Origin of the sequence: Catalinimonas locisalis (assembly GCF_038039535.1) — a bacterium.
In the GTDB taxonomy this organism is placed as follows: Bacteria; Bacteroidota; Bacteroidia; order Cytophagales; family Cyclobacteriaceae; genus Catalinimonas.
Window position 1 is genome coordinate 113675 of record NZ_JBBPHP010000013.1, and the last position, 42901, is coordinate 156575.

Sequence of the window (42901 nt, forward strand, 5' to 3'; positions counted from 1 at the left end):
CAACTCATCCACTACCGGTTTAATCAAGGGAATGCCTTTGACCTGTCTGATATTTTCGGCTTCTCGTTCAGGGTCGCCGGGTATTAAAGGGCCTTGTGTACCAGGGGCGGCTTTGGTATTCCTGAACGTACGAATCCAGTCATCAATCTGCCGTTTAAATTCATCGGTTTCTATAAAGCCGTCTATTTGCATTGCACCAAAGAAATGGCCGATACCTTTACCCACACTTCTCTCCGGCATAGTCTGTTGAATGGTAAATGGAGGAGTAAAAGGTCCCCAGTTGGCTCCGCTAAGCACAGCTGATAGTATATCTACCATCGCGCTCAGAGCGTAGCCTTTATGCCCTCCTAATGTACGATTGGTTCCTAAAGGAAGAAGTGCTCCGCCCTCAATCATTTCTTCAGCTACATTGGTTTCATGTCCTTTACTATTGATGCACCAGCCATCAGGTACCGCTTTCTGCTCCCGCTTCGCGATTTCTATTTTACCAAAAGCAGCGACACTGCTTGCCATGTCAATTACGATAGGAGGTTCTTCAAGTCCGGGAAAAGCGATGGCAAGAGGATTAGTGCCCAGCATACGCTCCATACCCCAGAGCGGTGTGACAATTTTGGTGGTGTTAGTCATTGCCCAGCCAATCATGTCCCGTTTAAGAGCTTGTATCGGATAGTATCCGGCGATGCCAAAGTGATTAGTATTTCGTACACCAACCCATCCCGAGCCTACTCGCTCTGCTTTTTCCATAGCTATTTCGTTGGCTTTTGGCCCTATTACAAGGCCTAATCCATTACCGCCATCCACTGTAGCCGTACTGGGTTTTTGTCTTACAATTTTAAGATTGGGCGTGGGATTGATTCTACCTGCTTTGAGGAGTCCTACATAGGTTTGTAAGCGTGCCACCCCATGAGATTCAATTCCGCGGAGGTCACTGGTAGCCAGTACATCAGCAGCCAGCTCTGCGTCTTGATCAGGAACGCCAAAGTGCTTGAATACCTCTTTGGTGAAATTTTTTAGATAAGCTGAAGTGAATGTGTAACTTATAATATTGCCCATGCCTGTATTGTTTTATCGCTTCACCATATCTCCTAAAGACAAGTACAAAGGTAAATCAGGAGCCAATCGCTCTGTCCAGATGGGTGTAGCCTCCATCAGGAAAAAGGTACTGCCCCGTGGTATGCGCGGATTTATCTGAAGCTGTGAAAAGCACTGTGTAAGCAATTTCTTCAGCGGTAGTCATTCGCTGACCCAACGGAATCCGACTGGTAATCTCTTTTAGTTTTTCTTCCGGATGTTCATAAGTATTCAGCCATCCGCGATACATGGGCGTCATGACTTCAGCGGGTAAAACTGCGTTTACCCTAATGCCATAGGGAAGGAGTTCTACCGCCCACTCTCGGGTTAATCCCAATTGTCCGGCTTTGCTGGCAATGTAAGCTGAAGAATTGCCCTGACCAGTAATAGCAGTTTTGGAACTGATATTGACAATGTTTCCCTTACTTTTAATCAGGTAGGGTAGGGCATAATGTGCCAGTGTAAAGTAATGAAATATATTATTTTGTATGGATTGCATGAACTGCTCTGGTGAGCCCTTTTCTAGCCCTACACTATCGTTATAACCGGCATTGTTCACCAATACATCAATCTTTCCAAATTTCTCTACCGTAGCATCCACTACTTTTTGACAAGCCTCTTTTTTGCTAAGGTCAGCTTGGACAAACAGACAGGAATGGCCCTTTGCAAGAAGCTCTTCTTCCAGCCCTTTTCCTTTTTCAAGGCTACGGTTAACGATAATAGGTACTGCTCCTTCTTTTACGGATTCGCGTACGATGGCTTCTCCTATGCCGCTGCCACCGCCGGTTACGATGATCACTTTGTCTGTCAGGTTGAGATCCATAGAGGAGAAAAAATTTAATGGTTGTGGTTTATGTAGAAAGTTGATAAAAATCTATAGCATTTCTGCCTAGTACCGCTGCCTGTTCATCCTGAGAAAGTTGGCTGATGTAGCTTTCCACAACGGCCATCACCTCTTCGTACTCACCAGCCAGACGGCATACAGGCCAGTCGGAGCCGATCATTAGTCTATCGGTACCGAAAGCCTCAAAAACAACATCAAGATAGGGATTAAAATCATCAGGCTTCCATTTATGCCAGTCTGCCTCAGTGACCATCCCGGAGAGTTTACAATATACGTTAGGGTACTCAGCCAGTGAGCGCATATTTTCTTTCCAGGGAGAAAGTTCGGCAGCAGCGATTCTCGGCTTAGCGATATGATCTACAACCAATCGGCTTTCTGGGAGGTAAGATACAAATTGCAAAGTAACAGGCAGGTGCTTTTCAAAGATCAGAATATCATAACTAAGGCCAAAATCATTAAGCATTTTAACTCCTCGCATAAAATCTGGCCGAAGCAGAAAATAATCATCTGCCTCATCGTGCACAATGTGCCTGATACCGCAAAGTTTGGGGTACTTTACGTAATGGGCCAGTCTGCTTTTTACATTGTAATCGCACAAATCTACCCAACCTACCACACCTTTGATATAATCATACTGCTTTGCCAGGTCTAACAAATAGTCAGTTTCGGCTTCACTTTGGCTAGCCTGCACCGCTACACAGCCGTCGTAGCCTGTTTTGTCCATTTCCGCCTTTAAATCTGGTGGGAGGTAATCCCTTGTGAGGACCTGCATGTCATTATTGATCCAGCCAAGTTTTGCGGGATCATATTTCCAAAAATGTTGATGAGCGTCTATATTAAGCATATCCTAATTTACCAAAAGACAAAAATGTAAAGACCAATCTCTAATTATTCTTTTGCCCCTGCTTGTTAAAATTTTGCGTCAGCTTAGAATTGAAAAATTTTTTTCATCTGAACCCATTTTTCTCCCGGACCAGCTTCTGGTAGAGGCTCCTGAAAACTGCCCATCAGATCTTCCCACTCCTGGCATCGTTCATCCAGTTCCAGATATTTTGGAAAGTTAACGTCGGGATCAAAGTCATCTTCCGTATGCATAAACATAAACAGTCTTCTACCCAGGCGATAGATTTTCATATCAAGGATGCCCACCTTTTTAAGAGAACTTATTACCTCCGGCCAGGGATGTGCATGATAATGCTCGTATTGCTTTATCGCTTCCTCCTCATCTTTCAGGTTAACCGACATGGCAAAGTCTTTCATAATTCAATGGTTCTGAGTGTTAGAGTGCGATAGCGTTATAGTATTTTGTATTAAGAACAACACCTTTCCAAGGCTACCATAACACTTTCGCACTAAGAACTATCAAGCTATTTGTATGCTTTGGCTACTTGTTTGGACGATCCAAGTCCTTCAATACCTAATTCAATCACATCACCAGGCTTGATAAACTGTGGAGGGTTGAAGCCTAAACCAACTCCTGCCGGTGTACCGGTTGAGATAACATCTCCCGGCATAAGGGTCATAAACTGACTGAGGTAACTTACCAGATGAGGAATCTTAAAAATCAGGTCAGCCGTGCTGCCATCCTGTTTGGTTTCCCCGTTGACGGTTAGCCATAAGCGTAAGTTATTGATGTCTGCTACCTCATCTTTTGTAACTACATAGGGACCAAGGGGAGCGAAAGAATCACAGCTTTTACCTTTCACCCACTGCCCGGCACGTTCCAGCTGAAAAGCTCTTTCACTATAATCGTTGTGCAATACATAGCCTGCTACATAGTCCATAGCATTGGCTTCATCTACATAACTTGTCTTCTTGCCAATCACAACACCTAATTCTACTTCCCAGTCAGTTTTTTTACTTCCTTTGGGAATAATCAGGTCATCATTGGGGCCAACAATAGAGGACGTAGCTTTGAAGAAAATGATAGGCTCCACAGGAAGCTCCATTTTGCTCTCAGCAGCGTGATCTCTATAATTGAGACCGATACATACGATCTTTCCCGGCTTATGGATAGGAGGAGCCAGTCTTTCCTGCTCACCCACCTGTGGGCAGTTGCTGATATTATCATCCAGCCATTTTTCAAGTCTATTAAGACCATCATTAGCCAGAAACTCTTCCGTAAAGTCTTCTCCAAATCCTGACACATCAAGTTTCTGTTCGTTGTGTAACACACCCGGCTTTTCTGATCCGGGATTTCCAAAGCGAAATAATTTCATGAGTTAGCTTAAATTATTGGTTAGGTACTATTTATTAACTGTTGAGCGTAATGAAGCCTCCATCAATGGGGTAGTTGCTGCCGGTGATGAATCCTGCTTCGTCTGAACAGAGAAACAATGCCAGGTGAGCAATCTCCTCTGGCTTCCCCATTCTTCCAATAGGCTGCGTTTTAGAGAGCTTTTCAAACATCTCATTTTCCTTGCCCGGATAGTTTTTCTTTAAAAATCCGTCTACAAAAGGAGTATGGACACGCCCGGGAGCAATACTATTACAGCGAATGTTATCTGCTATATAATCTTTGGCTACTGACAAAGTCATGGTGAGCACCGCTCCTTTGCTCATAGAGTAAGCAAAGCGATCGGCAATACCCAATACTGATGCTACGGATGCCAGGTTGAGTACTACACCTCCTCCCTGCGATTTCATATAAGGGATGCAGGCATGTAAACAGTTGTAAACACCCTTTATGTTAATGCTATAAATCCTGTCAAGATCTTCTTCGGTCGTGGTCTCCACGTTACCAATATGCGCTACGCCTGCATTGTTGACCAGTATGTCTATTTTGGTGTTTTCTTCAGCAATCTGTTGTATTACCTGCTTAACTTCTGCTTGTGTAGCAACATTGCAGAATTTGTAGATTGCTTCACCACCATTTGAGGTAATTTGCTCCACTACCTTTTGAGCAGAACTTTCGTCAACATCCAAGATATACACTTTTGCACCGTGACGAGAAAAAACTTCTGCTATACTTTTACCGATGCCACTTCCTGCACCTGTGATTATGGATACTTTTTGAGAAAGGTTAAATGCTTGCATGAGAAAAATAGGTATTCAATCCAAAAAAAGGCATATATGTTGTGCTAGTTCACCAAATCTACAAATAAACAGCAGATTTGCATGATACTTTTTGTATAGCACGCTGGCTGATAGAAAGCAAATTTATGAAAGTGATAATTTTTTAAGAACTTATGATTCATTAATTACTGTAATTATATTATTTGATTAATTTTATTATTGAAATAGTAAAATTTGAACTTTCTGTTCAGACATAGTTATTAATAGTAGAGCAGATTGATAAAAAAAAAGCTAAAATCCAGAAACAATAGATAAATATGAATGCTATAGCAGAGGTGGATTCAAAAGCTCTGATTAAAGAAGCTAAAAACGTATTGTTAAACAATAGAATAGGGAAGTTCACCAAACCAGCCCCGGCATTGTATCCCCATCAGTGGAATTGGGATGCAGGATTTATTGCCATTGGCTATGCTCATTTTGATATGGATCAGGCTGAGTCGGAGTTAAGGCATCTATTCAGCGGGCAATGGGCCAACGGTATGCTTCCGCATATCATTTTTAATCCTGAAGGAGATGGTCAGTATTTTCCAGGTATCAGCTTCTGGGAAACCTGGAGATCTTTTGATGCTCCTAAAGAGGTGGAAACTTCAGGGATTTCAAATCCTGCCGTACATGGCTTTGTATTGCAACGTATGTATCAGCTTGTAAAAGATAAAGGAAAAGCGATAAACTTTATCAGGGAAATGTTTCCCAAAATCAAGGCTATGCATGCCTACTTCTACAATGAGCGTGACCCCCATAATGAAGGCCTGGTTTATATTCGTCACCCCTGGGAATCTGGAAATGATAACTCACCCACCTGGGATGCTCCCCTTGAAACTATTAATTTCTCAAAAGTGAAGGTGCCTCCTTATACTCGTAAAGATCTAAATGCAGGACATGCCGAGCATCGCCCTACCAACCTGGATTATGATCGTTACATTTACCTGATTGATGTTTTCAGAAAAGGGGATTATCAGGAAGATAAAATTTTCAAGCTGACTCCATTTGCGGTTCAGGATCCGCTGTTCAACACCATTTTGATCAGATCCAACCAGGCAATGATAGAGTTGGGGGCTTTGATTGGAGAAGATACAAAGGAGTTCAAAAACTGGAATGAAAAGTCTATCTCGGCTATGAATTCCAAACTGTGGAATGAAAGTACAGGTATGTATGATGCCTATGACCTAATCAATGAGAAAAAAATTGAGATGGAAGCTTCTTCCGGCCTGATGCCGCTTTATGCAAATGTTCCTTCCGAGAATCAGGCAAAGAAAATGGTAGATACATTGATGGGGCCCAAGTTTCATAGTAATGACAATCTGCCTTATTATTTATGTCCCTCTTTTACTCCTTTGAGTAGTAAATTTGATGCTAAAAAATATTGGAGAGGACCGGTTTGGATCAATATGAACTGGATGCTCTATCACGGACTTAACAGTTATGGCTATTCGCAGGAAGCTGCAATGGTGAAGTCAGATTCTATTGAGCTAATTAGTTACTATGGTTTTTACGAGTATTTTGACCCTAAAAAAGATGTAGTAAATAACAGACAAGGGTATGGTAGTCATCAATTTTCCTGGTCTGCCGCCCTCTGTTTGGATTTGCTGAATGAATAATTTTGATATGAAATCCACTGATGAGCCTTGGAGAATTTCTCCAAGGCTTTTTGTTTATAAACACTTACATAAAAAAGTGTAAACACTTAAATTTTATTGTTTTGCTCAAAATTATAAGAATTAATGAAGTAAAAATTAAACCACATGCTTACAATAATTTTGAGTAATAATTACTTTTTTACATAAGCATATATCACATTCCTATAATTGATATATACTAATTTGCCAAATATTACATCAAGTTGTAAACCTGTCTTTTTGTAATTAATCTCTTTTCTGTGGTTTTATGTGATATTTAGCTCTATTTCACGGAAGTATGAAGGGGCAAAACTCAAAAAATATTTCATCCTCATGTGAAGCTATTTTTTGTCCTTTTTTCTGCATGTCTCTTTTGTAATTTGGTCCTCAAAAATATCAAACATCTAATTCATCAAAATTATGATTACAACTAGCAAAGCACTTTACGCAGATAAATGTGCAGAAATTACTACTGAGGAAGGTATCATCATTGCAAAATGGAGTGGATTTCTAAATCTGGAAAGCACTAAAAAAGGTTGCGATTCAATGGTAGATTATGTGAGAAAAAATAAAATCACTAAACATTTGAGCGACCAAAGTACTCTAAAAGTTCTTTCCAAAGAAGTTCAGGGATATCTGGTATCTGAAGCTTTTCCTGCTCTGGATAAAGCAGGCTTAAGAAAATTAGCGGTCTTAGTATCGGAAGACGTATTTGCTAAAGCCACAGTAGACAATGTAAACTCAGCTACCATGATGGGTAACATCAAGGTAAAAACATTTAACACACGTAGAGACTGTATTGATTGGTTAAACGAATAGTCAATCTCTTGTAAAACCGGAGAGCTTTCCTTTCCGGTTTTTTTATTCCTTTTCATATAATCTTCACAATTATTTTCTTTTCACCCAAACCTAAAGTATCATGTCAGTTACCACCCCTGTTCAGGTTGATCCTTTTAAAATCATTCAAGTCGGATTAAGCTTCTGGTCATCCAAAACACTACTTGCTGCTACCAAGCTGGGCTTATTCACTTTGTTAAGTGAAAACCCTCTAAATGCTGAGCAGATAAAATTAAAGCTCGGGCTTAATAAAGAAGGTTTGTATGTACGTGATTTTCTTGATGCTTTATATTCTTTAGGCTTTTTAGAAAGAATTGGTAGTGGGACCACTGCTGTTTATCAAAATACTCCTGACACTGCGATGTTTCTTGATAAAAGTCAGCCTAGTTATCTGGGAGGCTTTCTGGAAATGGCTAATGACCGAGAGTACAAATTCTGGGGAGATTTGGAAGAGGGCTTGAGAACTGGTCAACCTCAGAATGAGGTCAAGTATACAGGTAAAGAATCCTTTGAGGCTATTTACGAAAAACCGGAAGCTTTGGCCCAATTTACTGAGGCAATGTCAGGTATACAGAAACTGAGCTTTATGGCGTTCGCAGAACGTTTTGATTTTTCTGCATACAAAACTCTGGTAGATGCTGGAGGTTCTGCCGGACTTCTCTCTGCACTGGTTGCACAACAGCAGCCTCATATGCATTGTACAACTTTTGATCTTCCACAGTTGGAGCCTTTTGCCAAAGCTACTGCTGAAAAGCATGGCGTTTCAGATCAGGTAAGTATACTCAATGGTGATTTTTTCAATGAGCCTTTTCCTAAAGCAGATATAGTAACTATGGGAAACATACTGCATAGTTTTGACCTGGAGAAGAAGAAGATGCTGATTGCCAAAGCTTATGATGCGCTTCCTGAAGGAGGGTGTCTGGTAGCTATAGAAATGATTCTGGATAACGAGCGTAAAGAAAATACCTTCGGTTTACTAATGTCACTGAATATGCTTATTGAGTCTGATAGTGGTTTTAATTACACGCAGAAACAATACGAAGAATGGACAAGTAATGCAGGTTTTAGTTCTGTAGAATTCATTTCTTTAGGTGGTCCGGTAAGTGCAGCAATAGCTTATAAATAACCTCAAAATTGGAATATGACTATGAAAACAATTTCGCTTGAGGTTCAGAGTATTCCTACTTTTGAGGAACAAAAGAAAATAGACCAGTATATCTGTTGCCTTGATCCTCTGCAATCAGACGACCGACTAAAAGCTGTACCCTCTCTAAATAAGAAAAAAGATACAATAGCACTGGTGCTAATGCTGGTAGATATGCTTCCATCTGTAAAAGAGGCAACCGATATGGATTTTTATGAGGCATGTGCGGCAATGCGCGATATTGGGATTATGCTTGGCTCCCTGAAACGCCATGGCGTAGAGCCTGTGCATGTGATTCCAGAACTGGAAGTCAAACTTAATATCTTAGCCGAAACTACTGATTTGCCTCCCAGAGATACCTTGATCCACTATGTGAGATGGAACCCTGAAGGAAAACGGCAGCGCACTTATACTGGCACTGAAGATGAGCGACAATTAATCAAAAGTGTCAGCATCGCTATACATCCTTTGCATGAAGCCATTCGCTCGCTCAATGATTTGTACCACATCCCTTTAAGTTCTGAAGACTTTATTCCTACGTGCGAAAGGGTAATTACTTATTTTGATGGCATGGTTCAAGGAATAGTCAATGCCAAAAGAAATGTAAGTCCTCAATACTTTGCTGAGGAGCTTAGGTTTTATTTTGATCCTATTGAACTGAACGATCGGGAATATCTAGGACCGGGTGCTGTGGAGATGCCAGTATTTGTTTTTGATCATATGCTTTGGAATTGCGATCTCGAAGATACTGACTATGATGAGTTTAAACAAGCTTATCTACCCTATAATCAGGCAGGAATGCGAGAACTGTATGATGCTTATCGGCATCTTCCCAGCCTGGTGAATAAGTGTATCTCAGAACTTGATCATGCAAATGAAATTTCAGAAATACGGCTGTTCAGTGCCCGGAGACTTGTTAAGTTGTTTAACTTACTAAAGAGCTTCAGAGCACCTCACAAAAAGATGGCAGATGAGGCCTATGAACACGCTGCCAAAGATGCTTATCGAGAAAAAGGTAGTGGTGGTTACGAACCTGGTATATTACATTATATCCTGAATCTTAATCTACAGGCATTGGAAAGATTAAAAAACAGCATTCATTGGTACGAAGAAAGACAGCCATTTCAGTCATAAAATAGCAGGGCCTCTCTTTTATCAGAGAGGCTTTTTATTACCTGTCATTAGACCAGCAAATAGATTCCAGGCCAAGTGTCCTGTTCTAAGCACAGTTTTACATTGCTAACGCATAAATAGCTTAGCCAGCTTTTTCTTACCTTTTTCGTAAGGTGGATAACGTAGAGGTAGGTCTAGCCAGGTACCGGTTTTCATGATGCTTTTTCGGTGACTAAATGTATCAAAACTTTGCTTACCATGATAGGCACCATAGCCACTGCTTCCGATTCCCCCAAAAGGCAGGTCAGGATTACTCAAATGAACAATAGTATTGTTTACTGCTCCTCCTCCAAATTGTACACTTCTTCGGATTAGCTTTTCATTTTTCTTGTCAGAAGTAAAATGATAAAGTGATAATGGATGAGGATTTTTGGAGATTGTCTCTATCACATCTTCATAAGTTGAAAATGTCAATACAGGAAGAATAGGTCCAAAAATCTCTTCCTTCATAATTGGACTCTCCATATCTACATCTTCCATAAGGGTAGGCTCAATGAACAAATTCTTTTCATCAGTTTTGCCACCATAAATAATTTTGCCCTGTTCAAGGTACGCAGCCAGCGTATCAAAACGCTTACGATTTAGAATATGTCCATAGTCTTGATGGTCAGGATGAAGATCACCATAAAACTGCTCCAATGCATCACGAAAGTGAGCGATAAATCCATCCTTAATAGTTTTTTCCAAGAGCAGATAGTCAGGGCTTACGCAGGTTTGCCCGGCATTAAATATCTTTCCCCAGGCTATCCTTCGGGCAGCGACTTTAAGGTTGGCAGTATGATCTATTATGGCAGGACTTTTACCCCCTAATTCTAAAGTTACCGGAGTAAGTTTTTCAGCAGCTTGTTTTGCGATAGCTTTTCCTACGGGAACACTTCCGGTAAAGAAAATATGGTCAAAACGATATTGATCCATTAGTTGAGGAACCACTTTAGCCCCCTCTCCCTGAATTACACTAATATATTTTCTGTCAAAAGTATGGCTGATCATATCCTCAATAACGTTGGCAGTATAGGGAGTAAGCTCTGAGGGTTTAAGCAATACTGTATTACCGGCGGCGATTGCACCAATCAGCGGGGCTATTAATAACTGAAAAGGGTAGTTCCAGGGACCAATAATCAGGCTGACCCCCATCGGCTCTTTGTAAATCTTACTTTTGGAGGGAAAATGTACCAGTGAAGTTTTTACGCTTTCCGGCTTCATCCACTTTTTTAAGTGCTTTAAGGTGTGATTAACCTCAGCATACAAAAGTCCTACTTCGCTGGTAAATGCTTCAAAATCAGGTTTATGTAAGTCGGCTTTGAGCGCCTGACAAATGTCATACTCATAACCTACAATTGCGCCTTTAAGCTTTTGGAGCTGCTCTTTTCTGAAGGCATATGAATGCGTAGCACCGGAAGCAAAGAATGTCTTCTTATCTTCAAAATATGCATTGGCAGTAGTTTCATTCCGCCTTTGTTGTACAGTTGCTGTATTCATTTTATTCTGATCTTTATTCTTATCATCTTACTGAAATTTTGCTGTTCAAGTTTAAAAAAACAACCTTGCCGTGCATCCCGATGTTTATTTGAATCAGTTTCAAATTGTGAAAGTCTCATCTGATTTAGATAGACTATGGCTATATTCGTCAAAAAAGAAAAAATGATAAATCAGAAGAAGCCGAAGTCTGAAGACAAACTGCACGGGGCCAATACCTCTCTGGGCAAATTTCAGGATTATCTGGGTGAATTCGTATACGGTGGAATAGATGGTAGCGTCACTACTTTTGCCGTAGTTGCAGGTGCGGCAGGAGCAGATTTAGGCGCAGCCGTGGTATTGATTCTGGGCTTTGCCAATTTAATTGCAGATGGGTTTTCTATGTCGGTCGGTGCCTACTTATCTACCAAAACAGAAAGGGATAATTACCAAAAACATAAAAATATTGAGTACTGGGAAGTGGATAATTTACCGGAAAAAGAAGTAGAAGAAGTAAGAGAAATCTATGAGGCCAAAGGTTTTGAAGGTGAACTCTTAGAACAGGTAGTGGCTAAGATTACCGAAGACAAAGACCGCTGGGTGGATATTATGATGAAAGAGGAACTGGAGATGACGCCGGAAACCAAATCACCCTGGACAATAGGTTTGGTGACTTTTCTTTCATTTATAGTCGTAGGCTTAGTTCCTTTGATTGTCTACGTTTACAATTATCTACAGGGAGTAGACATACAACATACCTTCATGATTGCCAGTATCTTAACCTCCCTGGCTTTCATTGGGATTGGATGGTTAAAGAGCTTTGTAAACCAGACCAACCGCTTTCGTAGTATTATGGAGACGCTTTTATTAGGTGCGTCAGCCGCTGTGTTAGCGTATTGGGTAGGAAATGTACTGGAAAAAATGGTGAGTTAAGAGGTAGATAAAAAGCTTTTTTAAACTACAAAGCAAGCATTACCCAAGTAGTCTGGGCAAAAAAAAGAACTGGAGTTTGCCTGTGTTCTAAAGAAATAGCTCCAAGCCTGTTCTTGAAGGCTATAAACATACATTTGTATAATATTACAAATACACACTTAGCGTTGATACACCATAGTTTCGCCATTGCTTCTACCCATACTATTACATAAAAATGAAAGCCATCCAATTTGAGAAATACGGACCTCCTGAGAAAGTTCTTTCTTTGAGAGAAATAGAAAAACCATCTCCCAAAGAAAATGAAGTGCTTATAAAAATTGAGGCTACCGCAGTCAATGACTATGACTGGAGCCTTGTGAGTGGCAAACCTCGTTTGTACAGACTGATTTTTGGTTTCTTCAAACCGAAGCATCAAATAGCAGGAATGGAACTGGCAGGAAAGGTTGAAGAAATTGGTGCTGATGTCAAAAATCTAATAGTTGGTGATGCAGTGATGGGTGATACCTCGGAGTATGGATTCGGAACTTTTTCCGAATATATGTGCATCAACCAAAATGCTGTAATCAGGAAACCTGAAGCAATCAGTTTTGAAGAAGCTGTCGCCCTTCCTCATGCATCCACGCTCGCTTTGCAAGCCCTCAGAGACGTAGGAAAAATTCAGCAGGGTGAAAAGGTTTTAATCAACGGTGGAGGAGGTGGTGTCGGAACGATAGGGCTACAATTAGCAAAGCTTTACCATTGCCATGTAAGCGGAGTGGATGCTCAGGAGAAACTGGAAATGATGAAGTCAATCGGATTTGATGCAGTCATGGACTATAAGCAGGTAAATTTTACAAAAACCGGTGAGCAGTATGATCTGATTTTGGATTGTAAAACCAACAAATTCCCTTTCTCTTATTTGAGAGCGCTAAAGCCACACGGTAGATATATTACTATTGGCGGTACCCCCGGGGGCTTAATCAATGTGCTTTTCTGGGGTAAACTTATAAGCCTATTCTCAAAGAAAAAACTTCAGATTCTTAGTCTGAAGCCCAATAAAGGGCTGGACTATATCTGTGAGCTTGTAAAGCAAAACAAAATCAAATGCGAAATTGATGGTCCATATTCTCTTGAGGAAGTCCCAAGATTGATTCAGTATTTTGGTGAGGGTAGGCATAAAGGTAAAATTGTGGTAAGAACCAAAGCATAGTAACAAACATCAAAAGAAGGTTTCTAACCTAGCATGTGCTCTCGCCTGACAGGAATGCCTAACAATACTTTACACATTTGCATAGCTTTTCTTTTTGCCTAGTTTTATGAGCAAAATCAAGTAAACATGAGGAAGATATTGTGGTCTGCTCTGCTGTTGCTGGGCATTGCCTGTCATAATCAACAGACTGAAGAAAAAAAGGAAAGCAATCTTCCCGGAAACGCCCTGGCTACACAGCATTGCGGAAGCTGTCATGCTTATGTATCTCCTGATCAACTGCCCAAAGCAGTGTGGGAAAAGCATGTCCTTCCTGCCATGGGTTTTCGTATGGGTATCTTTGAGGGTTCAGGTCCTCCCGATAGTCTGTTTGAAGAGGGCAAAGCGCGCCAAGTGGTGCAAAATGCCAATATCTATCCTTTGGAGCCTATTCTTGCTCAAGCAGACTGGGAAAAAATTGTAAACTACTATCTTGAAAATTCACCTGAAACCCTAGCTGTTTCCTCTAAAGAAAAGCCCATCCAAATCGGTTTACCACATTTTACCTATAAGCCCTCTCAATATTCGGTAAGGCCACCGCTCTGTACGATGGTCAAAATCATTCCCGAACGCGCACAGATTGCTTTCTCTGATGGCAAAGACAATGTAAGCCGCCTGGTGATGTTGAATCAGGAAATGGAAAAGCAGTACGAGGTATTTATGCCGGGAACCCCGGTTGATTATCAGGTTCTGAATGATACGGCATATCTTACGACCATCGGCAAGAAGGTATTTCCTTCCGATCATGCGCAGGGCGTAGTGGAGAAAATTTTCAGTGCAAGTCAGGAAGAGAAACCTGATAGGTCAAGCATGCTACTGGAGAAATTGCAACGTCCGGTTCATGTCACTTATAGTGATCTTAACCTGGATGGCAGAACGGACATACTGGTTTGTGACTTCGGCAACCTACTGGGTAAGCTAGCCTGGTATGAAAATATGGGATACAACCAATACAATATTCGTTATTTGAAAAAAGAACCAGGCGCTACACTTACGGTAGTTAAAGATATTGATGAGGATGGTCTGCCGGACATCATTGCGCTAATGGCGCAGGCGCAGGAAGGTATCTTTCTGTTCAAAAACAGCCCGGGTGGTTTTTTGAAAGCACAGCCGCTGCTTACATTTTCTCCGCTCAACGGCTCAACCTATTTTGAGCTGGTAGATTTTAATCAGGACGGGCATCTGGATATTCTCTATACCTGTGGCGACAATGCGGATACTTCGCCTGTTCTCAAGGATTATCACGGAATATATATTTACCTCAATGATGGTAACTTTCAGTTTAAGGAGCATTGGTTTTATCCGCTGAATGGAGCATACAAAGCACTGGCGCGGGATTTTGATCAGGATGGAGATATGGATATTGCCGCTATTTCTTTTTTTCCTGATTATTCGCGAACACCGGAAGAAAGCTTTGTGTATCTGCAAAATGGTGGTGAGATGGATTTCACTGCTTTCTCCTTTCCTGAATCTACCGCTGGACGCTGGATGGTGATGGATGCCAACGATATGGATCAGGATGGGGATATTGATCTGGCACTTGGCGCTTTTGTAAGTTTTTTTCCTGAAGGAGACATCACTGGCTTGTACCAGAAGTGGATAGAAGAAAGTCCTTCGGTGGTTCTGTTGGAGAATACGATACGTAAATGATTTTTACTTTAGATGGTATTTTTACCAACTGGCCTTATTAGATGTATATGCAGTTTTAGGCAAAGCCAGGGGTTAGTTAAGTGGGCAAGACTTTTTATGAAAAGTGCATGGCATACTTCTATTAATTTTGAGAAATGGTATACATAATTGTAAACTCAGGGAAGCAGCTTAATCCGCTATTTATGCCCCTTTCCCCTTAATTTTTCGTACTTTTGCTGTATGAAAAATATTCCACTTTACATAGATAATCAGCACTATCAAGGATCAGGACAAAGCTTTAAGAATTATAATCCTGCCACCGGAGAAGCTATTCACCAAGTAAGCGGAACATCTCCCGATGATTTTGAAAAGGCTATTGAATCCGCCAAGCGAGGTTTCAAAGTTTGGTCAGCCATGTCGCCTACTGAAAGGGGACGTATCTTGCACAAAGCTTCTCAAATTCTGAGGGAGCGTAATGACGAACTCGCACGTTTGGAAACGTTGGACGCGGGAAAACCTATTCGCGAAGCATTGGAAGTAGATGTGATTTCGGGAGCAGACTGCCTGGAATACTATGCCGGAATCGCTGCCAGCCTGCACGGGGATCATATTCAACTGGGTGGCGACTTTGCCTATACCCGCCGGGAGCCTTTGGGGATCTGTGCCGGAATCGGTGCCTGGAATTATCCTATCCAGATCGCCTGCTGGAAAGCTGCTCCGGCTCTGGCCTGCGGCAATGTGATGATCTTTAAGCCTGCCGAGCTTACGCCACTCACCGCCCTTAAGCTGGGAGAAATTTTTACCGAAGCAGGTCTGCCCGATGGGGTCTTTAATGTTATCCAGGGTGATGCGGTAGTGGGTCAGATGATGACCGGACATCCTGACATTGCCAAAGTATCCATTACCGGAGAGGTAGGCACCGGAAAAGCAGTGATGGCTGCTTCTGCTACCACATTAAAAAAGGTTACGCTGGAATTAGGGGGCAAGTCTCCCATCATTGTTTTTGATGATGCTGACCTGGATGAAGCGGTTTTTGGCGCAATGCTGGGCAACTTCTATACGCAGGGAGAGATTTGTAGCAACGGCACCCGGGTATTTGTGCATGAATCAGTGAAAAAAGCTTTTATGGAAAAGCTGATTCAGCATACTAAAGCCCTCAAAGTAGGTGACCCTTCCGATCCAGATACGCAGGTAGGCGCTTTGATCAGCAAAGATCATTTTGAAAAGGTGATGCAATATATCTCCCTGGGGCAGGAGCAGGGTGCTGAACTGGCATGCGGAGGAAAGCAGGTAGAAGTAAAAGGTTGTGAAGGCGGATATTTTGTAGAGCCCACCATCTTTGTGGCTCCTGAAGACAACTTACGCATCGTGGAAGAAGAAATCTTTGGTCCGGTGATGACAGTGCTAACCTTTAAGGAAGAGGAAGAGGTATTACAAAGAGCTAATAATACACCTTTTGGTTTGGCTGCCGGTGTGTTTACCAAAGATCTGAGGAAAGCCCACCGCATGGTGGCTGGCCTGGAAGCTGGCATGTGCTGGATCAATACTTTTAACATCAATCCGGTAGAAATTCCATTTGGTGGGTACAAGCAATCCGGTATTGGTCGGGAGAACGGTTTGGCAGCCATAGAACATTATACACAAATAAAAACAGTTTATGTGGCCATGGATAAAATGGTCAATCCATTCTGAAAATCTATTAAAAACGAATGAAATACGATTATATCATCGTGGGCGGAGGAACCGCCGGTGTGGTTACGGCTTACCGTCTTGCCGAAAAAAAAGCTGGGAAAGTGTTATTGATAGAAGCCGGAATCTCGGATGAAAAACGGGAAGATGTACTGCAACTGAAGCAGTGGTCTACCTTGCTGGAAGGTGACCTGGACTATGATTTTACTATTGCACCACAAAAACACGGCAATAGCAATATGCGTCACAGCCGAGCTAAAGTGATGGGAGGGTGCAGTTCGCATAACTCTGCCATTGCCTTCCAGGCTCCTGACTATGATTTTGAGGAGTGGACGAAGCTAGGTGTGGAAAACTGGACACCGCAGCAAGTTCGGCTATTCTATGACAAAGTACTGGAAAAGGTTAATCTGGAGAAGTCAGACTCCGAAAATGCCTGCGGCAAAGCCATGATTGAAGCCAGCGAACAATTTGGTATTCCTGCACAGGATTTTGAGCAGGGAAACTATCACCATAGTGCCGGATGGTTTTCGCTGAACAAAAAAGGAGGATTAAGACATTCCAGTTCGGTAGCTTATCTGCATCCTTATGATCAGATTCCCGAAGACCTGACCCTCATCACGGAAACCTTCGCTACCAAACTTCTTATGGATGAGCATAAAAAGGTTACAGGAGTAGAAACCAACAAAGGGACTTTTGAGGCAGAGAAAGAAGTAATCCTTTCCGGCGGTGCTTTTCATACCCCTCATCTGCTCATGCTTTCCGGCATAGGTCCGGCCGAGCATCTTAAGGAAATCGGCATTCCTGTGGTACAAAATCTTCCGGGAGTAGGAGAGCATCTGGTAGATCATCCCGAGGGGGTGATTATGTGGGAATCTGCTCAGCCAGTGCCAGAGGTTACCGCTCAGAAGTATGAGATTGGTATTTTTTGCAAGACCAAAAATGATCTTCCCATAGCCGACCTGATGTTTCATTTTGGCACCGAAGCTTTTGATATGCATACTGTGCCTGCCGGTTACCCAACCGCAGAGCAGGCCTTTTCACTTACTCCCAACGTCATGCAGGCCAAAAGTGAAGGTACAGTCAGGTTGCGTTCAGCCAATCCACAAGATGCACCTCTGATTGACCCTAAGTATTTCACTGACCCAGAGAGTTATGACATTCAGGTGATGATGGAAGGAATCAAAATTGCCCGTAAGATCGCTGAGCAGCCTGCACTAAAACCCTGGATCAAAAGCGAACTAGCTCCTGGGCCTGAGATACAGACTGATGATGAGATCAGAGAATATATTTACAAAACGCACAACACGGTCTATCATCCGGCTGGTACCTGTAAGATGGGTGCTGAAGAAGATGAAAGGGCGGTGACAGATTCTCGCCTGAAGGTGAAAGGAATTCAAAATTTGCGGATCGCGGATGCTTCCGTTTTTCCAACCATCACCAGCATCAATCCATGCATCACCTGTATGATGATAGGCGAACGCTGCGCTGACTTTATTCTTCAGGATAAATAATAAAAATAATTGCCTACCCCAGCTTACGTAGCACTTGGGGTGGGCTTATAAATATCATGTTTTCATATTTACAGATTCAGTTCAAGTGAGTTTATCTTGCACCTTCACTAATTGAAAAGCGTTATCTTTAGAAAAAAGCTTATGACAACTATCGCAGAAATTAAATCTACACTTCACCAGTATATTGTAGAAACCGATGATATAGAAGTTTTGAACCAATTGCGGGTTTATTTTGAGAATTTAACCCAACAACAAGCAAAAACAGTGGCCTATACAGCAGATGGAAAAGCGCTTTCACGAGAAGCTTACCGAAAAGATCTGGACGAGGCTATTGAACAGGCAGATCGTGGGGAAGTTATAAGCCAAAAGGCTATTGAGCAGGCAAAACCATGAACAAGAGAGAAGTAGTCTGGACACTTAAAGCCCAATTTGCTTTAGATCGCCACTACGCTTACTTGCATGACATATCACCACAACAGGCATGGAAAGTACGTCAGGAAATTATACGCATTACCAAGAGTTTATCAGAACAAGCAGAAATTTATCAGTTGGATGAATATTATCCTGAAAACCCAGGCAATATCAGACGCTTTTTCCGATGGAGCTACCGGATAGTTTATCAGGTTAGAGAACAGCAAGTAGTTATTTTGAATATATATCACACCAGCCAAGCCCCTGAAGAATAAAGTTGCAACCTTAAACTTTAGGTTACCCCAGCTTACGCAGAGCCTGGGGTGGGCATTGTTTCTGACTCAAACGGGAAACCAGCAAAATAGTAAGTAATCCGCTGACCATTGCTAAAGTACGGAAAGGAAAAAGCACTGTGCCATCTTCCAACGTCATAGGGAAGGGAATGATACCTGCCAGCCCTAAAGTGGGTTCGCCTCCTCCAAATCGTAAGAATACCGAGACAATAAGTCCGGCTATAGCGCCGTAACGATTGGCTTTTTTGTCAAAAAGGGCACAAACCAGTTGAGGAAATAAAATGCAGTAGACAAAGTCGCTGCACAAAAACCAGAGGGCGTAAACACTTTTCACCTGCAGGGCAATCAGCGTAGCCGATACCCCAATGATCCAGATTACCTTTTTGATCACTCGCGATAAAGTTTGTGAATCTACTTTGGGCCTCAGCAAGGTGCGGTAAAGGTTCCAGGAAGCCATAGAGGAAGCAGAAAGGATAGAAGAGTCTACCGACGACATGACAGCGGCGGCAATGGCTCCCAGCCCAATGGTAGCCACGATAGGGTTAGTCAGATATCGGACCACATAAGGTAGCGTAAGTGCAGCTTCTTCAGGAGGTGCTACCCCAAAAGCATTCCAATCCGCTACATTACCAATCACGCCAATCATGATGGCCGGAATGGCTGCCAGTAAACAAACAAAGCCTGCTATGATGGAAAGTCGCATGGCTACCTGCTCGTTCTTAGAAGCCAGTACCCTTTGAAAATATACCTGCCAGGGAATTCCCCCAAAGATCAGAAGCAGGGCAGAGTCGCACCAGTTCCAGTAATAATCTCCCCAGGCTTCATTTTTCCAGCCATCCAAAGGGGGCAGTAGATTGGCCAGAATACCTTTGTTTTCCTTATAAGTGCTCCAGGCATACTCCCAGCCACCTACTTTGTCCAGAGCAAAGGGGATGACCAGTGTCAGTCCAACCAGCAATAATATCATTTGGATGACGTCAGTAAAGGCCACAGCCCAAAGGCCTCCCAAGGCAGTGTAAGCAATGGCTATTGCTGCCGAAACAATGATGGAGGGAACAAAATCCATCCCCAAAACTGTCCCAAAAGTAGTGCCCAGCGCAGTAAGAATTGCTGATGTCCAGAACAGCTCACCAGAAATCGCTGGTAAGGAAAGTACCGCAGCTACTTTTTTACCAAAGCGCTGCTCCAATGGATCAACCATCGTCTTAAATTCGTAACGGCGCATCTTACGGGCAAAGAATAAGCCTCCGATAATGAGACTAAGCGCATATCCCCAGGGTGCCTGTACCCAGGCTATTCCTGATGAACTGGTGTACTCGGCAGTGCCGTTGATGTATCCGCCACCCACCCAGGTAGCACTCATGGTAAATACAGCTACGCCTAAAGGTATTGACCTGCCCGCCAGCATTACACTGTTTTCGTTCTCCTCTCCCTTCATGGAGGCTGCGTAAGTACCAATGTAAAAAATCACAGCGTAGAAAAACATCATGGCAATAAAACCCGGCCAGTAAACCGCCCTGCCCATCCAGTGCATGATAGCACCCAGCAGCAGCAGGATAATCATAATGGCAATGGAAGGAAGTAGTTTTTTGAATAGTGTAGATGACATCTTGTAGAAATGGACGATAGTTTGATTTGACAAAAGCCCTCAAATGGTTTGGGCTCATAAACTAGTACTAATCTGTGTGTAGAAAAAAGTAAAGGCCCAAAACTAGGCCTTCACAATTTTACCAGACTTAAAAAAAACCTTATTCCCAACCAAAAATCTGTTCCAGATTAGGGTTGAGTACCACATCAGACTGTGGGATAGGACGATAATAATATTTAGGAGCGACGAATGTACCACGGTCGGCCATGGTCTGAATGGTACCGGAGTTACCGTTTTCAAGGAAAACACCCACATCTTCACCAAAAGCTCCGGCACGATAGTAAACCAGCTGTTCACCCAGTTCATTTACCTCTTTATTTTCTGGAATAGATTCAGAAGCATCTATCAGGAAGATGTCATCTATGTCATCACCGGTAAGGTCATATTTGCCCAGAGAAGGAAAATAAATACCTTCAGGCTCATTTTCCAGTAATTCACCTGCTCCCCAACGCATCAGGTCATCAAAACGGAAGCCTTCCAGTGCCAGCTCAACTCTACGTTCACGACGAATTTCCAATAACACATCTTTCTGCTGTGAGGTGATGTTAGGATAGCGAGCAGCCTGCATATCATCAACCATAGGGTTGATGCTAAGGTCAGGCATTCCTACTCTTGCTCTCAGCAGGTTTACGGTCATATCCAGGTCAGCCTGGGTAAGTTCGCCTAGCTCAGCTTTGGCCTCCGCATATATTAGTAAGGGTTCAGCAAAACGGAGCACCGGATAATCTGCACTATTCTGTACTGTAATATCTGTATCGTTAATAAAACCTTTGATCTGGTGATAACCTGTAAAGCTCTTGGCTAACTCCTGCACATATACTCCGGCACCCTGCACATAAGTTGAGGTGTTTTCCAGCACCCATCCCGGATAGGCATAGGTCTGAGAAAGACGAGGGTCACGGTTCTGAAATTCTTCCACAAATAAGTTGGTCTCATAACCAGGCTGATCGGTATAGTACGAACCATCCGTCATCAGGTAAGCTTGTAAGAGATCTTTGGTCGGGCATACCTCATAGTTACCAAATGTATAGGCCCACCACCCGCTGTTGAGAGTTTCATTTTCAAAGGCACGCACCAAAATAACTTCAGAATTACCTCCCAGATTGGTGTTGTTAAATAGACTTGCATAATCATTTGTAGGGTTGCCTGTGTTATGTAGGGCAAAGCCTCCATTGTCAATGATGTCTTGTGCTATATCTCTGGCCAAAGTAATAAACTCATCTGCAGTGGCCTGCAGGTTGAGTTCAGGATGATACTTTCGGTAAGTTCCTTCGTACAATGCAAAACGGGCAAGGTAAGTTTTCACAACCCAGCTGTTTACAGCGCCTTCTAGAGATTCAGCATCCACATTCTCAGCGGCGAAGGTAAAGTCGTCCATAATGTTCTGTACTACCTCTACACGAGAATCTCTACCTTTGAGGAGCAGTTCTTCATCATTGGATTCAATCACCTGATCATACCAGGGTACATCAGAATAGCGCTTTATTTTGTCCACATAAAAGCGAGCACGGAAGAATCTACCCAAACCTTCAAAGTGATTCAGGCGACTTTCAGACAAATCTGCATTACCGAAATTTTCCAGAAAGTAGTTAATATCCCTGAGTCTGTCCCATTCCCAGCCACCGGCAATGGTAGTAGATGAAGGATCACCGATCATCATATTTTTGATTTCGGTAACCCCGGTAGTCACAGCATTATCCGTTGAACGGTCCTCAATCAGCTGACCATGCGCAGGAAAGTCATACAGGCCGTAAATGTAAAGGTCCAGATCTTCTTCAGTATTGAAGAAGTTTTCTTTGCCAATAGATGTTTCCGGTACCCTGTCCAGAAACTCGTCATTACATGCTGCCACCAGTAGCAAAAGGCTGGCCGCAAACATTGATTTATATAGCGTATTCATTATTGTTCTCATCTTTTTTAGAAGTTAACATTCAGTCCGACAGCAAACCTTCTCTGCACAGGATAGGCATACCCGCTTCCTACTTGTCTTGAATTTCCTTGAGAAGGATCGTAGTTGTTGTTATCATTGATCGCTTCAGGATCGTAATAATCCCGGAGTTCTGACCACTCAAATACATTCTCACCACTGATAAAAACTCTCAGGCGGCCAATACCTACTCTATCCATTAAGGTCTGAGGAAGTGTATAGCCTATGGTCAGATTTTTAAGTCTCAGGTAAGAGCCATTCAGCAGGTAACGGGTCTGAGGAATGGCTAACCCCTGAGCCTGGTCAATACGCTCTCCGAGATTACGGTCTGCCAGCCAGGCTTGTAATACGGGGTAGTAAGCATCCAGATTCTGATCGGCAAGCCCTGCTTCAATGTATGATTGTGAATGCTGAGCACGTTCTACATCGCTATCGGCGGTGCCACGGTAGAAGTCATTCAGGTGTGCATAACCACCGGCATAAGGCTGCTGGTAGAATCCCCAGTACAGGTAATCCTGAGGATAGTAGTCACGCTTGGCTACGCCCTGGAAGAAAGCACGTACATCAAAACCTTTCCATGACATGTTAAGGTCCAGTCCAAAGCGGTAGCGAGGGGAGATATTTCCGATCACGCTCAGGTCTTTGGGATCATCTACGGTAGTTCCTTTTTCAATAGCACCATTACCATCTTGATCTATGTATTTTGGCCAGCCGGGAACGATAGTAAGCGCTCCCCAGGGGACGATAGCCGTTTGATCCAATTGCTGTATTTCATCCTCCGATTCAAATAAGCCATCACTTTCCAGCCCCCAAATCTCTCCCAGGTCCATACCCTCATAGTATTGAGTAAGGTTGCGGTTAGGGTTATCAAAGTTGGTGATGGTGGCGCGGCTGTCTGATAATATAAACTTAGTATTGAAGCTTAATGGACTGCCTCCTACGTTGAAGTCGTTACGGTAGTTCAGCGCCAGTTCCCAACCATTGTTACGCAAGTCAGCAGCGTTTTCGGAAGGTTCCGCAGCACCCAGTACATCGGGAAGATCTCTACCCAGCGTGAGCATACCAATGGTGTTTCTTTCATAGATATCAAAATTGGCAGTAAGCCTGTCTCCAAAGAAGCCAAGATCAACACCAAAGTTAACCGTATTTACCTGTTCCCAGGTGTAGTTAGGTGATACCAGACCAGGAGAAGATATCTCCTGAGGACGATTTCCACCGATCAGATAATCAGACTGGTAAGCGGCCATCGTAGGGATATAACCATAATAATTAGAGCTGGAAACAGCCTGGTTACCCAAAGATCCATAAGATGCCCTAAGTTTGAAAGTGCTCATGACAGTGCTCAAAGGGTCAAAAAACTGTTCCTGGTCTATTCTCCAGGCGGCAGACGCTGATGGGAAGAAACCAAATCGCTTATCTTCAGGGAAACGAGAACTTCCGTCATAACGGCCGTTGAATTCCACAATGTAGCGGTCAAGTAAGATATAGTTCAGGCGATAGAAAGCTCCACGAATGGCCCAGTCACCTATGATTTCACTCACATTGGCATCACCGGTAGCCAATGCAATGGTGGGTAGAGAAGAGGAAATCACATTATTACGTTCAGCACTGAAAAATTCTGAACGGTAGTACTCCTGATTATAGCCGACAATAGCTGTAAAGTCATGGACCCCTACTTCTTTGTTGAATGTACCATAGACATTGAAAACGTTATAGTCTTCAAAACCGGCGCTGCGATGGGCAAAGTTCTGACCTTCTTCACGAACATCATCTGGTCCAAATCCTATGTTATACTTGTTCGTCTGGTAGTTGAAGTTTGTGCTTCCGCGACGATAGGTATAGTCCGCGTTTACTTTAAATAGATCATCCCAAAAAGATAGTTGAGCAGTAAAACGAGATTGCAGACTGTTGTATCTTTCGGAAGTAGATCCTCCATCCGACATACGGGCAGCTAGTCTGCCAGTAGCATTATTACCCCAGGTTCCATCAGGGTTTACATGCCAGTCGGTGGGCCAGAGGTTATAAATTTCCCAGAAAGATGAACCTCCTGCCCCTTGCTGTAGGGTATTGGCCAGCAAGCTACTGTTGACAATGGCTGAAGGTTGCTGGCGGGTAGTGTTAGTAAGAAAAGTGTTGTTGCCTAAAGTAAACCAATCGGTAACATCATAATCTACTTTACTTCGGAAGCTATAACGGTCAAAGTAGTCATCCGCAACTTTGATCACTCCATTCTGGCGGTTGTAGTTACCAGAGATAAAATAGCGGGCTTTTTCAGACATACCATCTACGGATACCGAGTGGTTTTGAGAAAAACTGCTTTCTGACATAAAGTAGTTACTCCAGTCACGGTTACCCATGTACTCCCATTGCTCGCTATTGGTTAAGTCTTGCCTTACCGGAGCAATAGAAGGATCCTCAGAACGCTGTTTGGCATAAAGATAAGTTTGATCGGTATAATTGTTATAATCCCAGGGAGTATTATCAGTGGCAGTTTCTGCCAACCTGAGGTAAATGTAGGGATCGGTGATTTTTTCAGGTACTATGGTAGGTCTGTCCCAGGAGAAATTATTGGAATAGCTTACGCTTACGCCTTCTTCATCGCCCATTTTGGTAGTGATTAAGATCACACCAAATGCAGCTCGGGCACCGTAGATTGCTGCAGCTGAGGCATCTTTAATCACCGAAATATTTTCAATATCCTGAGGAGAGATTCTGTTGAGTTCTACTGCATCAGAAGGTACTCCATCAATCAGAATCAAGGGGTTTCCGCCATTGATGGAGGTTAGTCCGCGAATGTTGATATTGGCAGCGGCACCAGGTTCTCCTGAAAGGAAATCAACGTTCAGGTTTGGGATAATACCTTGTAAACCCTGGGAAATGTTGGAGATAGGTCGGTTCTCAATCACCTCGGCATCAATCTGATCTACTGCACCGGAGAGGTTTACTTTTTTCTGGGTACCGTAGCCTACTACTACAACTTCATCCAGTTGTGCAGCGTCTTCAGACAGCTGTACATTCATCTGAGATTGGTTATTGACAGGTACTTCCTTGGTTTCATAACCTACAAAGCTGAAAATGAGCACATCATCTCCTGCAGCCTGTAAGTTGAAGTTTCCCTGTACGTCAGTTATTGTTCCCTGACCAGATCCTTTGATCAAGACATTGACCCCTGGCAGGGGGGAATCTTGCTCATCCAGCACTTTACCACTTACGGTTTGAGACTGGCTGAAAACGAAAGCCGGAAGCATGCACAGCAAAGCAGCAAATGCTGTTGCACAGGCAAGCTTCAGAAGCTTTTGTGATAGGTCGAATTGTTTCATTACGATTTTTTTTGGTGAATTGAAATCATTTCAAATGTAGGAGAGATTTACCGCAGTGTATATAAGGGATATTCAGAATGCCTGTAGATATCGTTAAGCCAAGGCTACAAATCTTCACGAATCAGAAACAAATCTTCACGAATCACATGTAACTAGTTGTTTTACAGTAATTTAAGTAGTATTTTATTTTTCGGTTAAATCATAGTTTCGCTGCTTAACTTTTGCATAACACGGTCTACATGTATTAATCCGGAATTATAAGTACCTTTGTGCTTGCATATGATCAGAATATCGTCAGCCTTATTTGTTTTATTTTTCACAAGCTGCCTCCTAACCACTACACTCTTTGCCCAGAAATTATCATTTGAAGCGTTTACCGCTGAAGATGGGCTTTCCAAAAACTATATAGGCAGCATTGCGCAGGATCGCTATGGTTTTATGTGGATGGGCAGCAGCCAGGGACTCAACCGTTACGACGGTTACCGCTTTCACACCTATTACCATCAGCCCTCCGATAGCAATAGTCTTTCTCATAGTGAGATCAATACAGTTTTTACTGATAGTAATGGGGAGCTATGGATAGGTACAGCACTCGGTCTCAATCGTTATGATGCCAGACTTGATGCTTTTGAGCGATTTGAAGCGCTGGCTGATCGGCAGATATTTACGATTTATGAAGACATACATGGTGTACTATGGGTGGGTACGGACCGCGGAGTCTTCGTTTACCGGAAGCAATCATTTCAATTTTTAGCATCTACTGAGGATTATCATATCAGGGAGATACTGGCGCTGAAAGACGGAAAATTTCTTCTTGCTACTGATACGGGTCTGTTTACTTCCTCAGAGGATGCGGCTGACATTCACAAGGTGCCTGCAATGGAAGGGGTAGAGTATATCTCTGACTTACTGTTTTTTCAGGATAAACTCTGGGTTGCTACCCGTGAGGAAGGCATCTACACCCTTGATGCTGAAAATCTGTCACTCTACTCACATTTCGCTCATGTGCCCGAGAATCCGCAAAGTCTGAATGCCAATGATGTACTGTGTATGCTCAGTACTTCTGATGGACATCTTTGGGTAGGCACTGATCTGGGAGGTTTGCATCTGCTGGATTCTGCGGCTACGGGCTTTATCCACTATACCAGTGATAGCAGAGCCGAAAACAGCCTGAGCAGTAACAATATACTTGCCCTGTTTGAAGACAAAGATCAGAACCTGTGGATAGGGACCAACTATGGAGGGCTAAATTTTTCGGCCAAAGATGAGTTTTTCCATTATTACAAAAGTAATCCCTATCACTATCGCAGCAGCTCAGTACATGCCATACTTCAGGATAGCCAGGAGCAACTTTGGGTAGGTAGTGGTGGTAATGGGCTGACGGTGATGTCACAGGATGGTAAACTTATCGCTACCTACAGCAGAGAGGCCGAAGACAGAAAGTATCGTTTGGAAGGTAATACCATACAGACTCTTGCAGAAGATCATCAGGGGCGAATCTGGGTAGGGACGTACGAACACGGGATTAATGTTATTGAGGCGGGTAAAGGTGTAATCAAAACTTTCAGAGCAGGAGCAAAGGGGCTACAACATGATGATGTAAGAAAGATTCTGATAGACAAGAATAAACGTATTTGGGTGGCTACCAAGGGAGGAGGACTGCATCTTTACAGCCCTGCTCAGGATGAAATCCTGCCAGTCAACTTGCATGGAAAAGATAGGAAGCGCACCAATATGCTGATTTGGTTATACGAAGGGCAGGATGGAAAGCTGTGGATTGGTAATTACGAAGGAAACACTTATTACTTGACTCCTGGGAAAAATAGACAAGAGTATCAGCTTCAGGCAGCCCCCTGGACAGCTTTACCCTCTTTCGTTACTGCATTGCAGGAAGATCATCATGGAAATTTCTGGATTGGTACCTGGGAAGATGGGATTTATTACTGGAATACTCAAAAAAGTCAGCTCAAACATTATGAGCAGCAAAAAGGCTTAAAAGACAATAAAATACGCGCTATTTTAGTTAGAGGTGCAGATCATCTTTGGGTAAGTACAAGCAGTGGGTTAGCACGATACCAAACTGAGAGCGATACGTTCAAATGGTTTGACAGTGGTTCATCCCTTCGCTATACGGACTTTCTGTTTGGCGCCTCTTTTCAGTCTGCAGATGGCACTTTTTTCTTTGGCAGTGGGCAGGGTCTTTATGCATTCCAGGCTGAGCATAATTTTGAAAAAGCCCACACACACTCCATCTACCTGAATGGTTTGAAAGTAATGGGAAAAAAGGTTGAAGCAGGTACTAATTTGCTTCCGCAGCATATCGCATTAGCTGATTCTATAAACCTTTCCCACGCACATTCTGTGTTTACTATTGATTTTGTTGCCTCACAGTACCCAAGAGCCGGGCAGCAGCAGTACGCAGTAAAACTGGAAGGTTTTGAGGATGATTGGCGTAACATAGGCAGCGAAACTTCAGCCACATACACCAATATCAAACCGGGAGAGTATCTCTTTCGGGTAAAAGTACTGGAAGAAAATATCTCACCCGATAAGCAGGAAGCTTCAGTAAAAATCATCGTTCACCCTCCTTTCTGGCAGACGCCTTTCGCCTTTTTTCTTTACTGTCTGGCGCTGCTCATTATTGTTTATCTGGCCAGAAGGTTCACCATTGCCCGTATTCAGCTTAAGAATGATCTGATTCAGGAGAGAAAGGAACGGGAAAAAGAGGAGGAAATCCACCAGATGAAGCTCAACTTTTTTACCGGGCTTTCCCATGAGTTTCGTACTCCTTTGATGCTGATTCTCAATCCTCTAGAAAAACTGCTAAAAGGGAAGAAAGAAGAAGTATTGCAACTGGATAAAAAAGAAGCGGTGATGATGGAAAGGAACGCGCAGCGCCTGCTCAGACTGATCAATCAACTGCTCACTTTCCGCAAACTGGAAACTTCACATGATGAACTCCACCTGGCGGCACATGAGGTAGAACCTTTTATTAAGCATGTATTTCAATATTTTGAAGATCTGGCGGACAGAGAGCGTATTGATTTTCATTATGAAATTAGAGATGAGCTTCCTCAGATCTATTTTGACCTTGAAAAGATGGAAACCGTGCTCTATAACCTGCTTTCTAATGCTTTCAAATTTACCCCTCCCCATGGTAGTATTCGTGTTTCTGTTGATACGGACCAGACTGCTCCCGGCGAAGAAGGGTATCTGTTAATCAAAGTGGAAGATAATGGCATCGGTATTCCCCAACACCTCCAGCAGTACGTATTTGACCGTTATTATCAGGTAGATGAGCACCATATGAATGGAAATAGTGGTACCGGAATTGGTTTGGCCCTGGTGAAAAAAATCGTAGAAATGCATAAGGGAGCAGTGAGCGTACAAAGTAAGCAGGGAAAGGGTAGCTGCTTTTCGGTAAGCTTGCCAATCTCCCAAGAGGTTGAAGCTTTCACCGATATCCAGCCTGAAGTATTTGGAGAAGAAAATATGCCATTGCTGCCTGTTGCAACTGTTTTCCACAATGAAAATGATGCAGCTACATCAGAAGAAGATAGAAGGCACGCCTCTATTTTGTTGGTTGATGACAATGATGAAGTGAGGTCATATCTGAAGTCAATTTTCTCTCACAGTTTTCACATACTGGAAGCCCGTAACGGAAAAGAAGCATTGCATTTGCTTTCAGACCATAAGCTCGCCCTGATTATTTCTGATGTGATGATGCCCGAAATGGATGGGATTTCTTTCTGTAAAAAAGTAAAATCCAATCTGGATACACATCATATTCCGCTGATACTGCTTACTGCCCGCAGTGGTGAAGAGAGTATGCTGCAGGCACTCCGCGCTGGCGCAGATGATTACCTGGAGAAACCGATTCAACTGGAAGCACTTCAGTTGAAAGTAAAAAATACACTTGCTTACCGGGAAGAGCTTCGGAAAGAGTTGAGTAGAGACCTGATTCCTGATCCGCAGATTGAAGCTCATCAGACGGCTGATCAGGAGTTTTTGGAGGCTGCAATGAAGGTGGTAGAGCAGAATATTGAAAATACAGAGTTTAGTGTGGAAGAATTTGCCGCTACTATGGGAGTGAGCAAAACACATCTCTACAAAAAACTAAAAGGCCTTACCGGTTTATCAGCCAATGAGTTTACCCGTAGTGTCCGTCTGAAAAAAGCTGCCTCATTACTGGAACAGGAACGTTGGAGTGTATCAGAAGTGGCCTATATGGTCGGCTTCAATAATCCCAATTACTTCTCTAAGTGTTTTATCCGTGAGTATGGCATATCTCCCTCCAAGTTTGAAGCCCACCAGCAGAAATTGGAAGATGAATAAAGTATAAATTTAGCTTTGAAGAATGTGAAAAATCTTAGCTAAAATGATTTATACCATTATTTTGAAGATTCATTTCCTTAGCACTTTAATTAAACTCATAATATGCCGGGGATTGAAACGGACAAATTTTATGATCAGACAAAAGGACAGAGGGAAAAATTCAGAGAAGAAAACACTACGTAAAGCATTTATTTTAGAGGTCTTTTTTTACCTGATGATTGTCTTATTTTTTGTGCTTTCCTTCTATTTTCTTTTGTGAGTCAAAAGAGCGTTCAATCACATCTGTTTAATTATTTATTAACTTATTTAGCTTAGTTAGATCAATGCGTATCAAATTCGTACTACTGATTTCATATGTTTTTTTTGCTTGTAGCCTTTATGCACAAACTCCTGAAAAGAAAGCACTATTTATCATCGTTGATGGTATTTCTGCTGATGTCATAGAAAAAATCAACACGCCTAAGCTGGACGAAATTGCAAAAGCTGGTGGTTACACTCATGCCTATGTGGGCGGTGAAAAAGGTGCTTATTCAGAAACACCAACCATTTCCGCCGTAGGCTATAACAGCTTGCTCACTGGTACCTGGGTGAACAAACACAATGTGTGGGGTAATAGCATTAAAAATCCTAATTATCAGTACTGGACCTTATTTCGCTTTCTGGAAGAACAGTACCCTGAAAAAGAAACCGCTATTTTCTCTACCTGGCTGGATAACCGGACCAAATTGGTAGGAGAAGGATTGGAGGCAACAGGAAGTGTACAATTGGACTATGCCTTTGATGGTTTTGAGCATGATACCGTACAGTTCCCTCACGGCAATGACAGAAAATACATTCACCTGATTGATGAGCATGTCACAGATGAGGCAGCCAGCTATGTCAAAGTAGAGGGGCCTGATTTATCCTGGGTATATCTGGAGTACACGGATGACATGGGTCATCAGTTTGGTGACAGTCAGCAGATGTATGACGCGGTGGAAGTAGCCGACGACCAGATCGGAAGAATCTGGGATGCTATTCAGTATCGTGAGGAGAACTATGATGAAGACTGGCTGATCGTGATCACTACCGATCATGGACGGGATGAGGAGACTGGCAAACATCACGGTGGACAATCAGACAGGGAGCGTTCTACCTGGATTACGACCAATGCCAAAGATCTCAATACGTATTTTGAAAATGAAGTTCCGGGAGTGGTTTCTATTTTCCCAACCATTGCCCGTCATATGAACCTGGATATTCCCAGAGAGCAGGAGATGGAAATTGATGGCGTACCTCTGATTGGAGAAGTTTCACTGGCTAATCCGAGCGCTAAGCTGATGAATAACCAAATTGAACTAGAATGGGACGCTATGGAGAAAAAGGGAAATGTAAAAGTCTGGCTCAGTACCACCAACCACTTCAAAGAAGGAGGAGAAGATGAATATACTTTGATAGGAGAGGTGCCGCTAAAAAAAGAAAAATACAACTTTGAGGTAAGCGATAAGCCTTCTTCTTTCTATAAAATCGTGCTGGAAGGACCGCATAATTTTGTCAATAAGTGGATAGTGCTAGAAGAAGAACCCTAAAAAAGTAATAAGAGTAGAACGGCTATTCAAACTGTTCTACTCTTACAATCGTATAGCCTTACTGCTGGGATACGATAAACGACTCCCAGGACTCTAATTGATGGCCTTTGAGTACGCGGGGAAACTTATGTTGCCCTCCTACTTTACCCTGTATTTTCATCCAGTTCAGGAATACATCGTGAGGCAGAATGGTGACTTTCACTTCCCTAAGAGCAGCACTTCTTTCGGTTTTGTAATCGTCATTGAGGTATTTCAGATAATCGTCCAGCTTATGTTTTACCTCTGTTTCACTCACCTCTTTATCAATCGCCAGGTACCAGTGGTGTGCAAAAAGATTGTCATGCTTTACACCAGCTACCGTGTATTCATTGATTTCTGCGTTCAGTTCTTCCGATAGCATCTGTATAGCACGGTTCATATTGTCTACAGACAAATGCTCACCGCATAGACTCAGAAAATGCTTGGTACGTCCGGTAATCACAATTTGTGTATCCTGTACATCGGTAAACTTGATCACATCACCAATCAGGTAGCGCCACGCACCGGCACAGGTGCTAAGCAGCAGTGCATATTCTTTTCCTTCTTCCACCTGATGGATCATCAGGGTTTCAGGATGGGTTACCATCTCGCCATCGGCTGTAAAATTACGTTCGTTGAAGGGAACAAACTCAAAGAAAATCCCGCTCTTGAGCATCATTTCCATAGACTTGACATGAGGCTTGCTTTGGAAAGCGATAAATCCTTCGGAAGCCAGATAAGTTTCTATGTAGATCAAAGGTTTGGCAGTAAGTCGCTCAAAACTTTTCAGATAAGGAGTGAGCGAAACCCCTCCGTGGATGAAGATGCTCAGGTTAGGCCAGATATCATGGATAGTTTTCAGTCCGTAATGAGCAATGATTTTTTCAAGCAGCATCTGTAGCCAAGCAGGTACCCCTACAATGACCCCAATGTCCCACTTGTGGGCATTGAGCATAATCTCGTCCAGCTTTTTATTCCAGTCTCTCTCCCGTGAGATTTTATGCCCTGGCTTATAAAAGCTATAGAACCAGTAGGGCATACGTTTGCAGGTGATGCCGCTCAGGTCACCCTCATAACTGTACTTATTTCTATTTAGCGCGGTGCTGCCGCCCAGCATAAGTATTCCTTTCTGAAAGAGGCTTTCCGGTAAGTCATACTGATTGAGTGAAAGAATCTGACGGACGCTTACTTTGTTGATGGCCTTCAGCATGTCAGAGGTGATAGGAATATATTTGGAGGCAGCTTCGGAAGTACCCGAACTAAGGGCAAAATACTTAACACGCTCCGGCCAGCTGACATTTTTTTCTCCCTCACGACTCAGATGCCACCACTCTCTGTGCATCTTGTTATAATCATGCACGGGAACAGCTTGCTTATAAGCAGTATAAAATGCTTCCGAATCTAAAGAGTGAAAGTGGGAAAGCAATTCTTCAAAATGGTAATGCTTACCAAATTGGGTATGACGTGCAGTAAACAAAAGGTGGCGAAGCTGCTCTTTTTGCAGGTTAAAGGGAGCCTTGTAGGGATGTTCTACAGCCTGACGTAATTGTAGCCCTTTTTTTACCAGTTTTCCTAATATGGGCATGGGTCTTAAGTTGTTTGTAATATTAACTTACACAATTTTGAGACCGATATAAATAGTTATTTGTTATTAATTCATTAACAATTTTATGTTTAAATGGGGCTAATTCTGAAGATTAGCCTTATGAGCAGTTAATAGAGGGGTAATTTTTGGGAATCTTAAAAAATAGAATAAATTCACAGATATATCTTTTCCTGATTATTCGTGAAAAAATATTGAAACCTAAAAAGTGATAATGGCGTTAGCGAAGTATCAAATCAATCCATGATCAGAAAGTTTATTCATATAACTCTCAGCATGATATTGCTGCTCTCCACGACCGGAGTTGCTATCAGTAAGCATTACTGTGGGGGTGAACTGTCGGCTGTGGAAGTGGGGCATGAAAAAATGCACTGCTGCCAGCCGGACTGCGATCAGCCGGATGATATGCCCGATAACTGCTGTCAGGATGAGCATCTTACCTTCCTGCTTGATCAGGATTTTCAGCTTTCTGCTTTTCAGTTTGATTGCCATGTATTGGCATTAACAGCTCTTTTGCCTTATCTGGATTTATCCGCACTTTTTGTGGAGCAGGAGGCATATGAAACTGAGTTTAAACCTTATCTTTCTCCACCCATTGCGCAAGACATTCCCGTATTGCTGCAATCCTTTCTGATTTAGACCATTTCCGAATCCATTTTATTACAGCATGACCCTGTATAAGCGTCATTCTTTTGTCGTTTTTGGAATTTTGATCGGAAATGAAAGATGTTAAATCAACTGATTAAGTTTTTTCTTTACAACCGTCTGGTGACGGTACTTATATTAATATTTCTGCTGGGCTGGGGTATAGTAACTTCTCCCTTTGATCTGGGATTTGGTTTTCTTCCTCAAGATCCGGTAGCCGTAGATGCTATCCCGGATATTGGCGAAAACCAGCAGATTGTCTTTACCGAATGGAAAGGCCGTTCTCCGCAGGATGTGGAAGATCAGATCACCTACCCCCTCACTACTGCCATGCTGGGGATGCCCGGTGTAAAGACCATTCGCAGCTCTTCTGCATTCGGCTTTTCCAGCATCTACATCATTTTTGATGAAGACATAGAATTTTATTGGAGTCGTTCGCGCATTCTGGAGAAGCTCAACGCTTTACCCTCCGGCACGCTGCCCGAAGGTGTGCAACCTTCATTAGGACCAGATGCTACCGCGCTGGGTCAGATTTACTGGTACACCCTGGAAGGAAGAGATGAGCAGGGTAATGTGACCGGAGGCTGGGATCTGCAGGAACTTCGTTCCGCTCAGGATTATCTGGTACGTTATGCTTTGGCCTCTGCCGAAGGCGTATCTGAAGTAGCCTCCATAGGCGGTTATGTCAAAGAATATCAGGTAGAGATTGACCCGGATGCGCTCAAAGCACATGGTGCTACGCTGGCGCAGGTGGCTGAAAGTGTCCGTAACAGCAACCTGGATGTAGGAGCAAGGACCATTGAGATCAACAATGCCGAGTATTTTGTAAGAGGACTGGGCTATATTGAAAACCTGGAAGACCTGGAGAATGCGGTGGTAAAAGTTGAAAACAATACACCTTTACGCATCAAAGACGTCGCCAGAGTACAGTACGGACCTGCAAATCGTCGAGGAGTACTGGATAAGGCTGGAGCTGAAGTGGTAGGAGGAGTGGTGGTAGCCCGCTATGGCTCTAATCCTTTGCAGGTCATCAACAATGTAAAAGAAAAGATTGCGGAAATAGAAGGTGGCCTACCTACCAAAACTTTGGAAGATGGTACGGTTTCCCACATAGAAATTGTTCCTTTTTACGACCGTACGCAGCTGATACAGGAAACTTTAGGTACCCTGGAAGAAGCACTCTCTCTGGAAATCCTGATCACAGTCATCGTCATTATTGTGATGGTGGTCAACCTGCGGGCTTCACTGCTGATTTCTGCTTTACTGCCTCTGGCAGTACTCATGTGCTTTATTGCCATGCGCTATACCGGTGTTGTGGCTAATATTGTCTCCCTTTCGGGTATTGCTATTGCCATTGGTACGGTGGTAGACGTAGGAATTATCCTTTCTGAAAACATCCTCAAACATATAGAAGCCAACAGGAATACCGGTAAATCTTATCTGGATATCGTGTATGAAGGTACGATAGAAGTGGCATCCGCCATTGTGACGGCAGTGGCTACTACCATCATCAGCTTTATTCCGGTGTTCAGCCTGCAGGCGGCCGAGGGCAAGTTATTTACCCCACTGGCCTTTACTAAAACCTATGTGCTGGCAGCTTCCGTGTTTATCACGCTTATCATCATGCCTACTTTTGCTTACTGGTTCTTTTCCATCAGAATCCACAAGAAAAAGCTCAGCATGACTATCAACCTTTTGATCACGGCAATAGGTTTGGTAGCATTAGTTTCAGGTTTGGTATGGGCAGGTGTATTTCTGATGCTGATTGGGATAGTGAATTTTCTGGCTGCCTGGGATCATCCCACACTACTGTGGGCATCTACCTATCGGCTGTGGATTAATATTGGTATTACACTGGCGCTGATTACCTTCTGGCTTACTGCGGAATGGTTGCCATTAGGAGCAGGTGTTAGTCTTTTCCTTAACTTCATTTTTGTAATTTTAGGGATTGCTCTGATTCTGGGTAGTTTCCTTCTGTTTTACCACTACTATACAAGGATTCTACGTTGGTGTCTCAGGTACAAAGCGGTATTTCTCTTCATTCCTGCTATGCTCGTACTCTGGGGAGCCGTTATCTGGCAGGGCTTTGATGGGGTATTTGGTGCCATTAGCCGTGGCTTGGAGAAGGTAAATGTGAATATGCGCGGCACTGCTTTCTATTCTGATTTGCAACATGCTTTTCCCGGAATAGGAGAGGAGTTTATGCCCGCCCTGGATGAAGGCGCTTTTCTGCTGATGCCTACCTCTATGCCGCATGCGGGGATTGAAGAAAATAAAGCCACTCTGCAAAAACTGGATATGATGGCTACCGCCATTCCCGAAGTGCAGTCGGTGGTGGGTAAATTAGGAAGAGTAGAATCAGCTTTAGATCCGGCACCTATCTCTATGTACGAGAATATCATCAACTACAAAAGTGAATACCTGACTGATGAAAATGGTCGGCGTATGCGTTTCCGCACCAATGATGAGGGAAATTTCTTGCTGCAAAAGGAAGATACAGTAACTGCAATTACAGCAGCAGAAGCCCCTTATATAGACACAGATTTATTGATACCTGATGAAGATGGACAGTATTTCAGGCAGTGGCGGGATGAAATTCAGTCACCCGACGATATTTGGGGTGAGATTGTCAAGGCTACACGCTTACCGGGCGTTACTTCGGCACCCAAACTACAACCTATAGAGACGAGACTGGTAATGTTGCAAACCGGTATGCGTGCGCCTATGGGGATCAAAGTGAAAGGGCCGGATCTGAAAACGATTGAAGCTTTTGGTCTGGAACTGGAAGGCTACCTCAAAGAAGTACCGGCAGTCAAAGCAGAAGCAGTCTTTGCCGAAAGGATAGTAGGTAAGCCTTACATGGAAATACGGATTGACCGCGAGAAGATAGCTCGCTACGGACTGAGTATTCAGGATGTGCAGAATTATATAGAAGTGGCTATTGGCGGAATCATGTTGGACATGAGTGTGGAAGGCAGAGAACGCTATCCTATCAGGGTACGCTACCCGCGCGAGTTACGGGATGACCCTGAGCAGATCATGCAAATCCTGATACCTACGCCTACTGGTACCCAAATTCCCTTGGGCGAAGTGAGCAGGGTTGATTATGTTCAGGGTCCACAAATGATCAAAAGTGAAGATACATTTTTAGTTTCTTATGTGTTGTTTGACAAAAGTGACGGTTATTCAGAGGTGGAAACGGTAGAAGCTGCTCAAGTTTATTTGCAGCAAAAAATAGACAATGGTGAACTGGAAGTTCCTGCCGGGGTCAGCTATCGCTTTTCTGGTAGTTATGAAAATCAGATCAGGGCGGCACAGCGACTGAGCATCGTCATACCCCTCTGTCTGCTGGTCATCTTTCTGATCCTCTACTTTCAGTTCCGTTCGGTCACTACTTCACTGATGGTATTTAGTGGCATTGCAGTAGCTTTTGCCGGAGGTTTTATCCTGATCTGGCTGTACGGTAACGACTGGTTTTTCAACTTTTCTCTCTTAGGAACCGATATGCGCGACCTCTTTCAGGTCAAGACGGTTTACCTCAGCGTAGCCGTTTGGGTAGGTTTTATCGCCCTCTTTGGTATCGCTACTGATGATGGCGTATTGATTGCCACTTATCTGGACCAGTCTTTTGACAGAAACAGAACCAAGACAATTCCTGAGATCAGAGCTGCGGTAGTAGAAGCCGGACAAAAAAGAGTACGTCCGGCCCTGATGACCTCAGCTACCACCTTGCTGGCATTATTACCAGTACTTACCTCTTCAGGACGCGGTTCGGATATTATGATTCCTATGGCCATACCTATCTTCGGCGGAATGTGTGTCGCATTAATTACGCTTTTTGTTGTGCCTACGCTTTATTGTTGGAGAGAAGAGAAGCGAGTTCAAGATTCAAAGTTGAAAGTTTGAAGTTTAGAAAATTGAAATAAGATAATAAATAAAGACTATAGTCAGATGATGGAGTTACATCAGAAACAACAAGTTAGGCTTAACAACTTCATCACAGCCACTAAAAACACGAAAAAATGAAACTGTCCATAACAATTTATTTTCTATTGTTTCTACTTATTTCTGTTATACTATCGGTAGAAGTTAAATCTCAGTCTTTATCAGCATACATGAAAGTTGCTGCTGAAAACAATCCCGGTTTAAAGGCAAAGTATCAGGAGTATCTTTCAGCTTTAGAAAGGTCTCCACAAGTAGGTGCATTGCCTGATCCGAGACTGAGTTTTGGCTATTTCATCAATCCTGTGCAAACCAGAGCCGGTGACCAGGTGGCACGTATCTCTTTGGAGCAAATGCTGCCCTGGTTTGGAACATTGAATGCCCGAAAAGACGCAGCCACGCAAGAAGCCAAGGTACGTTTTGAGGAATTCATGCAGTTACGGAATGAGCTGTACTTTGATATAAAAAAGGCTTACTTCCAGCTTTACAATATCCAACAGGATATCAGGCTTAGCAAGGAGAATATTGAAATCCTTAAATCGTATGAACGGATAGCTACCCAGAAATATGAAAACGATCTTGGTACGATGGTAGATATTCTGAGAGTGCAGATGCAAATCAGAAACGAAAGAAATAAATTGCTTACGCTGGAAGAAAATCTTACTGCTCAGTATGCCCGGTTAAATGCGCTGCTCAACAGAACACTTGATGCGACTTTAGAAATTCCTGAGGATTTACCCTCATCTTTTGGTTTGATAGACAAAGATAGCTTAAGAGCTCAGGTGCTGGAAAACCATCCTTCTTTGAGTGTGCTTAGTGAAGAAAGTGGATTGCTGGAACGGGAAGCACGTCTTGCGGATTTAAGCAGCAGGCCGGAAATTGGCGTAGGCCTGGACTATGGATTCATGAGGGCACGGACAGATATGGAAGTGCCCGATAATGGAATGGATATGATCATGCCCATGGTGAGTCTGTCAATTCCTGTGTTTAATAATGGAAAGTATACGGCTGCCCGTCAGGAGGTGAAGTTCAGGCAGGAAAATAATGTGTTGGCCACTGAATCTCAGCAGAATGCGCTGATGGCTACTTTGGAAACTGCATATAGCGATTTTCAAATTGCTCAAAATAAAATTAAGCTGTATGAAGCACAGATTGAAAGTACACAACAGGCCATCAATATTCTTAACAATGCCTATGAAACTACCAATAAGAATTTTGAGGATGTGCTGGATTTTCAGATTCAGTTGTTGGAATATAGAATTATGCTGAATGATGCTTTGACAACAGCAAGAATTGCACTTGCCAAACTGGATGAACTCACCGCCGTGGAAATTATTATGAATAATGAGGAATGATAAATTAATAGACATGATGAAAAATAAATTATACTTCAACCTTATAGCCTTAATGATGTTGCTCATAGCCACAGCAGCATGTAATTCTGCAAGCCAGCAGGAAAATGGAGAGACATCTGCACAGACCAATGCACAGCAGGAAGAGCAGTCCGGACCATTGAGTAAAGTAGAGTTGAAAGACCTGGAAGGAAATACTATTAACCTTGATGATTATTCTGGAAAAACTATCGTGCTCAACTTCTGGGCTACATGGTGCAAGCCCTGTATCATAGAGATGCCTTCTATGCAAGAAGCACGAACTGCTTTGGGAGATGATTTCGTGTTTTTACTGGCTTCCGATGAAAGCATGGAAAAGATCAGTAGCTTCAAAGCACGTCAAAACCTAGATTTGCCTTTTGTACAGCTACAATCCGGTGTGCAAAACCTTCAGATTACCGCCCTGCCTACTACCTGGATCATCAAAGATGGAGAAGTGGTCAGTGAAATTATTGGCGCACGGGAATGGAATACGGAAGCACACATTCAGGAACTGAAAAGCCTATGAAAACCTATGCACTTATATTGCTGAATCTGGCTTTCCTTGCCTGCCAATCCCCTTCTGCCTCTGAAACAGAAGAGAAGCAGTGGAACATGAAGTCTGTCGTCTCACCAGCTTCTTTACAAAGTGGCGAACCAAACTTGTTTGTTGCTGAAAATGGAGAAGTGTACCTCTCATGGATTGAAGAAACGCAGAATGGTGAGCATGCCTTAAAATTTTCCAGTTGGGAAGGTACAAAATGGTTTACGCCTCAGACTATCGCTCAGGATAGGGGGTGGTTTGTTAACTGGGCTGATTTTCCTTCCATAGCTGTAAACAAAAACCTGATGGCAGCTCACTGGCTAGCCAAAAGTGGTAAAGGTACCTACGATTATGAAGTGAATGTAGCCCTTTCTGAAGATCAGGGAAAAAGCTGGTCGGAGCCCTTTGTACTCCATCGGGATAGTATTTCTGCCGAACATGGCTTTGTGACGATATTGCCCTATGAAGATGAAATGTTCGCTGTTTGGCTGGACGGCCGTTTTACCAAAAGTCATAGTCACAATGAACATGGCCAAGAAAACAGAGGAGCTATGACCTTGCACAGCACCACCTTTGATGAGGCTGGCAATATAGGTGATGAGGTGGAACTGGATCATCGCATTTGCGATTGCTGTCAGACAGATGCTGTGATTACAGATCAGGGAGCAGTAGTTGTCTATCGTGATCGTACAGAAGAAGAAGTTCGGGATATTTACATCACCCGTGAGCAGGGTGGAGAATGGACTGAAGCGCAGGCTGTTTATGCTGATGGCTGGCAAATCAATGCCTGTCCGGTAAATGGCCCGGCCATTGCTGCCCAGGGCCAGGGTGTGGCGGTAGCCTGGTTTACGGCTGCTGATAATACGCCTAAAGTTCAACTGGCTTTTTCGGAGGACTATGGAGCTACTTTTGGCAAGCCTGTCCGACTGGATCACGGAAATCCTTTGGGACGTGTGGATGTTATCATGCTGAATGAAACTTATGCGATGGTCAGTTGGCTGGAAGCACTGGATGGAGGAGCGGAGATTCGTTCAGCAATTATTGATAAAAAATTAAATGTGATAGCCGACAAAAGCATGGTTAATACCGCTTCTTCCCGTTCCAGTGGCTTTCCGATTATGGAAAAAGCAGGTGAACAGGTATTCTTTGCCTGGACGCATGTAGATGAGCAAAGTTCAAAGATTATGACCGCATTGTTAGACATGAATGAAATACTGCCATGACACTCAAATCAAAAACGATACTTAGATATATATTAATGCTTGGCATAGGCATGATACTTGGTTGGATATTTTTTGTCCCACCCCATGTGGAGACTGCCGAACATGAGCACGAGTTTGTACCTACCGAGACTGCAGAAGGAACCATATGGACCTGTTCCATGCACCCTCAGGTGCGACAGAACGAACCCGGTCAGTGTCCTATTTGTGGTATGGATCTGATTCCTCTGGAAGAGGATGAGGCTGCCACAAACCCTTATCAGCTTACCATGAGCGCGGATGCTGTAAAGCTGGCCAATGTGCAGACTACCAAAATTGGTACAGCCGGTACGTATGCCGATGAAACTAAGGATTTACAGCTCACTGGAAAGATCGAGATGGATGAAACCCGGGTGAATGCCCAGACTGCCCATTTTGCCGGGCGTGTGGAGAAAATGTACATCACCTATGAAGGAGAGCGTGTGGAAAGAGGTCAGGTGATTGCTTTAATTTATTCTCCCCAACTGGTCACTGCCCAGCAGGAGTTACTGGAAGCCAAAAAGTTTCAGGCCAGTAATCCCAGTTTATTTGAGGCGGCTAAGCGAAAGCTTAAGTACTGGAAGCTCTCCGATGTTCAGATTGAGCAGGTGATAGAAAATGAAAAAATCATTTCTTACTGGCCGCTAAGGGCTAACGCTTCTGGTATTGTGACCAGTATCAATATAGAAACTGGCGAGCATGTGACGGAAGGCGCTGTAATTTACGAAGCTGCTGACCTGACCCAACTGTGGGCTGTGTTTGACGCTTATGAAAGCAATCTCAACTGGATCAAAGAAGGGGATGTCATCAGCTTTAGCGTAGCTGCCTATCCTGATAAGGAGTTTAAAAGTGAAGTTACTTTCGTTGACCCATTTATTGATCCTCAAAGCAGAGTGGCTAAAGTGAGAACGGAGGTGCAGAATGCAGAGGGATTATTGAAGCCAGCCATGTTTGTTCGCGGAAGCCTGAGTAGTGATCAGGCCAAAGAAATTACGGAAGGACAGAAAAGTGAATTGTTAGTGCCTAAATCTGCCGTCATGTGGACCGGCAAACGTTCAGTGGTCTATGTAAAAGTTCCTCAAACTAATGTGCCTACCTATGAGATGCGGGAAGTTTCTTTAGGAGCAAGTCTGGGAGATGCCTACCTGGTGGAAGAAGGGCTTGCTTCGGGAGAAGAAGTGGTGACTAATGGTACTTTTACAGTAGATGCCGCTGCTCAGCTCAACAACAAAGCCAGCATGATGAACCGCAATATCCAGGTGAAGTCCTCGGAGACTTTGCCTAATGAGTTGAACATGAAAGTGCCTGATTTTGTAATGGCTACTCCTGAAGCTTTTCGTGAGCAATTGCAGGATATGCTGGAAGATTACCTAGCGTTGAAAGACGCTTTGGTAAGTTCTGAAAAGGAACTAGCGCAGCAAAACGCGGCTGATATGCTGACTTCTCTTCAGAAAGTAGATATGAGCCTTTTGCCTCATGAGCCGCATATGTACTGGATGGAAAGGCTGGAAGAGATTACAACTTCGGCTAAAGCGATTGGGAACACAGAAAACATAGATACGCAAAGAAAAAACTTTAAAAGCTTGTCTGCCGGAGTCATTAAAGTGGCAAAAGCATTCGGAACGGCAGAAAAATTGTATATTCAGTATTGCCCCATGGCAGATGATGATGAAGGGGCCAACTGGCTTAGCCAGTCAGAAGAAATCCGCAATCCGTATTATGGTGACATGATGCTGAGCTGCGGAAATGTAGAAGATATTTTGGTGGTGTTTTAAAAAGTATGATGCTCTAAATAATTGACAGCCAGAGACATTAGCGGTAGATTAGTATGTTATGA

Annotated in this window: 30 protein-coding genes (1 of these 30 only partly in view); 19 read left to right on the top strand and 11 right to left on the bottom strand. The window is 43.2% G+C overall.

Annotated elements, in window-relative coordinates:
- The 6 genes from WJR50_RS17325 to WJR50_RS17350 all read right to left on the bottom strand — a co-directional run.
- Positions 1-1053, bottom strand: partial view of an Ldh family oxidoreductase gene (locus tag WJR50_RS17325; RefSeq protein WP_341294564.1) — the 5' portion only. 54 nt of this gene lie to the left of the window's left edge; 1053 of the gene's 1107 nt are visible here — the first part of the coding sequence; its start codon is at positions 1051-1053; its stop codon lies off the left edge, out of view.
- Positions 1054-1108: 55 nt separating this feature from the next.
- Positions 1109-1894, bottom strand: a complete 786-nt coding sequence (locus tag WJR50_RS17330; protein WP_341294565.1) for an L-fucose dehydrogenase — start codon at positions 1892-1894, stop codon at positions 1109-1111.
- 28 nt (positions 1895-1922) lie between these two features.
- Entirely contained in the window at positions 1923-2759 is an 837-nt protein-coding gene (locus WJR50_RS17335; RefSeq protein WP_341294566.1) for an amidohydrolase family protein, read from the bottom strand.
- Positions 2760-2842: 83 nt separating this feature from the next.
- Positions 2843-3175 carry an L-rhamnose mutarotase gene (locus WJR50_RS17340; protein WP_341294567.1) on the bottom strand — a complete coding sequence of 111 codons (333 nt, stop codon included), beginning with the start codon at positions 3173-3175 and terminating at the stop codon, positions 2843-2845.
- Between the two features lie 107 nt (positions 3176-3282).
- On the bottom strand, positions 3283-4134 hold the full coding sequence (locus tag WJR50_RS17345; RefSeq protein ID WP_341294568.1) for a fumarylacetoacetate hydrolase family protein: 852 nt from the start codon (positions 4132-4134) through the stop codon (positions 3283-3285).
- A 34-nt stretch (positions 4135-4168) separates the two neighbouring features.
- Positions 4169-4951, bottom strand: a complete 783-nt coding sequence (locus WJR50_RS17350) for an SDR family NAD(P)-dependent oxidoreductase (protein ID WP_341294569.1) — start codon at positions 4949-4951, stop codon at positions 4169-4171.
- Between the two features lie 296 nt (positions 4952-5247).
- Here WJR50_RS17350 and WJR50_RS17355 point away from each other — a divergent pair, with 296 nt between their 5' ends.
- The 4 genes from WJR50_RS17355 to WJR50_RS17370 all read left to right on the top strand — a co-directional run bounded on the left by WJR50_RS17355 (position 5248) and on the right by WJR50_RS17370 (position 9721).
- Positions 5248-6588 carry an amylo-alpha-1,6-glucosidase gene (locus tag WJR50_RS17355; protein ID WP_341294570.1) on the top strand — a complete coding sequence of 447 codons (1341 nt, stop codon included), beginning with the start codon at positions 5248-5250 and terminating at the stop codon, positions 6586-6588.
- Positions 6589-7026: 438 nt separating this feature from the next.
- Complete coding sequence (locus tag WJR50_RS17360) at positions 7027-7425, top strand: hypothetical protein (RefSeq protein WP_341294571.1); 399 nt, start codon at positions 7027-7029, stop codon at positions 7423-7425.
- 100 nt (positions 7426-7525) lie between these two features.
- On the top strand, positions 7526-8569 hold the full coding sequence (locus WJR50_RS17365; protein ID WP_341294572.1) for a methyltransferase: 1044 nt from the start codon (positions 7526-7528) through the stop codon (positions 8567-8569).
- Positions 8570-8590: 21 nt separating this feature from the next.
- On the top strand, positions 8591-9721 hold the full coding sequence (locus tag WJR50_RS17370; protein ID WP_341294573.1) for a monodechloroaminopyrrolnitrin synthase PrnB family protein: 1131 nt from the start codon (positions 8591-8593) through the stop codon (positions 9719-9721).
- Positions 9722-9826: 105 nt separating this feature from the next.
- On the opposite strand, the gene WJR50_RS17375 is transcribed toward WJR50_RS17370, so the two are convergent.
- On the bottom strand, positions 9827-11239 hold the full coding sequence (locus WJR50_RS17375) for an aldehyde dehydrogenase (protein ID WP_341294574.1): 1413 nt from the start codon (positions 11237-11239) through the stop codon (positions 9827-9829).
- Between the two features lie 162 nt (positions 11240-11401).
- Between WJR50_RS17375 and WJR50_RS17380 the strand changes: the two genes are divergently transcribed.
- The 7 genes from WJR50_RS17380 to WJR50_RS17410 all read left to right on the top strand — a co-directional run bounded on the left by WJR50_RS17380 (position 11402) and on the right by WJR50_RS17410 (position 18888).
- The gene (locus WJR50_RS17380; RefSeq protein ID WP_341294575.1) at positions 11402-12148 is read left to right on the top strand and encodes a VIT1/CCC1 transporter family protein; all 747 of its coding nucleotides are present in this window, start codon (positions 11402-11404) and stop codon (positions 12146-12148) included.
- A 214-nt stretch (positions 12149-12362) separates the two neighbouring features.
- Positions 12363-13337 carry an NAD(P)-dependent alcohol dehydrogenase gene (locus tag WJR50_RS17385; RefSeq protein ID WP_341294576.1) on the top strand — a complete coding sequence of 325 codons (975 nt, stop codon included), beginning with the start codon at positions 12363-12365 and terminating at the stop codon, positions 13335-13337.
- 126 nt (positions 13338-13463) lie between these two features.
- Entirely contained in the window at positions 13464-15023 is a 1560-nt protein-coding gene (locus tag WJR50_RS17390) for an FG-GAP repeat domain-containing protein (RefSeq protein ID WP_341294577.1), read from the top strand.
- A gap of 219 nt (positions 15024-15242) precedes the next feature.
- Positions 15243-16694, top strand: coding sequence for a betaine-aldehyde dehydrogenase (gene betB, locus WJR50_RS17395; RefSeq protein ID WP_341294578.1), 1452 nt, complete (start codon positions 15243-15245; stop codon positions 16692-16694).
- A 17-nt stretch (positions 16695-16711) separates the two neighbouring features.
- Positions 16712-18202, top strand: coding sequence for a GMC family oxidoreductase (locus WJR50_RS17400; RefSeq protein WP_341294579.1), 1491 nt, complete (start codon positions 16712-16714; stop codon positions 18200-18202).
- A 141-nt stretch (positions 18203-18343) separates the two neighbouring features.
- A complete protein-coding gene (locus tag WJR50_RS17405) occupies positions 18344-18595 on the top strand; it encodes a hypothetical protein (RefSeq protein WP_341294580.1) in 252 nt (83 codons plus the stop codon).
- Positions 18592-18888, top strand: coding sequence for a type II toxin-antitoxin system RelE/ParE family toxin (locus WJR50_RS17410; protein ID WP_341294581.1), 297 nt, complete (start codon positions 18592-18594; stop codon positions 18886-18888). The genes WJR50_RS17405 and WJR50_RS17410 overlap by 4 nt, the downstream gene beginning before the upstream one ends.
- A gap of 22 nt (positions 18889-18910) precedes the next feature.
- On the opposite strand, the gene WJR50_RS17415 is transcribed toward WJR50_RS17410, so the two are convergent.
- From WJR50_RS17415 to WJR50_RS17425, 3 genes are all read right to left on the bottom strand, one after another.
- Positions 18911-20548, bottom strand: a complete 1638-nt coding sequence (locus WJR50_RS17415; protein WP_341294582.1) for a high affinity choline transporter 1 — start codon at positions 20546-20548, stop codon at positions 18911-18913.
- A gap of 106 nt (positions 20549-20654) precedes the next feature.
- Positions 20655-22466, bottom strand: coding sequence for a RagB/SusD family nutrient uptake outer membrane protein (locus tag WJR50_RS17420; RefSeq protein ID WP_341294583.1), 1812 nt, complete (start codon positions 22464-22466; stop codon positions 20655-20657).
- 5 nt (positions 22467-22471) lie between these two features.
- Complete coding sequence (locus WJR50_RS17425) at positions 22472-25801, bottom strand: SusC/RagA family TonB-linked outer membrane protein (protein ID WP_341294584.1); 3330 nt, start codon at positions 25799-25801, stop codon at positions 22472-22474.
- A gap of 279 nt (positions 25802-26080) precedes the next feature.
- Here WJR50_RS17425 and WJR50_RS17430 point away from each other — a divergent pair, with 279 nt between their 5' ends.
- Both WJR50_RS17430 and WJR50_RS17435 read left to right on the top strand, forming a co-directional pair.
- Positions 26081-30136, top strand: a complete 4056-nt coding sequence (locus tag WJR50_RS17430) for a two-component regulator propeller domain-containing protein (RefSeq protein ID WP_341294585.1) — start codon at positions 26081-26083, stop codon at positions 30134-30136.
- A 323-nt stretch (positions 30137-30459) separates the two neighbouring features.
- The gene (locus WJR50_RS17435; protein ID WP_341294586.1) at positions 30460-31704 is read left to right on the top strand and encodes an alkaline phosphatase family protein; all 1245 of its coding nucleotides are present in this window, start codon (positions 30460-30462) and stop codon (positions 31702-31704) included.
- A 58-nt stretch (positions 31705-31762) separates the two neighbouring features.
- On the opposite strand, the gene WJR50_RS17440 is transcribed toward WJR50_RS17435, so the two are convergent.
- Positions 31763-33307, bottom strand: a complete 1545-nt coding sequence (locus tag WJR50_RS17440; RefSeq protein ID WP_341294587.1) for a GH3 family acyl-acid amido synthetase — start codon at positions 33305-33307, stop codon at positions 31763-31765.
- A gap of 261 nt (positions 33308-33568) precedes the next feature.
- Between WJR50_RS17440 and WJR50_RS17445 the strand changes: the two genes are divergently transcribed.
- The 6 genes from WJR50_RS17445 (at position 33569) to WJR50_RS17470 (ending at position 42839) form a co-directional block, all read left to right on the top strand.
- Entirely contained in the window at positions 33569-33964 is a 396-nt protein-coding gene (locus WJR50_RS17445; protein WP_341294588.1) for an HYC_CC_PP family protein, read from the top strand.
- 87 nt (positions 33965-34051) lie between these two features.
- Positions 34052-37876, top strand: a complete 3825-nt coding sequence (locus WJR50_RS17450) for an efflux RND transporter permease subunit (RefSeq protein WP_341294589.1) — start codon at positions 34052-34054, stop codon at positions 37874-37876.
- A 116-nt stretch (positions 37877-37992) separates the two neighbouring features.
- Entirely contained in the window at positions 37993-39267 is a 1275-nt protein-coding gene (locus WJR50_RS17455) for a TolC family protein (RefSeq protein ID WP_341294590.1), read from the top strand.
- A gap of 13 nt (positions 39268-39280) precedes the next feature.
- The gene (locus WJR50_RS17460; RefSeq protein ID WP_341294591.1) at positions 39281-39811 is read left to right on the top strand and encodes a TlpA family protein disulfide reductase; all 531 of its coding nucleotides are present in this window, start codon (positions 39281-39283) and stop codon (positions 39809-39811) included.
- Complete coding sequence (locus tag WJR50_RS17465; RefSeq protein ID WP_341294592.1) at positions 39808-41049, top strand: sialidase family protein; 1242 nt, start codon at positions 39808-39810, stop codon at positions 41047-41049. Before WJR50_RS17460 ends, WJR50_RS17465 begins: the two co-directional genes overlap by 4 nt.
- Positions 41046-42839 carry an efflux RND transporter periplasmic adaptor subunit gene (locus WJR50_RS17470; protein ID WP_341294593.1) on the top strand — a complete coding sequence of 598 codons (1794 nt, stop codon included), beginning with the start codon at positions 41046-41048 and terminating at the stop codon, positions 42837-42839. Before WJR50_RS17465 ends, WJR50_RS17470 begins: the two co-directional genes overlap by 4 nt.
- Positions 42840-42901: the final 62 nt, after the last annotated feature.

Bases quoted from the DNA above. Each gene is read 5' to 3' on its own strand.
- WJR50_RS17330 (WP_341294565.1), bottom strand. From the start codon at position 1,894: ATGGATCTCAACCTGACAGACAAAGTGATCATCGTAACCGGCGGTGGC.
- WJR50_RS17400 (WP_341294579.1), top strand. From the start codon at position 16,712: ATGAAATACGATTATATCATCGTGGGCGGAGGAACCGCCGGTGTGGTT.
- WJR50_RS17340 (WP_341294567.1), bottom strand. From the start codon at position 3,175: ATGAAAGACTTTGCCATGTCGGTTAACCTGAAAGATGAGGAGGAAGCG.
- WJR50_RS17470 (WP_341294593.1), top strand. From the start codon at position 41,046: ATGACACTCAAATCAAAAACGATACTTAGATATATATTAATGCTTGGC.
- WJR50_RS17425 (WP_341294584.1), bottom strand. From the start codon at position 25,801: ATGAAACAATTCGACCTATCACAAAAGCTTCTGAAGCTTGCCTGTGCA.
- WJR50_RS17410 (WP_341294581.1), top strand. From the start codon at position 18,592: ATGAACAAGAGAGAAGTAGTCTGGACACTTAAAGCCCAATTTGCTTTA.
- WJR50_RS17460 (WP_341294591.1), top strand. From the start codon at position 39,281: ATGATGAAAAATAAATTATACTTCAACCTTATAGCCTTAATGATGTTG.
- WJR50_RS17405 (WP_341294580.1), top strand. From the start codon at position 18,344: ATGACAACTATCGCAGAAATTAAATCTACACTTCACCAGTATATTGTA.
- WJR50_RS17365 (WP_341294572.1), top strand. From the start codon at position 7,526: ATGTCAGTTACCACCCCTGTTCAGGTTGATCCTTTTAAAATCATTCAA.
- WJR50_RS17445 (WP_341294588.1), top strand. From the start codon at position 33,569: ATGATCAGAAAGTTTATTCATATAACTCTCAGCATGATATTGCTGCTC.
- WJR50_RS17420 (WP_341294583.1), bottom strand. From the start codon at position 22,466: ATGAGAACAATAATGAATACGCTATATAAATCAATGTTTGCGGCCAGC.
- WJR50_RS17455 (WP_341294590.1), top strand. From the start codon at position 37,993: ATGAAACTGTCCATAACAATTTATTTTCTATTGTTTCTACTTATTTCT.
- WJR50_RS17385 (WP_341294576.1), top strand. From the start codon at position 12,363: ATGAAAGCCATCCAATTTGAGAAATACGGACCTCCTGAGAAAGTTCTT.
- WJR50_RS17335 (WP_341294566.1), bottom strand. From the start codon at position 2,759: ATGCTTAATATAGACGCTCATCAACATTTTTGGAAATATGATCCCGCA.
- WJR50_RS17450 (WP_341294589.1), top strand. From the start codon at position 34,052: ATGTTAAATCAACTGATTAAGTTTTTTCTTTACAACCGTCTGGTGACG.
- WJR50_RS17360 (WP_341294571.1), top strand. From the start codon at position 7,027: ATGATTACAACTAGCAAAGCACTTTACGCAGATAAATGTGCAGAAATT.
- WJR50_RS17390 (WP_341294577.1), top strand. From the start codon at position 13,464: ATGAGGAAGATATTGTGGTCTGCTCTGCTGTTGCTGGGCATTGCCTGT.
- WJR50_RS17380 (WP_341294575.1), top strand. From the start codon at position 11,402: ATGATAAATCAGAAGAAGCCGAAGTCTGAAGACAAACTGCACGGGGCC.
- WJR50_RS17440 (WP_341294587.1), bottom strand. From the start codon at position 33,307: ATGCCCATATTAGGAAAACTGGTAAAAAAAGGGCTACAATTACGTCAG.
- WJR50_RS17350 (WP_341294569.1), bottom strand. From the start codon at position 4,951: ATGCAAGCATTTAACCTTTCTCAAAAAGTATCCATAATCACAGGTGCA.
- WJR50_RS17430 (WP_341294585.1), top strand. From the start codon at position 26,081: ATGATCAGAATATCGTCAGCCTTATTTGTTTTATTTTTCACAAGCTGC.
- WJR50_RS17465 (WP_341294592.1), top strand. From the start codon at position 39,808: ATGAAAACCTATGCACTTATATTGCTGAATCTGGCTTTCCTTGCCTGC.
- WJR50_RS17375 (WP_341294574.1), bottom strand. From the start codon at position 11,239: ATGAATACAGCAACTGTACAACAAAGGCGGAATGAAACTACTGCCAAT.
- WJR50_RS17345 (WP_341294568.1), bottom strand. From the start codon at position 4,134: ATGAAATTATTTCGCTTTGGAAATCCCGGATCAGAAAAGCCGGGTGTG.
- WJR50_RS17370 (WP_341294573.1), top strand. From the start codon at position 8,591: ATGAAAACAATTTCGCTTGAGGTTCAGAGTATTCCTACTTTTGAGGAA.
- WJR50_RS17435 (WP_341294586.1), top strand. From the start codon at position 30,460: ATGCGTATCAAATTCGTACTACTGATTTCATATGTTTTTTTTGCTTGT.
- betB (WP_341294578.1), top strand. From the start codon at position 15,243: ATGAAAAATATTCCACTTTACATAGATAATCAGCACTATCAAGGATCA.
- WJR50_RS17355 (WP_341294570.1), top strand. From the start codon at position 5,248: ATGAATGCTATAGCAGAGGTGGATTCAAAAGCTCTGATTAAAGAAGCT.